Source organism: Nitrospira sp. (assembly GCA_029194675.1).
In the GTDB taxonomy this organism is placed as follows: domain Bacteria; phylum Nitrospirota; class Nitrospiria; order Nitrospirales; family Nitrospiraceae; genus Nitrospira_D.
In genome coordinates this window covers 1-57,671 of the sequence record JARFXP010000006.1, presented here as the reverse complement: position 1 = coordinate 57,671, position 57,671 = coordinate 1, and the positions used below count along the sequence as shown (strand labels likewise).

The following is a 57,671-nucleotide window of genomic DNA, read 5'->3' as shown; positions in this document are numbered from 1 at the left end:
ATTGAACCGGATCGCGTCAGGCTATCGACCGGCAGGGAATTGGCCGCTGATCTGGTGGTGACGGGCATTGGAGTTCGCCCGGAAGTGGCCGTGGCCAAGGAGGCGGGCCTCACAGTAGATCGAGGAGTCGTCGTCGATGGATTTCTGCAAACGAATGTCCCGAACACCTACGCGGCCGGCGATATTGCCCGCTGGCCAGACCAGAGGACGGGAGACCACATTCGTGTGGAACATTGGGTGGTCGCGGAGCGCCAAGGTGTCGTTGCCGCGCGGAATATCCTTGGACAGCGGCAGCGCTTTGCAGCGGTGCCATTCTTCTGGAGCCAGCACTATGATACACGCATCAATTATGTGGGCCATGCAGAGCAATGGAATCGCTTGGAGATTGACGGTGATCCCGCCGCGCGTGACTGCACAGTCACCTATTGGCGAAACAACAAACGGCTTGCTGTCGCGACCGTTGGGCGTGACCTGGAGAGTCTGCGAGCGGAGGTCGCGTTCGAGCAGGAGGTGCTACTGGCGTGAATGAGGAGGATGCAAGATGGCTAAGAAGTTCAGGATCGGTGACCATGTGAGCTGGAACTCCGAGGCGGGCCGGGTCTCGGGAACCATCATTGCCATCCACACCAAGGATTTTAACTACAAGGGCCATGTCCATCACGCTTCGGGAACAGCTCCTCAATACGAAATCAAAAGCGATAAGACCGATCATATCGCGGCCCATAAGGGCAGCGTCCTTGAACTCGCAGATGAGAAGGGCGACATGTGAAGCTTCCATGCTTCATGATCGGCCATTCCACCCGAAGCATCGAGGAGTTCGTGGAGCTGTTGCGGGGAGCCGACATCGCTCTTGTCGGCGATATCAGAACGGCTCCGAGGTCGATGGCCCGTCCGAACCGTCTCACGGCGATCAGGAAAATCTGACCACAATGGCGCATGACCAGGGGAGACAGGATGACACAGGCACAACACCGGGCATCCATCATCGAGCAATTCACCAGGCAAGCCGGTCCCTTCGCGGACCTGCCCGAACATTCGCAGGAGTCTGCCTTCCGGCTCATGCTTGAATCGACCGGCGTCACATCGCGCGATACCGTGCTCGACGTCGCCTGTGGCCCTGGGCTGGTGGCCTGCGCCTTCGCGGCGCGAGCCGCACGGGTCACGGGAATCGACATCACGCCTGCCATGATCGACAAGGCGCGGCAGATCCAAAGGGACAAAGGGCTCACGAACGTGGAATGGAACAACGCCGATGTCGTGCCGCTGCCCTATGCAGACGAATCCTTTTCCATGGTGATCACCAGGTATTCCTTTCATCATTTCCTCGACCCCTTCCAGGTGTTCGCGGAAATGCACCGGGTGTGCAAAAAGGACGGGGTGTTGATGGTCGTCGATGTCGCGATTCAGTGGGAAAAAAGAGCGGCCTACGATCACCTTGAGAAACTGCGGGATCCGTCCCACACCAGCGCCTGCACGCCGGAAGAACTGCTCGGCATGGCTGAACGGTTGAAGCTCGCTCGCGTCACAACCTACTGGCACAGGCTCGCGATGGAACTCGAGCGGCAATTGGCTGCATCGTTTCCTCGTCCCGGCGACGACGAGACGATCCGCGCACTCTTGCGCAACGATATCGGACAGGACCGTCTTGGGATGGGCGCCCATTGGGTCGGTACGGAAATCCATTTCGCTTACCCCACGCTCATCCTCGTCGGGAGGAAGGGAATGTGCTGATTCGGAAGGGGGGGTAATCGAGGAGAACAACAATGTTGACAATCACGAAATGGAGCAGCCTTATCATCGGGCGCTGTGGGCTACCTGTATTGCAACGCCGGTGCAGGCTCAGACCCAGAGCATGAGACGGCCGATCGAGGGGAAAGGAAGGTGAGCAATGGTCATGGCGAAGTCCGACGCGATCGTCTTCTTCGGGGCCAGCGGCGATCTTGCATACAAGAAGATTTTTCCGGCCCTGCAGGCCATGGCGAGGCGCGGTCATCTCGAGATGCCGGTCATCGGGGTCGCCAAGGACGAGTGGAATCTCGAACGGTTGAGGAGCCGGATCCGCGAGAGTCTAATCGAGCACGGTGGGCTGGATGAGCAGGCCTTCGTGAAGTTGTCGGGGCTGCTCCGGTACGTCTGCGGCGATTATCGCGACAAGGCGACCTTCGAACGATTGCGTACAGAACTCGAGGGCGCCGAGCGCCCTCTGTGCTATTTGGCCATTCCTCCGAGTATGTTCTCCATCGCGATCGAAGGGCTGGCGCAGGCCGGGTGTCTGAAGAACGCGCGCGTGGTGGTTGAGAAACCCTTCGGTCGAGACCTGGCTTCCGCGCAGGCGCTCAACCGCACACTTCGCGCCCACTTCCCGGAGCAAGCCGTCTTCCGGATCGACCACTACCTCGGAAAGGAGCCGGTCCAGAACCTCATCTACTTCCGTTTCGCCAATCCATTCCTTGAAGCCGGCTGGAACCGCCACCACGTTGAACGCGTGCAGATCACGATGGCCGAACGCTTCGGCGTCGCGGGCCGCGGCCGCTTCTATGAGGAAACGGGGGCGATTCGGGATGTGGCGCAGAACCACATGTTGATGGTGATCGCGTCATTGGCCATGGAGCAACCGGCCGGGAGCGACCATAAGTCGATTCGGGATGAGCGGGTCAAGGTCCTCAAGGCGATCCGGCCGCTCAATCCGTCGGATGTCGTGCGGGGTCAGTTTCGCGGTTACCGCCGCGAGGAAGGTGTCGCGTCCGATTCGCAGATCGAAACGTTTGCCGCGCTCCGGTTCCATATCGAGAGCGACCGCTGGGCGGGCGTGCCGTTTTATGTGCGGGCCGGCAAGTGTTTGCCCGTGACCGCCACCGAGGTCCTCGTGGAGTTCAAGCGGCCGCCCTGCCCCGTGTTGGACGAAACCGAAGCGCCGCTGCCGAACCACTTTCGTTTTCGGCTCAACCCCGACGTGCTGATCGCCCTCGGTACCAAGGCGAAGGTTCCTGGAGAACTCCTGACGGGAGAACGGATCGAGTTGATCGCGCGTCATTGTTCCGGCGACGAGATGGATTCCTATGAGCGCTTGCTCGGAGATGCCGTCAAAGGTGACCTCACGCTCTTCGGGCGAGAAGACGGCGTAGAAGCCGCGTGGCGTGCCGTAGAGCCGATCCTGGGCATCGCAACTCCGTTATTCGAATATGAGGAACACCTGGGGGCCCAAGGAAGCGGATCGGCTCATCGGAGACGGCGGTTGGCATAACCCGAAGACGGACCCCTGAGCGATCGGAACGATTCCAGAGACCAGGCATGGTAGGATGCTGAGCGTCATTGATGGAGAAGAGCTGCTTATGTCGCCTACAGACATCGTCTTCCTGTTCGACGTGGACAACACGTTGCTGGACAACGATCGGGTGACCGAGGACTTGCAACAATATCTTGAGTGCGAAGTCGGTCATGAGCGTCAGAAACGATATTGGACGATCTTCGAACAGTTGCGGGTCGAGTTGGGCTATGCGGATTATTTAGGGGCCCTTCAACGGTATCGTGCCGAGTATCCGAGGGACCCGCATTTGTTGACGGTCTCTCATTTTCTGATCAATTATCCGTTCGCCGACCGGTTGTACCCGAGCGCGCTCGCGGTCATCGAACATGTCACGCGCTGGGGCACAGTGGTGATCCTCTCGGACGGTGACGTGGTGTTTCAGCCAAGAAAGGTCGAGCGATCCGGCTTGTTCAAAGCCGTACAAGGACGCGTGTTGATCTACATTCACAAGGAACGGGAGCTGGACGATGTGGAGCAGCTCTACCCAGCCGAGCATTACCTGTTGATCGACGACAAGCTCCGCATTCTCTCGGCCGTGAAGACAAGATGGGGCTCACGCGTGACCACGGTATTTCCCCGCCAGGGCCACTATGCACTGGACCAGCAGATACTGGCTCGTTTTCCACCGGCCGACGTGACCATCGACCGTATCGGAGATCTGCTCGACCACGATTTCTCGACCGTGCGACGTTGTAAGAACCGAATGAATTGATCGGCTGCGGGCTTGTCGTGATCGGGTAAGGACCATGGAATTCAGACGGGCAAAGTTGGAGGACATCACAGCCATTCTCGATGTGCAGGCGGCGAACTTCATCGGTAACCTGGAGGATGCGGAACGCTGGGACGGCTTTTTGTCGGTGCAGTTTACACGTGAGCAATTCGAAGAGATGGCAAGCGATGTCGGGATCATCGTAGCCGCCATCGAAGGACATCTGGTCGGTTACCTCTGCGCCTCCTCCTGTGAATTCAATCGACCATTCCCTCTACTCGCCGCCATGATGCGGCAATTCGATGCAATCGACTATCACGCTCGATCGCTCGTGTCCTCTCGTGTGTTCATCTATGGACCGGTTTGCATCGATCGGTCTTACCGTGGCCGAGGACTCCTCCGCGGACTGTACGAAACGTTACAACGGGAAGTCGCCGGACGGTATAACACTGGTGTCGCCTTCGTCGCCGACGATAATCCTCATTCCCTTCATGTCCACGTGAATGGAGTGGGAATGGCTCATGTCGGAGAGTTTGCCTTTTGGGGAAGCAGTATCACATTCTAGCGTGTCGTGTGTCGGGTGAGATAACTTCTTGATGATAACGCAGAATGCATGGTCCGGAACAATCACAAGAACCTTGTCGCTTCGCTCGCTGCAGCCTTGCGGGACAGCCGATCCGATGTTCAAAAACCAAAAAAGAAAGCGTGTGGCTGGAGGATGGGTCGAACGTCCTGAAGATGCGTTGTTCCGCCCCGGTTTATCCGGTTTATGAGGTGAGAGAGTTGCGTTTCCCCTCAAATATCTAGATACTTCCTACTCCAAAAGCGAAAGATCGCGAGGTTTCCTCTGGCAAGAATCTTCCGGAGGCCGGAGTAGTGGTTCTATGTATCAATGGACTGGAATCGAGATCTTTAACCTGCAGCCAAGGAGGGTACTGTGAACGGTCGTACTCAACGGTCACCGGAATGCGTGGGACAGATGAAAAGGAGAAGTCAGATGCGCAAGATGCTGATTGTCGGTTCGATGGTCCTGAGCTTGTCGATGCCGGCGTCCTATGCCTTGGCCGACCAAGGAGGAACGCACGGGCATGGCAAGGGGACCCATATGAAGGTTGCCGGCACAGTATCGGCCATTCAATCGGACCTCATCACCGTGAAGACCGCGTGGGGTCAGATCAGGATTTCCTCCGCCACCGCGCCGAAAAACCTCGAGGTTGGTGAAGAAGTGGAGATGCAGGTCAACGAGAACAATATCGTGGTCGATGTCCATCGTGTAGGAGACCCGTCCCATTCCCATCGCTTCGTCTCCGGCAAGTTGGCCTATGCGTCAAAGGACAAGAAGGAGATCAAACTTTGGACACCCGAGGGTAAGAAGAAGTTTGATGTGCAAACCGGCCGGTCCCAACTCTCAGGCATCAAGGAAGGAACCCCGATCACCATCGAACTGAACGAAGCCGGTAAAGTCATCGATATCCATCGCATGACGGTGGAAATCGAACTGGACGAGCATCCCCACACCCTATCGGGCCACCATCTCACGTTGGACGGAGTCGTGACGAAAATCAATTCCGGCTTGGTGTATGTGAAGACCCCGGTAGGCCAGTACACCATCAATGCCAAGACCGCTCCGTCCGATGCAGCGGTCGGCGACAAGGTGACGTTGTGGCTCAACGAAGAAAACCTGGTGATCGACCACCATGGGAAACATAAGAATAAACCGGGGAAGCACCGTCTGATTACCGGCAAGCTGATTTATGCCGGATTGACCAAGCAGGAAATCAAACTGTGGACACCGGAGGGCGAGAAGGTGTTTCCGCTGGACCGGATGGAAGTGAAGACCAAGCCGATCGAGGAAGGCACGATGATCACCATTGAATTGGACGAGCAGGGAACCGTCATCGATCTTCGAAAGGCGGAGTAACAGGCGACAGGGAACGCGGCGCGCGCATAGTCAAACCTATGCGCGCGCCGAATGATCATCATGCGTTATGTATACAGTCCGGTACGTTTGGCGCAGCGGAATGTGAACTAAAGACCTCACGCTCCTAGAGTCTGATCAGACAGCCTACCGTCACCTGGCACGTTCGTTCGCCCCGGCAGCCGCACCCGGAGCTTCATTCCAGAAAAGCGGACGTCTACAACCAGGATGAGGTGTCACGCGTACCGGTCGGCCATGGTGCCGTCATCAGCGCCTTCAGTTCCGACAAAACCGGCTCGCTCAACATCCTCGATCTCGGCGACTGCTGCACCAGTACCGAGTTAACGGGAGTCAAACCGGCTGAGCATCAAAGGCATGGGCATGACACGGATTATCATAGTGGGCGGGGGATTTGCCGGGGTGAAGTGCGCAAGGGCTTTGCGGAAGAGGTTGTCGGCGAACGCTTGCGAAATCGTTCTGTTCAGCCAAGAAAACAACATGGTGTTCTATCCGTTGTTGGCCGAAGTGGCTGGGGCCGCGATCAACCCTGGTGCGGTCACGGTGCCGTTGCGTCAGATGCTGCCCGGAGTTCGCTGTCGAACCGAAGAGGTTCGCCAAATCGACCTGGTCACATCCGAAGTGGAATACGAAAGCTACGACGGCCGTCCAGGTCGCGTGATGTTTGATCATGCCGTGCTGGCCTGCGGCACATCGGTCAATCTGAGTGCGGTCCCTGGTATGGCCGACCATGCGTTCCCCCTGAAATCCGTGGGCGATGCCATGGTCTTACGGTTTCACGTGATGGAACAACTTGAAAAAGCGGAAGTCTGCGACGACCCGGAGCGGCGACGCTGGTATCTCTCGTTCGTAGTGGTCGGCGGCGGCTTTACCGGAGTGGAGGTGGCCGGCGAGATCAACGATCTGATCAGAGCCAGCGCGCGGTACTATAGCAACTTCAGCAGCCGTGAAGTCACTGTGACGTTGGTGCACCGCCGCGATCAGATTTTGCCGGAAGTGAGCCCGACATTGCGCGAGTTTGCCCGAACGAAGATGGAGGAAGCCGGCATTCACATGGTACTCAACGGACGCGCCATATCGGCGACGGCCGAGGGCGTCGAGCTGCATGACGGTCGAGTGCTCCGCGGCGCCACGGTCGTTTGCACGATCGGCACCACCGCACCGCTTTTGGTTCATCGGCTCGATGTGCCCAAGGAGGGCGGCCGGCTCCTGACCGATCCGGATATGCGTGTGCGCGGCGTATCGAATCTCTGGGCAGTGGGAGACTGCGCCCACATTGTCAATGCCTATGACGGCCAGGCCTCGCCGACGACCGGGCAGTTTGCCGAACGGCAAGGGCGGCAAGCGGCGGAGAACATCATTCGTGCACTACAGGGTGAATCCACCAGGCCGTTCTTCTTCAAGCCGCTGGGGCAACTGTGCGGGATCGGAGAGCGGAAGGCGGTCGCAGAAATTATGGGTGTGCGTCTCTCCGGGTTTCCGGCTTGGTGGCTGTGGCGAACCGTGTATCTACTGAAATCACCGTCTTGGTCCCGCCGGATCAAAGTTGCGTTCGACTGGACTTGGGAGCTGTTCTTTCCGCGCGACCTGGCGCATCCGAGGGTCAACCAAACGGAACGGATCGCCAGGGCTCATTATCGGCCCGGCGACTTGATCTTTGCCGAAGGTGAGCCGGCGATGAGTTTCTATGTGATCGAACAGGGCGAGGTCGAAGTCCTCCGGCTTGACCCTACAGGACAACAGCAGCTTATGGCGGTGCTTGGACCGGGAGAGTTTTTCGGCGAGATCGCGCTCCTCGACGGCAACGTGCGCATCGGGAGCGTCCGTGCCCGCACCACGGTTGAGGTGCTCGTGATGGGCAAGGAGGTCTTCTCGAAAATTTCCGGAGCGCTGACTCCCTTCCGCAATCTCGTCGCTCAGGCGTTGCGGTGGCGGCGACCCAGATTGAACCGATCCTTGAGCCACGCGTGGACGGCTCTCGAACGCCGACCGCTGTCCGAGTTCATGGAAGCGGTTCCGGACCACCGCCTTTCCCCTGAGGATACGTTTGAAAGCACCGTTTGCATGTTTGATGGGCTTGCGGTGGAATATCTAAGCGTCTTGGATGAGAAGGGACATTTGGAAGGCATTGTCACCAGAAACGAATTGTTTGAAGCTTTTGCGCAAGGGAAGCAGCCGTCAACCAAGGTGTGGGATTTCATGCGCGCCGATCCCCTTACGGTGACTCCGGATGATAGGAGCCTGATGGTCGGCGACTTGATGAGTCGGCACGACATCGACTGGCTCCCCGTGGTCGAGAACCAGGACAATCGTCGTCTGATCGGCCTCGTTCGGTCTGAGAAAATGCTGCGCTGGCTGGTGGAACAATCCTCGCTCGATTTTCGAGGTCCTGACCGGTGAGATCGTACTCAATCACGGGCATCACTATGACCTTGAGCTGACGCGCCTCAAGCGGCGAACCACTTCTCTGGGAGGAGTTGAGGAGGCTTCATAATAGGGTCATTGAATTATGACTACAGTCGCAGAGGCGTCTATCAATTCGTTGGATGTGCGAATCTCACCCGATGGCGGGACGCTCACGCTCTTTATGACGGGACGGTGGGATTCGGGCACGACCGGGAAGTGGTGGCAACAAGGCCGACAGCTACTGACACAAGGGAAACCACGTCGTCTCGTGATCGATGCGTCAGGCGTGAGCTATTGTGACGGCGCTGGGGTTGCATTCCTGATCGACCTTCAGCAGTTGCAGATCCGCACCGGCGGTGATGCCGCAATTCAAGGGCTGCGGGAAGAAGTCCGGCGCCTTCTGGACATCTATGGGCGCATCTCAATTGAGCGTCCTCCGGGACGCCGCCGTGAGCCGCTTTCGATCATTGAGCAGGTTGGAAAAGCCACGGCTGAATTGTGGCGGGACCTTCAGTCCCTTCTGACCTTCGTCGGGGAGCTGGCGGTGATGTTACTCCGTGCTGCCTGCCGTCCCCGTCTTGTACGATGGCGAGATGCCTGGCTTGCGGCGGAGCAGTCCGGGGTTGATGCGCTTCCCATCATTGCACTGATCGGCGTGCTGCTCGGACTCATCTTGGCGTTTCAGTCCGCCATTCCGATGCGCCGGTTTGGGGCGGACATTTTCGTCGCCAATCTCCTGGGATTAGCGATGCTCCGCGAGATGGGCCCCTTGATCACCGCAATTATCCTGGCCGGCCGGTCCGGTTCGGCTTTTGCCGCAGAACTGGGAACCATGAAGGTCAGGGAAGAAATCGACGCGCTGCGTACGATGGGGCTTGAACCGGTCCGATTCCTCGTTCTGCCGCGTGTCATAGCGGCGGTGGCGATGATCCCGGTCTTGACGGTGTTCGCCAACCTGTTCGGTTTGATGGGAGGAGCGATAGTGATGCGGTCGCTGGGGTATCCGCTGGTCACCTATGTGAACCAAGTCCTGTCGGACGTGACAGTGGGGGACCTCATGGGTGGGCTGCTGAAATCATTCGTCTACGGCATTGTGGTAGCCGCCATCGGCTGCCTTCGCGGTTTGGAGACCAAAACAGGCGCCAGTGCGGTCGGCCAATCGACTACCAGCGCAGTCGTCAGCGGCATCGTGCTCATCGCCATTGTGGATGGCCTCTTTGCCGTGGTTTTCTATGCCTTAGGCTTGTAACAGTTGCACGTCATGCTCCCGAATGAGGACAGGCCCATCATTCAAGTGCAACACTTCACCGCCGCCTACGATGGCTCAGTGGTGATCGACGACATCTCTTTCGAGATCCATCGTGGCGAGGTCTTCGCCATTCTCGGGGGATCCGGCAGTGGCAAGAGCACATTGCTGAAACACATGATCGGTCTTTACCGGCCCGCCGCCGGGCAGATCTTCATCGGCGGGAAGGACATCGTGACGGCCGAGGGAGAGGAGCGCATCAATATTCTCAAGGGCATCGGGGTCGCGTATCAGATGGGCGCCCTGTTCGGTTCCATGACCCTGTTGGAAAATGTCCGGCTGCCTCTGGAAGAATACACAGCCCTTCCGTCGGATGCCATGGATTTGATCGCTCGCATGAAACTCAAGTTGGTCGGGCTGGAAACGTTCCTGGATTACCTGCCGTCCGAACTCAGCGGCGGCATGCAGAAACGTGCGGCCATCGCGCGCGCCATGGCGCTTGACCCGCACATTCTCTTTCTGGATGAGCCCTCTGCGGGACTCGACCCGATTACCTCGGCAGAACTCGACCGATTGATTCTCGACCTTGCCCGCAATCTTGCGATCACGTTCGTCATCGTCACACATGAGCTGTCGAGCATTTACAGCATCGCCGATCGGGTGATCATGTTGGACAAGGGGGTCAAAAAGATCGTCGCGATAGGACGGCCTCAGGAGTTACGCGAGCAGGCCACCAATCCCTGGGTGCGTCAATTTCTTAATCCTGCTGTGTCGACCGAGACCGCCGGAAAGGACAGGGGTGGAGAGCGATGAGCGCCAAGGCCAACTATCATAAGATCGGCGTCTTTCTCGTGCTCGGATTGGTCACAGCGATCATCGCGATCGTCGCGCTGAGTGGAGGGAAGTGGTTCAAGAAGGTGGTGTATTGGGAAAGCTATTTTGACGAATCCGTCCAAGGCCTCGCGGTCGGATCGCCGATCAAGTATCGCGGCGTGCAGGTCGGAACGGTCGAAGCGATCGATTTCGTGGGCGATGTCTATCGGGCAGAACTCGGCAAAGAAGACTTGCAGCGCTATGGGCGCTATATCCTCGTCCGTGGAGCCGCCGCTGATCTGGCGCCCCATCTCACGGAAGAAGAAAAAAAAGCGGAGCGTGGCGGCAGGATTACAGCGGGGCTTCGGGTCCGGCTGGCCTCGCAAGGCGTGACTGGCGTGGTGTACTTAGAAGCGGATTACCTCGATCCGGAAGAGTATCCGGCACTAGAAGTGCCGTGGAAACCTCAAGCTGTGTATCTGCCTTCTGCTCCGAGCAACCTGAGTATATTGGGTACTGCTCTCCATACCATAGCCAGAGATCTGGAAAAAGCCGACATCCACACAATAGCCAGACATCTCGATAGCCTTGTACTGGAAGTGACGAAAGTGGCCAAAGACACAAATATGCAAGCATTGAGTAGCCAGACAGGCCGAGTGCTGGCCGAGCTTGAGAGGATCGCTCAACAAGGTCGCCTGGTTCTGGAGCGCCCTGAGTTGATAAGCATCGTGTCGGACGCAGCCCGCACGATGGAAGGGGCAAAAAACTTGGTCATGGAGTTGTCACACATCTCCAAACAGATTAGGATCGCGTCCGACAGGTTTCCAGATGCCTCGAACCGGTTGGAGAAGAGCCTCCGGCGAGTAGACACGCTGCTCGCAAATAAGAGTCAAGATATCGAGGACACAGTGGAGAATCTCCGAATCATCTCAGAGAACCTTCGGGGAATAACCGACAATGCGAAACAATATCCCGCTCAAGTGTTCTTGGGCGAACCTCCGCCTCGGGCAGGGGCAACAAAGCGATAACCCATCTGGGATAGCAGTGCCGGATTTCATCGGCGTCTGCCTTGTCGTGCTCGTGCTTGGCGGTTGCGTGAATCTCGACAGGAGCTATCCGGAGAAGCACTCCTATATTCTGGAGGCGGTACACCCAGGTGAGACGCGTGCCTCGATTCCTGAGACCGTCCTGAAGGTTCGAAAATTTCGAGTCTCGCCGGCTTTTGAAGGAAAGGAGTTGGTGTATCGCACGAGCGATGCACGTTACGAAGGAGACTTCTACAACGAGTGGTTTGTCCCACCCAATGCCATGATCACCCAACAGGTCATGAACTGGCTGACAAGGGCCGGCCTGTTTCAGTATGTCATGGGTTCGTCAGGGCCATTGCCCGCCACGCACATGCTCGAGGGGACCCTGACGGCACTATATGGAGATTATCGTGCGACTCCTGCAAAGGCTGTTCTGGTTGTCCAATTCTTCCTCCTTCATGAGGCGTCAGGTCAGGCAGAGGTTCTGTGGCATCAGGAGTATCGGAAAGAAGTGAACGTCATGGAACAGAAGCCCGAGGCGCTCGTGTCCGGCTGGAATGAGGCTCTTCGCCTTATCTTGAGTGCTCTTGATGAAGACCTCACTCGAACAATCCGGCGTCAGTGACCCGGGAATCAGTTCACCGGTATGGCCGACCATGCGTTTCATCTGAAATCCGTGGACGATGCTATGGCCTTGCGATTTCATGTGATGGAACAACTTGAAAAAGCGGAAGTCTGTGATGACTTAGAGCGGCGACGGTGGTGGAGTTTGCCGAGCAGGGCTATCCCCTGGTGGAGCTCGACTGCGGCTAGTACTGGTGGAAGAACGACAGGTTCGATATCGAAAAATGATGGGCGCCTCTTGCGCCTTGATGGTTTTCGGTTGCCTCAGGTGAATGGATAGTCTGCATCAGCTTGAGGTCATTATTCTGCTGCTTGCCGTCGTCCTGGTTCTGACGACGGTAGCACAACGAATTCTGATCCCTTACCCGATTCTGCTGGTGATCGGCGGGCTCCTCTTGGCCATTGTCCCGGGGATGCCCACGGTCACGCTCAACCCCGACCTCATCTTTTTGGTATTCCTGCCGCCCATCCTTTGGGCGGCCGCCTATTTCACATCCTGGCGAGATTTCCGCCGGAACATCCGTCCGATCTCACTCTTGGCGGTGGGGCTTGTACTGGCGACCACGGCGGCTGTCGCCGGAGTCGCCCATGCTGTGTTGGGGTTCGGTTGGGCTGAAGCCGTTGCACTCGGCGCCATCGTTTCTCCACCGGACGCCGTATCGGCCACCGCCATCGGCAAACGGCTCAACATGCCGCGCCGGATCGTCACGATCCTGGAAGGCGAAAGTCTTGTCAACGATGCAACGGCATTGGTCCTCTATCAGGCCGCCGTCGCAGCAGTCGTCAGCGGCGGTTTCGTGGTGGGAGAGGCGCTGCTCCACTTTGTGTATGCTGCGGTTGCGGGCGTCATGGTCGGAGTTCTGGTCGGATGGGTGACGCGAAGGGCGCTCCATGCCATTGGGGACAGCTTTACCGAGATCGCAGCGACGTTATTGGCTCCCTACGTGGCATGGGTGATTGGCGAAGTGATCCATGCCTCCGCCGTACTGTCCTGCGTTGCCGGTGGCTTATACCTACGGCAACACTTCAGCAAGGTAGTCGCGCCGATCACCAGGCTCCATGGACGTGCCGTGTGGGATTTGGTCGTATTCGTGCTGAACGGTGTGATCTTCATCCTGATCGGTTTGCAGCTCGGCACACTCCGAGAGACCGTTCCCTCGGATCGACTGTGGTCTCTCGCTATCGGCGGGACGCTCATTAGTGGGGCAGCCATCGTCGTTCGATTGGCATGGGTTCCCTTGAGCGCGACAATCCCCCGATACCTGAGCCCAACGCTCCGCGCCCGAGATCCGCTGCCGCCATGGCCGCATATTTTTTTGGTGGCCTGGACGGGCATGCGGGGAATTGTGACCTTGGCTGCAGCGATGGCGTTGCCGGTATCAATCGGCACCGGCACACCATTTCCCTTCCGGTCTGAAATCATCCTCCTCAGCTTTACAGTGATTCTTGCCACGTTAGTCGTCCAAGGGCTGACGTTGCCTCCGTTGATCCGGACACTCGGAGTGAGCGGCGGTTCGGAGGGAGAGGAGGAAGAAATGCAGGCTCGCCACCAGGCTGCCGGCGCGGCATTGTCCCGTCTGAGCGAATTGACAAAGGAAGATTGGCCGAAACCGACTCATGTCGAACAATTGGAATTACATTATGGCCGACGCCTGCGGCGTTTCTCGCCGGATGCCGAGATCGATCCTGATTGTAAGAAAGAAACGAGCGAAGCCTTTCTTCGGCTCAGAGAAAAGACCTTGGCAGCCGAACGTTCGGCGTTGATTCGGCTCCGGGATGAGGGCACGATCAGCGACGAAGTGTTGCACCGCTTGGAACAGGAGCTGGATGTCGAAGCGCTCCGTCTCGGCTTAGGCGAGCAACGACACAGGGGCTGAGGTGTGGCTTCAGGAGCCGTTCGATACGTATCCAGGAACGTACTTGCTCCGACGGGTCCACTGGAGCATTCTATGTGTCTTTCGGCCAGGATGAGGAAAGTTTCTACGATTCTTGCACCAAGGCGAGTTCGCGCGAGTCGGTGGGTTGTATCGCACGGGTGATACGGGTGTTCAAACAGACGGACGAGACAAGTGGGAATAATTCTGGTGTCAGGGGGAACCGATGCCTCGCTCATCCGACAAGATTCACATCGTCATTATCAACGGCAGCGTGCGTCCGGGAAACTACACGAACATGGCATCTGCCCTCGTCCTTGACGAACTGAAGAAGCATCCAAAGGTCTCAACTGAGGTCATTGACCCTGTCACGTTGAATCTGCCACCGCCTGGGACCGACCCACAGTCTAAGGATGCGAAACAGCTCCAACAGAAAGTGGGACAAGCCACGGGGATCATTCTGGCCACGCCTGAGTACTATGGCAGTTTCAGCAGTGTGATGAAGCACGTCATCGAAAGTCTCGGCTATCCGTCCGCCTTGACCGGTAAACCGGTTGCGTTACTAGGTATTGCGGGCGGCACGATCGGTGCCGTGAAATCTTTAGAGCATCTGCGGAGCGTAGTCTCCCATGTCGGAGGGGTCGTGTTGCCGATGCCGATCTCAATCGCGAATGTCCGCAGCGTCTTCGACGACGAGGGCAAATGCCTGGACGCTGAGGCGGAGCAGCTGATCCGCAGCGTCGGCACAAACCTTCTCACCTACATCGAGCACAATGTCTGTCCTCGGGTGATGCTCGATCGACTACTGAGCGAGGGAGGAAAACTACCACCGAAGGTCGTTGGAATTTAGGCGGTCCACCATGATCCGTCTAGACACAAGAGAAGGTCCGCTCTGTCCAAAGCGGGGAAGGTCTGTGGGGGCATTTTTACGCGAGTGATAAGACGCATGGTCGTGAGTGACGAGATCGTCAAGATCTACACCAAGTATCAAGGCGGGCTTCAAGCTTCAGGTCTACAATCGTACGGCTGAGAAAGCCGCGGGCTTGGTGGCGCAAGGGGCAAGACTTGTCTGTCAGCCCGGCGACGCGGCCGAGCCCGGCGGAATCGCGATCACCGTGTTGGCGGATGATCGGGCGCTGGTCCGGTGACATACAACCTTGCCGGGTGATGAGCGGATGTCCTATGCAACGACACGACTTCACCTCAGGTCTCTAAGGCTCCACCAGGTCATCCTCAGAGTTAATACGCATCCGCATTATTCCCTCCACGCACGCACCAGACATTATGACTGTCCGTTATTTTGATGTCGTGCACCATGCCCATGACGAAGCCTACGTTCCATGCGTGGGTCGGTTTACCAGCGAACGATGTCGCCGACCAATAGTGAGCAGCTTGGGCATTAGCGAAGGGATGTCCTGCCGGCAGAGTGGGGCCCGGTGATACGGAAGGATCCACCAGGCTTGCCAGTTCGTGCACCGATGGGAGTCTCCAACCCATGCGTCCGCCGATCTTTCGGCTCGTACACTGAAATCGTGCACCCAACCAATTCACGGTTTTCGTCTCCGGCGATTGTTCCCAGACCAGTCCTGTCTCATTGTCCCGCACCGCTGCCCCGCCGAAATCACTCAAGACGGTAAACCGAGAGGTGCCGGGTAACTTCTTGTCCCAGCTTTGGGTCAGGCTCTGAAAATCTGTCGACGGAGTTGGTGTCTCAGCCGACGCATTTCCTAAGCCCCAACCCGCGAGAATCAGGCTCCCGAGCACTAACCCTGCGACTCCGGCTCCACTCGCTCCTAGCCTGCATTATTCACGATGAGCTGGATCACGTCAGGGGAGCAGCACCGTGAAGGTGTCGAGCCTGGAAATGGCAGGGACTGGCCTCTTGAAAAGCGTGTTTCTCACAATCGAGCCGTCAGCCGGCCCTATGGACGCGTAGCGAGGGCTGGTGCAGCGACACGTCTCCCGTCGTGTGTGCGGACTGCGACCGGTTTCTTCCTGCCGCGAGTGCCGTTAGCCGGGTGTAGCGCCGACCGCGATGGCGACGCGGCGCCAGGTGTCGCCCCAGGAGGCGCATTGCGGCAAGTGCAAGACGAGTCGGCGAACGGATCGTTCCACCCACACGGCCAGCTTCAGCAGCCGCTCCCGCAACGTGGCGACCTGCGCCGTGGCGCAGGCGGTCCCCTGAGCGCGCCGCCGCAAGTCTTGGAGCAGCACGTACGCCGCAGTGGTGAGCAGGACCCGAAATTGATTGGCCCAGAACCGCGAGCAACTCGTCCGCCCCAACGCCAGCTTGTTGTGCAACTCCTTGAGGCGGTTCTCCATCTCGCCGCGCTGACAATAGACGGCATAGACCGTCGCCGGGGCCTCACGCAGATTGGTCACGACGAAACGGGGATTGCATTTGGGATCCCGCCCGGGCCGCCGCACGACTTCAGCCTTGATGATCACCCGCCGCCGATGCGCCCAACTCCGGGCCGCATAGCGGGTCTCCCCGTAGACGTGCTCGGTGCGGCCGCTGTACTTGGACAGGCCATAGGCCTCGCCCAAGAGCCGCCCCGCGCGCCGCACCAGCCGCGCGTTGCTCGCCAGCCCCACCACATACTCGACCCGTTGCGTCTCCAAAACGTCGAGCCACTCGTTCCCGGCGAAGCCGCCATCGACACGCACCCGCAGCGCGGCCCCCGGGAACGCCTGCCGCAGGCGGCGCACCAGCGTGCGCAGCAGACCAGCGGCGCCGCACGTCGCCGGACTGTTGCCGGGGCGGAGCACGATCGCGACCAGATACGGCTCGGCTTCGTCGTTGAAGGTCAGCGTCGCCACCAAGGGCAAGTAGCACCACGTGCCATAGTGCCCATTGAAGAAGGTGAATGCCTGCTGCCCATGGGTGGGATCATCCGTCGGGTCCAGATCAATCGTGATGCGCTGCGCGTGCCCCTTCAGCCGCTCTCGATGGTGCGCGATCACCGTCACCGCCAGGGTCCGTCCCATCCGCGCCAAGGTCCACGGTCCCACCGCGTTCTCAAAGCGCGACAGGGTCGGCTGCGAGGCCAAGGCCGCTCCCGTCACCGGATCTCGTCCCACGGCCAGTTTGTGCAGCGGATCCTCTGCCAGCCGGGCGGCGTCGTTCGCATCCTCGTAGCCACAGGCCAGGCCGAAGAGCCGTTGGCGCAGCAGCTCCCGCACCGTGTGTCGAATCTTGTCGGGATCCCGGCGGTCCACCAAACACCCGGCCAACCGATCGGTCAACTGGAGCTGGGCATCCAGGGCCTTCAGCAACACCGCTCCACCATCGGTGCTGGCCTGGGTCTGGTCGAACCGAGCGACGACCGGCCGCAGTTTGTCATAGAATTCGAACGTCACTTGCGGTATACAATCTGTCGCCATCGGGTTTCTCCTTCCCTGGGTATAGAAGCGCCTGAACACCGCTCCTATAGCACAGTTCGGAGCCTCGATGGCTTTTTTGTGTCACGAGTCGTGAATCATCCGGGCTAGGTTCCTGCTTCGCATGATGCCCCCTCCTCCTTGTGATTGTTGCATCGACATATTCGTTTCATGTCCCCATCGGCATCTTCAATGTCCGATACAGAGCTGTTTAATGTAAGCCAGAAAAGTTGCTCCCCGGCCATGCACTATGTTGGGATTAGACTTTGGCAAGTGCGGTCGCCGCCTCGTCGATCAGTCCAGACACCTCGACCGGTTTTGACGCCAACAGTACGGGGCCCTGCTGCTGTACCACTCCTTTTTGTAGGAGTTCCCTAACAACCTGAATCATGCAGCTCAATTTTGAGATCTGTGGCGAACTTCAAGTCCTCTGTCTTTCCTGAAGTCACGTGAGGCGCCGTTCAGATAATTGGATCCCCGAGTCTCCTAAACGACTCTTTCACTCCACCACGGCCCGTAGCATCCAGGCCATCTTTTCATGTCGCTCCATGAGTCCGGTGAGAAAATCGTTCGTACCGGAGTCGTGAAACTTATCGCCACAACTTTCAAGATCCACTCGCAACGACTGAATAATCTCTTCATGACCCATTAATAACTTCTTGACCATCTCAATGGCGCTCAAAGATTTCTCAAGCTGTTCCTTCAGTCTCGTGTGTTTCAGAAACTCAGTGAGGGTGGGAGGCCATTGTACGAGGGTAGCGAACTAAGGCGCAAGTCTAGGCCCACCGTGGAGAACCGTCAGGCCGTAACGAAGTGCCGGAGCTTTATGCTTGAAAGTAACAAGGCGAACCGATGCAGGGTCATGAACTGATAGACGAGAGGGGAGCAACCGGAGAGAACAAATCAGGCCATGCAAAGCTGCATAGCCCACAAGAAAACCAGCTATGAAAAACCGACAAACTTTCCCTTGCCCCAATCGGACAGCCTTTGCTACGGTGTAATTTCTTCACTGAACATGCGACTAGGATTCTACCGAGTGGTGGTCTCAATCGATGTCACACTCGCATGAAGGGAAACCATGCATCTTCAATTCACGAATCAAGCGAGAGGAGGAAAGCCATGACAAATAAGGATGCCGAAGCTGGCAAAGTACCCACTCCGGATCCGGCTGAGGATAACGCCTTCTTTCCTTCGGCCTACTCCCTAGAAAAGTACACCTCGTCCAAATCCGATCTGGAAGGGGCGGACTACCCAAGCCCCTATCGCGAGGGGAAATGGAAGGTACTGATGATTGCCTCTGATGAGAGATACCTTCTCATGCAGAACGGCACGATGTTTTCCACAGGAAACCACCCGGTTGAAATGCTGCTTCCGATGTACCATATGAACAAGGCCGGCTTCGAATTCGACATCGCGACTTTGTCGGGCAACCCCGTCAAGCTGGAACTTTGGGCGTTGCCGAAAGAAGACGAAGCTGTCCAGAGCGTATATCACAAGTACTTGGAAAAACTTAAAAGCCCGCTCAAGCTTTCGGATGTTATCGAGAACAAACTTGGAGAAGACTCAAAGTATATAGCTGTCTTCATCCCGGGGGGGCATGGTGCCCTAATTGGAATCCCTCACAGCGAAGACATCAAGCATGTTCTCGAATGGGCGATGAGGAAGGACAAATATGTTATTTCCCAATGCCATGGGCCGGCGGCGTTGCTATCGGCGGCGCTCGGGGAGTCCAAGGATGACTTCATGTATAAGGGCTACAAGATCTGTGTCTTCCCCGATTCCATCGACAAGAAAAATCCCGATATCGGATACATGCCTGGTCCGATGCCATGGTTTGTCGCCGAGAAGCTGAAGGAACTCGGTGTTGAGATCCTCAATAGCGACATCACCGGAAAAACCCACCAAGATAGGAAGCTCATTACCGGTGATAGTCAGTTTGCGTCTAACAATGTTGAAAAAGCAAGTGCTCAGGCTCTTCTGAAAGAGGTTGGGCTGAGCTAGAGCATGAAATGTCCAGAGAGGAGAACCGCGATGACGACTAAACCCCACATCGTCTTAGTGCATGGAGCTTGGGGCGACGGTTCACGTTAGCGGCACGTCATTCCACCGCTGCACGCGAAGGGCTATCGAATTTGTGCGACGCAGAACCCACTCACATCACTGGCGGATGATATCGATCGCACAAGTAAACTCGCGGCAGCTCAAGGTGGCCCGATCTTGCTGGTCGGCCATTCGTATGGTGGTGCGGTCATCAGGGGCGCGGGTCACATCTGGGTTCACCGATTTACTCTTTCGGAACCGCACGACTGAGTCCTTCTCTGCTATTTTCACGGGGTCATTATCACTTCCTCGGCTTACTGAGCGTCCACGGCCCAACCGCCACCAAATGCCCTGGAAAGCGAGACCAACGAGACACGAACTGCGGTTTCAGCTTTGACACGCTCGTCGTTGATTGAAAGTTTGGTGCGTTGAGCATCCAGCAGGGATAAATAATCACTCGCTCCCCTCTGATATAAGGCTTCGGAGGATCGATACGTTTTCTCTGCTGCTGTTTCGGCCTTCAATAGTTGTTCGCGGCGCTCCTTCGACGAGGTATGGGCGACAAAGGCATTTTCCACGTCTTCCAAGGCGAGGAGGAAGGTTTTTTCGTACTTCGCCGCGACTTGATCCAGCCGCGCGTCCGCGGCAGCGATGTGAGCCCGGATGCGTCCCGCATTGAATATCGGAGCCGTGAGGCCAGCCCCCAGCGCATACACACCCTCCACCAGAGTCGGATATCCCCCGACGGCTAGCGCGCCGATTCCGCCGCTCGCCGACAGCACCAGCTTCGGGAACAAATCGGCCCGCGCTGCACCAAGGCTGGCCGCTGCCGCACTCACTTCGGTTTGCGCAAGGCGCAGATCAGGCCGTTGTAGTAGGAGGCTTGAAGGCAACATGTTTGGGATACTCGGCAGGTCGGAAGGATGAACTGCTGCAGCAACAAGCCGGTGTTCAAGTTTCGCCGGAGATTCGCCCAGCAACAGGCTGAGGCGATGGATCAGAGTGACTTCTGCTGCGTTCAATCCCGGGAGGGCACTCTCGGTGCTATGCAGTAAGGCTTCCTGCCGGGAAACTTCGGTTTCTTTCGTTAAACCCGCACGATAAAAGGCCTGCAAAGTTCTGAGCCTTTCCCGTTGGATGTCGATATTTTCGCGCAGAATCGCAGTCCGTTCCTGTGCGCCGCGTAGTTCCAGATAGTTCGTCGCCACCTGAGCCACCAATCCCACTTGTACTCCATGCCGTTCTTCTTCGGTTCCAGCGGCCTGAGCACCCGTTGCCTCGGCTTCAAGATGCCTGGCACCAAAAACATCTACCTCCCACCGTGCAGCAAGACCACCGGTGCCGACATTGACGGTGGGTATGACCAGCTGTGTTCCTCCCTGGCCATTTGGTACTGCGATGATCCGGTCAATTCGCTTTTCCCGGCCGCCAAAGGAAAAGAAATCAACACTGGGGTAGAGTGCTGATTCCGCGACAGTGACTATCGCGTTGGCCTCTCGAACGCGAGCCGTTGCGATTCTAAGATCGTGGTTAGCGGCTAATGCTTCGATGATCAACTCGTTCAGCAGTGGATCGCGAAATCCTCGCCACCATTCTTTGAGATCGGTCTGATTAGAATTGTCTTGAACACCTGGGGCATGATTCCAATCCGTCGGAATCGATAATGGTACCCGATCACTCACACGCGTCGGTGTACACCCCACTAACATGACGATCGTCAGGACGACAAGTGGTAGTGAATAGCGCGTCGTCACGGCAATCGCTCCATCAACCATTACTGAATCCCTGGGAAACACAAGTTTATTCGACCCTGCCGGCGAGGCATCTGCATGAGCATGGTTCCGTGTGACCCGAAACCAGGCTGCATACAACGCGGGCAGGAAGAACACGGTCAGTATGGTCGCGATCGTGAGTCCGCCCATGATGGCGATAGCCTGCGGTCCGAAGAAATCGTTGCGCGACAACGGAATCATCGCCAGGATAGCTGCCGCTGCAGTCAAGAGAATGGGCCGGAAACGCCGGACGGTCGATTCTACGATGGCGGTCCAGGTATCCCGACCGGCCTTTTCATCCTGCTCGATCTGATCCACGAGGATCACCGAGTTCCGCATGATCATCCCGGCCAGGGCGATAATGCCGAGCAGGGCTACGAAACCGAAGGGAGCGCCGAACAGCAACAGGGCGAATGCCGCTCCGATCACACCCAAAGGAGCCGTGACGAACACCAGGAACGTTCGGGACAGGTTCTGTAGCTGCATCATCAGCAGGATAAGCGTGGCGATCACGACCAGCGGAATCCAGATCAGGATCGACTTCTGAGCGATCCAGGCGTCTTCCTTGGCCGCGCCGGTTTCGATGAAATAGCCGGCGGGGAGATTGTCTTTGATGGGCTCGAGCTTCGGAACGATCTGGGCGGCTACATCGGGCGCCAGCATGCCGTCTACCACATCGGCCCGAACTGAAATTGCCGGGAAGCGGTTACGGCGCCATCGGACGCCATCCTCGAAAACGGTTTCGGATGTGACCAGTTGCGCCAGCGGCATAGATTTTCCATTGGCCGTTCGCACTGCCACATCGGGTAACTCGTGGGCGGCGCCGCGCAAGTTCTTTTGCGCCCTCCAGACGATGTCGATGAGTTTGTCGTCCTCGCGGAACTGTCCGACGGGAATTCCCGTATAGTGAGCTTGCAAGGTTTGCGACAAGTTTAAAGTCGAGACGCCGAGTGCACGCGCCTTGTCCTGATCGAGTACGAGACGAGACGAAGGAATGCGATCGTGCCAGTCGTCGTTCACATCCACCGCGTTGGGGTTGGCGCGCACGACCTCGGCCACCCGGTCGGCGATGGTTCGAACGATCTTGGGATCTTCACCGAACACCCTGAACACGAGCGGATAGTCCATCGGTGGCCCGACATTGAGCCGCATGGCGCGTCCCCGCACTTCCGGGAAATCCGTGGCGAAAGCCAGGCGGATGCGTTGCATGACCCGTTCGCGGGCCACGTTGTCACGCGTCATCACGACGAATTCGGCGAGGTTGGTATTGACCAGTTGTTGCACGATCAGGAGGAAAAACCTCGGGCTGCCGCTGCCGACATAAGCCGCGTAATTCACCACATCCTCATCTGTGGCAAGCAGCGTCTCCATGCGCTTGGCGACCGCTTCAGTTTGCGCGAAGGCACTGCCCTCCGGCAGCCACAGGTCGATGATGACTTCCGGCCGATTGGACAACGGGAAAAACTGTTCGGGGACTTGGGTCAAAGTTGCGACGCCGACGCCGAACAGCGCGGCTGTCCCAATGATCACTGTCTTGCGATGTTCCACGCAACGATCCACCCAGCGGCGCAAGCGATTATAGAACGGCGTGTCAAAAAGGTCGTGGTCGGATGTGTCCCCCTTGCCCTTGATTTTAAGCATCAGGAAGCCCAGATAGGGTGTGAAGACCACCGCACCGATCCACGATAGGGACAGCGAGATGGCCATCACCTGAAAAATCGCCACCGTGTATTCACCGGCTTGCGACTTAGCCAGGCCTACCGGTAGAAAGCCGGCAATGGTGATCAAGGTTCCGGTCAGCATGGGAAACGCCGTAGCGCGGTAGGCAAAAGTCGCGGCGCGCATCCGATCCCACCCTTCTTCGAGTTTGCGCGCCATCATCTCGATCGCAATCATGGCGTCGTCCACCAGAAGGCCCAACCCGAGAATCAAGGCGCCCAGCGAAATGCGATGGATTTCCATGTCCAAGAGCCACATGCACAGCAACGTTCCGGCCAGAACCAGAGGCACTGTCAGCCCGACGACGGAGCCGGTGCGAAACCCGAGACTCAGGAAGCTGACGAGCAGCACCGCCGCCAGCGCCTCGAAGAAGGTGCGCAGGAATTCGCCGATGGCCGTTTTGACCACGCGCGATTGATCGGCGACCCGTTCGACCTCGACCCCCACCGGAAGTTCCCCCTCGATCCAAGTCATGGTGGTTTCAAGCGCTTTGCCCAGTTCCAGCACATCGCCTTTCTTGTGCATGGTCACGCCGAGACCGATGGCTTCCTTGCCGTTGAAGCGCATCTTGAATTCCGGCGGATCGGTGTAGCCCCGCGTCACCTTGGCGAAATCGCTGACCCTGATGGTCCGGCCTTCGAGACGTACCGCCAGGTTCGCCACGCTATCCACCGAGTCGAATGGGCCGGTGAGTCGTATGGGGAGATTGCGCTGTGAAGAAAACACTGTTCCCGCCGGCACCATGCCATTCTGCGCCTGGAGTACTTGAGCGACTGATGCGGCGTCCAGACCCAGTTCGGCCAGCTTCTTGTCGGAAAACTCGACGTAAATCTTTTCGTCCTGGACGCCGATGAGATCGACTTTCTCGACATCCTTGACGCGCAAGATCTGCTGTCGAGCCGAATCTGCCGCAGCTTTCAGCTCGGCGTAGCTGAAGCCTTCCCCGGAAAAGGTATAGAGGAGGCTGTAGGTGTCGCCGAACTCGTCATTGAAGAAGGGGCCGACGATGCCGGGCGGCAAGCTCATGCGGATGTCACCGACCTTCTTGCGCACTTGATACCAGAGATCGGCAATTTCTTTAGCCGGCGTATCTTCACGGGGTGTGACAAAAATGACCGATTCGCCGGATTTCGAGTAGCTGCGGATGAAGTCTAGATTGGGTAGTTCCTGGATTTTCTTTTCCAGGCGGTCGGTCACCTGTTGCTCTGTTTCCAGCGCGGTTGCCCCAGGATAGAAGGTTTTCACGACCATCACCCGGAAGGTGAACGTCGGGTCTTCCCGCTGTCCCAGCTGGGAATAGGCGAGAATTCCACCGAGCAGCACCAGCACCATGAAAAAACCGGTGATGGAGCGATGTTTGAGTGCCCACTCGCTCAGATTGAAATCCTTCATGGCTGATCCTCCTTGCTTTCGGCGACGAAGCCTTGCATGGCCACCGCGACCTGTTCCGGCAGGCGCACCGCCTGTCCTTCAGCTAGGCGCTGGACGCCGGCGCTGACGACCAATTGTCCGGACACGACTCCCGCGACGACAATGCGCTCTCCGTCCAGTGCCTCGCCCAGCTGAACCGGCACGGATCTGACCGTGCCAGCCTGCTCGTCCACCAGCCATACACGCGGCCGTCCAGACTCGTTCTGAGGGGTAAATACGGCGGAGAGTGGAACGGCGATGCGCGGTGGGGTAGTCAACGGAATCCACACCGTCGCCGTCTTACCGAGCCGTGCTTCATCCTGTCCCTCAAGCAGTGTCGCCTTGACTCGATAGGTGCGGCTGGCCGGGTCGGCCGCCGCCGCGATCTCGCGAATACGTGCCGTGATTTGCCTGTCGCCGCCGGCCCACAAGGTCACGCGGACTGTCTGGTAGAGTTCGATTCCAGCCACACGCTGCTCAGGGATATCGATATGGATTTCCTTCTCATCAAGCCGGGCCAGCTTGACGACCGGCTGACCGGCAGCCACCACCTGCCCGATCTCGGCTTCCAGCGCCGTCACCACGCCGTCCCGATCCGCCAGGAGATCGGTGTACTGTAATTGGTTGGTCGCTTGGCCCAGTTGAGCGTTCAGCGCCGCGACCCGTTCCCGCGCGGTGATGTAAGCGGTGTCATGCCGGTCGAACTCGGCTGGACTAATGACCCGCAGGTTCAGGAGTTCACGGTAACGTGTCAGATCATCCCGGGCAAAATCCTGTTCGGCCTGGGCGGATTTGAGCTGAGCGTTAAGTGCGTCCGTTCCAAGTCGATAATCGTTGGAATCCAGCCTCGCTAAGCGCTGACCTTTGTGCACGCGATCTCCCACCTCAACGGGACGGTGAAGCATTTTGCCCGATACCCGGAAGGCTAAGGTCGTCTCGTATCGTGCCCGTACTTCCCCGGCGAAACTCATCACCCCTGCGGCGGCCTCATCGCTGATTCGGACGACCTTCACGGGCCGGGAAATCTGCCGGGATTGCTCGTCTTGATGGTTGCACCCAAGAAACATCGTGAGTGGCAGCAGCAGGCAAGCAAGGAATTTGCCTCGCACGTTCACGATCGATGACAGTGGTCTGTCTCCGATGACTGAAGACCGCCGGAGGTCTGCTCGTCGTTTCGCAAAATTACACACCGGGAACCTCTTCTCGATCCGTAGCAATGCGGCTTGGAACCCAGTTTGCCCGAGCGCTGCCGTGATCAACATTCTTGGTTTTGTCATGTTGTTCCCCCCCCCTTTCGATTTCTTGCGCGGCAAGTTCCCAAATGGCATATATTTGTATATGCAAATACACAATCAAAAAAACTCACCTACCCCGACGGAAGTCCGAACTTGTTTGCTGCGAGCCTTTTCAAAAGTGTCTCGCCCTCATCCCCGATCAGCTTTCGCGCGCGATCCTGCGCCTTTCGCCAAGACGGAACGATGTGATTCAGAAGGTCACGACCTTTCGCGGTGACTTGCAACGGCGAGCCGCGACCGTCTTCTCCATCTATAAGCTCTTCTATCCAACCATTGGTCATCATTATCTTGAGATTCCGGGTCAGCGTTGATGGGTCGAGATGAAGACGCTTCCCAATGTCGATACGTCGAACGGGGCCGACCCTCGCTACAAGGACCAGGAGATTGAGTTGTGTTGCTTTCAAACCGTAGGAGCGGAATTCATCATCGTAGATGCCTGTGAGAACACGATTGAGTATGCGTGCACGACTCAAAAGACAATCACATACTATCTGTTCAATATTATCTTTGTTTTGTTTCATTTCTGGTAATTCCAGCTTCATTGAGCACATTGTTGCATATGCAAATATATCGTGTCAAGACATAAGAGATTGATGGCGGAGCGCATGCATCCAAAGAAGACCGTGACACTGCAGGCGAGCCACGCGTCCATGGCCTCACAGGCCGATGCAATCGTCGCACTGATCGAAGAGGCGGCGGGCTCCTACGCGTGAGGGCCAACAGTCCGCGAACACGTGTTCATCCGGATGACCGGTCATCGCTTAAGGTGGAGGGAGGAGACACTTGTGAAGTCATGAGGGCCTTGTTTGTTACCAGGGCCTGCACGAAAGACTGTGCTGAACTGGGTTTTCCCTTATAGTCACGTTGATGGTTGATCCTCCTTCTATAAGTCTCTGCCTATAGGCTCTGGCAAGCGGACTTCATTCAGGAGATTACATCGTAAGCCCATTGCGGTGAGTGTCTTGGACTGAAAAGATCGGAGAGGTCTATGGCCTTGACATCTTATGCCTACTGCGCAGATCCTCCCTGCGGGGTGTATGTCATGAAAACTGCTCTGCGAACCGAACCGACGCCGATGAGGATCGCCATCGGCGTGCTTTTCGTTGTCGGATCAGTTGGCCAGTTCGGCTGCAAGGGCGAAGCCGGCTCTTCAGCGCCTCGTCCGATCCCCGAAGTGCAGGTCGTTGAAACTTTTTCTCAGACTGTGCCCGATGAACCGGAGTTTATCGGGCAAGCCGAGGCGTCGAGCATCGTTGAGATTCGTCCGCAAGTCACCGGCATCATCAAGCAACGGTTTTTTCCTGAGGGGCGCGATGTCAAGCAAGGTGACCGTCTCTACGAGATCGATCCTGTGCCCTTCCGGGCGGCATTCGTGAGCGCGAAGGGACGAGTCGCGCAAGCCGAGGCGCGGGTTGTTCAGGCTAGGCAAGATCTGGCGCGTGTCAAGCCGTTGCTCGAGGAGCAGGCCGTCAGCCAGAAAGATGTCGACGACGCGATCGCGGAGGACCTTGCCGCGCGGGCCGCTCTGGAGGCGGCGAGAGGAGATCTGGTCAAGGCCAAGTTCGATCTAGACAATACGCTCATCGTGGCGCCGGTCGACGGGTTGATCGAGCGAACGCGGTACTATCAGGGTCGGCTGGTCACGGCGCAGACGGACCTCCTGACCGTTATTCATCAAGTCGATCCCATGTACGTGATCGTGAGCGCGCCCGAGAGTTTTCTCCTCAAACGACGGCGAGACACTCTGTCGAAACGGATTCAGCACCCGGGAATCTACAAGTTGACGGGCACCATCATCTTCGTGGACGGAACGACCTATGCGCATGAGGGCCTGTTGGATTTTGCGGATATCGGGTTACGGGTCGAGACTGGTTCACGGCAAGCGCGGGTGGTGTTCCCGAACCCCGATCGGGTGTTGTTGCCCGGCCAGTTCGTGACCGTGCGTTTTCACGGAGTGTCGAAGCCCAATGCCATCCTTGTTCCTCAACGCGCGGTCCAGCAGGGACCAAAGGGCGCCGTCGTCTATGTCGTGAGTCAGGGTAACCAGGTGGAAGTCCGAGACGTGAAGGCAACGGATTGGCAAGGAGATTGGTGGCTCATTGAGGAAGGGCTCCGTGCCGGAGAACGGGTAATGGTGGAGGGATTCCAACGAGTCGCACCAGGAGCCCAGGTCATGCCCGTTACGGTTGCCTCAACGACACCCGAGATGCCTCCATCGCCGGCCAGCGGCGCGGAACAGGCAAAATGAACCTCGGGTTTTTCATCGATCGGCCGATTTTCGCCTCAGTTCTTTCCATTATCGTCGTGGTGATAGGGCTCGTGGCAATGTTGGCCCTGCCCATCGCTCAATTTCCTGAAATCACTCCCCCCGTGGTGCAGATCGAAGCCGACTATCCCGGCGCGAGCGCGGAAGTCGTGGCGGAATCGGTCGCCCGCCCCATCGAGTTGCAGCTTCCCGGGATCGACCACCTTCTCTATTTCGATTCGACAAGCACGAACGATGGTCACATGACCATCAAGCTGATCTTTGAAATCGGCACGAACGTGGATATTGCGCAAGTCCAGGCACAGAATCGCCAGAAGCTTGCCGAGCCGCAGCTTCCGCCGGAAGTCATTCGTCAAGGAGTGACCGTTAAAAAAATGTCGCCGGATCTGTTGACGGTTATGGTGCTGAATTCAGACGATCCGCAGCAAGATGCGCTCTTTCTCTCGAATTTCGCGATCCTGCGAATCCTCGACAATATCAAGCGCTTGCCCGGCGTCGGCGATGCGCTGGTCTTCGGACAACAAAACTACAGCATGCGTCTCGTCCTTGATCCAGTGCGGATGGCGCAGTTGGGTCTGACACCGACCGACATCGCGAATGTCGTGCGCGAACAGAACCGTGACTTCCCCGCCGGAACCGTCGGGCGGGAGCCCATGCCGATCTCCACGGAGCTCACCCTCCCGCTCTTTGCCGACGGACGCATGTCCGACGTGCACGAATTCGAGGACATGATCGTTCGAGCAATGCCGAACGGGTCGATGGTTCGTCTCAAAGATGTCGCGCGGGTCGAGTTGGGGGCGCAATCCTACGTGCTCGAGGGCCGCTATAACCGCAAGCCCACCGCGCTGCTTCTCACCTTTCTGTTACCCGGCGCCAACGCCCTCGACACGGTCAAGGGAATTCGCGGGGAAATGGACAGGCTGAGCAAGATCTTTCCACCCGGCGTCACGTATGACATTCCGTACGACACGACACGCTTTGTCGATGTCTCCATCAAGGAAGTGGTCAAGACCTTAGGGGAAGCCATGGTCTTGGTGGTCCTGGTGGTGTACCTCTTTCTTCAAAGCTGGCGCGCAACACTGATTCCCGTCCTGGCGGTTCCGGTCTCGCTGATCGGAACCTTTGCCGGGATGGCGGCCCTGGGATTTTCGATCAATACCCTCACCCTCTTCGGCCTGGTGCTCGCCATCGGGATTGTGGTGGATGATGCCATTGTGGTTGTGGAAAACGTGGAGCGCCACATGGAGGGAGGGCTGTCCCCGAAGGACGCGGCCAAGAAGGCCATGGAGGAGGTGGCCGGCCCCGTGATCGCCATTGTGCTGGTGTTGTGTGCCGTCTTTGTGCCGGTGGGATTTCTCGGAGGTATCACCGGCCAATTGTACAAGCAATTTGCGATCACGATCGCGGTCTCCGTCGCGATTTCTGGGTTTGTCGCACTGACGCTGAGTCCGGCGCTCTGTGCCCTCGTGCTGAAGCCGAGCCATGGGCCACGCAAAGGCTTCTTTGGATTGTTCAACCGGCTGTTCGAGTGGGTCCAAATTCGGTACGCGACAGGCGTGGGTTTCACGTTGAGACACATGCTGCTCTCGCTGGCGCTGTGCGGTATTGTGATTGGTGCCACTGTGAAATTTTTTACGGTGATCCCCATGGCCTTCTTGCCGGAAGAGGACCAGGGATATTTTATTACCGTCGTTCAGCTGCCGGATGGGGCGTCGAAAAAGCGGACGGACGCAGTCGTCGATCGAATCGAGCAGTACTACCATACCTTGCCAGCGGTCTACGGAACACAAGCGCTGTCGGGACAGAACTTCGTCTTCAATACCAGAGGAACCAATACGGCGACCCTCTTTGCGCCGCTCAAGCACTGGGATGAACGGAAGAGCAAGCAGGACCATGTCAAGGCGCTTATCGGTGGTGCGTTCGGAGAGTTCGCGAAGATACCAGGCGCACTGATCCTGGCGTTTAATGCTCCCTCGATTCGAGGCCTGGGCGCCACCGGCGGCTTTTCCGTGCAACTGCAAGACCCGAGCGGTGGGGATTTTAAGCAGTTTGGCGCGGTCGCTCAGGAGTTCGTCGAAAAGGCAAGGCAGGACCCGTCGATCGGGGCGGTCAGTACCAGTTTTCGCGTGAGCGCACCCCGCGTGCACGCCAAAATCAATCGAGAGAGGGCCAAGGCGCTCGGTGTGCCCATCTCCGAAGTGTTCGACACGCTTCAGGCCTATTTCGGCAACCTGTACATCAACGATTTCGTAAAATTCGGCCGTGTCTATCGGGTCCAAACCGAAGCGGAGCCTCAGTATCGATCGCGTCCGGCCGATATCAGCAAGATCTACGTTCGGGCATTGAATGGCCGAGAATCAACAATGATCCCCCTCGACACAGTGGTCACGACGACCTATTCCAGCGGGCCTGATCCCGTCACTCACTTCAATGGATTCAATACCGCCCTTGTCCTGGGTTCAGCGGCGCCGGGCTACAGTTCAGGCCAGGCCCTTGATGCGTTAGAGCGGGCGGCACAAGAGGTATTGACCCCTCAAGGGTTCGATATCGATTGGAGCGGCATTTCTTATCAGGAACGCAAGGCCGGCTCTCAGTCGGTTGTCGCTTTTGCGTTCGGCTTGCTTATGGTGTTTTTGGTGCTGGCTGCTCAGTACGAGAGCTGGACGGTTCCGTTTGCCGTGATCCTGGCCGTACCGTTCGGCGTGTTCGGCGCATTGTCGGCGGTATGGCTGTCGGGGATGGCCAACGATATTTATTTCCAGATCGGCCTCGTCACGCTGATCGGGCTCGCGGCCAAGAACGCCATTCTCATCGTGGAGTTTGCGAATCAACGGTACCAGCATGGCCTCCCGTTGAGAGATGCGGCGGTCGAAGCGGCGCGCCTTCGGTTCCGTCCTATCATCATGACCTCATTGGCGTTTATTCTCGGCGTCGTGCCTTTGGTTGTCGCCGGCGGAGCCGGCGCGGCCGGCCGCCATTCGATCGGCACGGGAGTATTCGGAGGCATGATCGCCGCGACGATTCTTTCCGTCTTGTTTGTCCCCTTGTTCTTCATGCTGATCCGAATGTTGGGTAGTCCTGTTACCGGACCTATCGAACGAGACAGAATGGGGGAAGACCGTGCCGGACTCGAGTCGGTGTCCGTGCAAGGAGGACGTTGAAATACGCATCGTGAGAGAGGAGCGATGAGTCTGGACAAGAAAGTCCGGAGGTAAGCAAGTAAGCAAGGAGAGGGGATCTTGTCGAGTCCGGACCGATCACGCACGCATCTGGACAATCTTTTTCGTGCTCTACTTCGTCTGCACAAAGCCTTGCTGGACAACGAGCGGGTGTCCTATGAGCGCGTGCATGGACGTATCACGTCCAATGGAGCATTTTTGCAGCTGGTGTTGAACGATCCCTGGTTCGCCTGGTTGCGGCCGCTGTCCCAACTGATGACCAAGCTCGATGAACTCGGCGAAGAGGACGACCCCTCAACCCCCGAGGAAATCTCAGCTCTGCTTGCTTCTGCGCAGAGGCTCCTCATCCCGACGGAAGAGGGGGAGGGATTCGGTAGACAATATTACGACGCACTGCAACGAAGTCCCGATGTCGGGCTGGAGCATGCAGCGGTCAGAGCATTGCTAAGGCAGTCTGTTCCTAACAAGGGGTGAATCAAATGAAAGCCCATTACCTTGGTCATGTCGTGTTCTATGTGAAGGATCTCGAACGCTCGTTGGCGTTTTATCGTGATCTGCTGGGATTTAAGGAGGTTGGGCGGATCTTCAACGGAGCGGCGGCGGCATTGACCTCAGGCCGTACCCACCACGAACTCTTGCTCATCCAAGTCGGCGATGCGCCCGGGCCTCCATCGGGCAGGCGTCGCGGGCTCTATCACATCGGCATCAAAATCGGAGACAGCCTCGATGAGCTGCGTCAGGCCAAACGAGAGCTGGAACAAGCAGGGATCCCGATCGACGGCATGAGCGATCACACGGTCAGCCAGAGCCTCTATCTAAAAGATCCCGATGGGAACGAGGTGGAACTCTACGTGGATGCGGACGAATCGGTGTGGAAGCACGATCCGGCAGCGGTTATGTCGCCGATCAAGCCGCTGCATCTGTAATCCTGATGTGGAGACAAGAGGGAGCAAGCGAGACGGCTGGAGTCGTTTCGCTCAAACGGGAGAATACAACCTAGCAGGCTGCGGAATAACTCGATTTGTGTGCTTCGACAGGCTCAGCACGAACGGAAAACCTCAGTACATTCAATGAGCACTCCGTTTGTCCTGAGGCTCTCGAAGGATGAACGGAGGGTTTTTCCGCAGCCTGCTAAAGGCCGGTAGCATGCGGCACGGAATGATCTGTCAGGAGAGAATGGCATGTCGATCTCGAAATGGTTTCTCTTTGTGCTGATAGTCGGATGTCTGTTGGTTCAGGGCCAGAGGGTATTTGCCCAACAGTCCCGGCCCGATGATGAAGTCACCAAGCTGACCGAGGACGTCTACCTGTTCCGGCGTCACTTTCATCAATCTATTTTCATCACGACGCCGCAGGGCGTGATCGCGACCGATCCGATCAGTTCCGACGCGGCGATCTGGCTCAAGGCCAAGATCCAGACCCTGACCGATCAACCGGTCCGTTATGTGATCTACAGCCACCACCACGATGATCACATCACCGGCGGCAGCGTCTTCGCCGATCAGGCACGCTTCGTCAGCCATGCGGCGGCGCGGGAGAAAATTCTCCAAGCAGCGGATCCACACACTCCAGTCCCGGACCTCACCTTCACCGACCGAATGGGTATTGACCTTGGCGGCAAGCACATCGACCTCATCTATACCGGCAAGAACCACTCGGACAACAGCCTCGTCGTCCTGCTCCGGCAGAACAAACTACTCTTTGCCGTCGATTTTATTCCAGTCGAGACGGTGGCCTACCGCACGATGCAGAGCGATTATCCGGACGACTGGATCGAATCGCTCAAACAGGTCGAGCAATTAGACTTCGAGACTCTGGTCCCAGGCCATGGCAAGATCGGCAAGAAAGAGCACGTGCGACAATTCCGCAACTACCTCGAAGACCTCAGAGCGGCCGTGGCGGAGCAAGTCCGCAAGGGGGCGAGTGTGGAAGAGGCGAAAAAAGTCGTGCGGCTTCCCAAGTACGAGCAGTGGCAGCGCTACGCTGAATGGTTCCCGGAAAATGTAGAGGGGATGTACCGATATCTCTCGCAGCAGCGGAAGGAAAATCGCTGACTAGATTAACTTGATGGCCGCTTCGTTTCCATGGGTTGTCGATATTGTTCCACGTAGTCCAGAATGCGGTCCTTCGGTACTCCGAACCAGGCCAATGCATGCCGGATGAGTGTTGCCGACGCCTCGACTTCAGGCTGAATCACCTCGGCTGCACCAACCGTACCGAGTCGTTCCGCTTCCGCTGATCCATGTGCTCGAGCTAAGATCGGGACTTTCGGATTGAGGGCGCGGATGCGACGTACCGTGAGAGCGGCAGATTCAATTTCAGGCAGTGCTACGATGATCAGAGACGCGTCCTCCGCTCCGGCCTTCATGAGTAATTCGCGGTGGGAGGCGTCCCCATAGAGGCAGGCAATGTGCCTGGCCTGCAACTGGCGAATGGTGTCCGGATTTCGGTCGATGACCACATAGGGAAGACTGAAGGCCTCCAACGCTCTCCCGAGCGAGCTGCCGACTCGGCCAAATCCACACAGGACGACATGCTGTCGGAGCGGGTCGCCTTCCGGCGGCCAGGGCGCGATGTCGTGCTGATCATGGGCGAACCGTCTCCGACCTATCCAACCAGGTACATACCGGACGAGAGCCGCATTCATGAGAATAGTGATGACGGAGGCAGCAAGCGTCGCATTGTAGACTTCGCTGCCGACATGGCCTGCCCCTTTTGCAACCTGCACCAGGACAAACGAGAATTCCCCGATTTGAGTGAGACCGATCCCCACCAGGCATGCCGTGGTCCAAGAGTAACCGAACAGCCGCACGATGGTTGTCCAAATCGTGAACATCCCGACGACGATCAAGCCGATCATTGTGGCAAGGAGAGAAAGGTTATCGATGATCACGCGTGGGTCGATCAGAATGCCGATGGTTACAAAGAAAAGCGCGACGAAGGCATCGCGTAGCGAGAGCAGCCGGGCCAAGGTTTCGTGCCCATACTCTGATGCGCTGATAATGAGACCGGCCAGGAAGGCCCCCAGCGCGAGGGACAGTCCGACCATCTGCGTGACGGCGGCGGTCCCAAGGCTGATGGCCAGCGTCACGAGTAAGAACAGTTCATGGTTTTGCGTCCTGGCGACGTGCGTCAGGATCGGCGGGATGACTTTGGCGCCCAAGTATCCGACCGGCGCTAGGATCAGCATCGCCTTCGCAAAGGCCTTGCCGATCAGGAGCAATCGTCCCGAGTCGAATTCTCCGAGGGCCGACATGAGCACCGTCATGACGACGACCGCTACGTCTTCCACCAGGGCGATACCGATCATCACCCGTCCGTGTTTTGAACGAAGTTCACCCCGATCGACGAGGAAACGGGCGAGAACCATGGTGCTCGCCATAGACGTCACTGCTCCGATCACGATGCTTTGGGTCGTCGACCACCCGATCAAGCTCCCTACCAGTAGGGCCAACCCGATGGACAAGAGAATGCCGAGCGGACCTCCCGCGAGGGCGACCCATTTGACGCGCATCAGGTCCTTCACGGAAAACTCAAGTCCGATCGAAAACATCAAGAGAATGATGCCGATCTCCGCAAAGAGATCGAATGTGTGAGATTCCGAGATGGTAGGTCCCGGTGTAAACGGGCCGATGGCGATACCGCCCAGGACGTAGCCAAGAATCAACGGCTGCCGGGCAAGTCGAGCGAGTACGCCGCCTGCGACGGCGGCAAGGAATACCGTGGCGAGATCTCTAAAAAATACGGGGTCGGGCTGCACGCAACACCTAATTTTAAGTGAACGCTATATTAGCTGTACCATGACCGATTGGTAGCAAGGCCACAAGACCGGGGAACGAAAATACCATAGACGAGGTGAATAATACCGCCGCCTCAGGACGTGCGAAATTCTATAGGGAGAGCATATACTCAGCCGCGTGATCTCATTTCAACCATCCAGAGGGGGGACATTCATGGGACAGCCACGCATTGCAGCCAAAGAGCCGGCCGTGATTACGTTGGAACCAGGAACCTACTACTGGTGCTCCTGCGGGCGCTCGCGAGACCAACCGTTCTGTGACGGGTCTCATGAAGGCACTGGGTTTGAGCCGCTTGAGTTTACCCTGGATGAAAAAAAGGAGGTCGCGTTGTGCCGGTGCAAGCACACCAAGACTCCGCCGTTCTGCGACGGGACGCACCAAACACTCTGACGGGCCCGGCGAGGTTTCCAGCAGGCTGCTTACCTGTGAGACCCCTTGAGCTGTCGTTGATCGGTAGTCCATACTTGGTCGTATGGATCAGGCGGCCATACTTCCCTGTGAGACCCTCGCGGAGCGCTATCAGGCGCTTTTAGAAGTCGCCCAAGCGATCTCTGCAGAACGAGACCTGGATCGGCTCTTCTACGATTTAGCCCATCGCCTACCTCGGGTCGTGCAGGTCAATTATGTCGATCTCTCCCTCCATGATCCTGTCAAGAAAGTCATGCGTCTGCATACCATTCAGGCGAACGTGCCGGCTGACCTCGTAGGGGGGCATGAAGTCCCGATCGACGACTGTCCCTCCGGATTAGTTTGGCAGCAACAACAGCCAATCCTTGTGTCCAAATTGACGGAGGAGCGACGATGGCCGACGGTCATGGGCCATATGAAGGAAGATGGGACAGAGTCGTTTTGCTTTGTTCCGCTCACCACGGCGAGAGGGCGGTTGGGCGCCATGGGGTTCTTGAGTTTGAAGGCAGAGGCTTATAGCGATAGGGATATAGAGTTTCTTCAACAAGTGGCTCAACAAGTGGCGGTTGCGGTCGAAAACGCCTTGGCGTTCAAACAGATTGCCGAGCTCAAAGACAGACTGGCGAAGGAGAAGCTTTACCTCGAAGAGGAGCTTCGTCTCGAACATGGGTTTGACGATATCATCGGCGACAGTGATGCGTTAAAGCAGGTGCTGAAGCAAGTCGAGGTCGTGGCTCCGACCGATTCGACCGTGCTGATCCAGGGGGAAACCGGAACGGGCAAGGAACTCATCGCTCGAGCCGTCCATCGGTTGAGCGGACGCAGCGAGCGCACCTTCGTCAAGCTGAACTGTGCCGCCATTCCAACTGGGCTGTTGGAAAGCGAGCTCTTCGGGCATGAACGAGGGGCTTTCACGGGCGCGATTTCTCAAAAAGCCGGTCGATTCGAGTTGGCCGATAAAGGCACGATCTTTCTCGATGAGGTGGGAGAAATTCCGTTGGAGTTACAATCGAAGCTGCTTCGTGTGTTGCAGGAGCAGGAATTTGAGCGGCTGGGTAGCACGAAAACCATTCGCGTGGACGTACGCTTAGTCGCTGCTACGAATCGGGACCTCAAACGTTTGGTGGAGGAGCGGCAGTTTCGGAGTGACTTGTACTATCGGTTGAATGTCTTCCCTGTCATCTTGCCGCCGCTCCGCGAACGCCCCGAAGACATCCCTATCCTGGTCCGCTATTTTACGCAGCACTATGCGGTTCGCATGAAAAAGAACATCCAAACGGTACCAACCGAGACGATTGATCTGCTCTCCCGGTACGCTTGGCCGGGCAATATCCGTGAGCTGGAGAATCTGGTCGAGCGGTCCGTCATTCTCACGCAAGGGACCGATCTGCAGATGCCGATCAGTGAGCTTCAGATGGAGAGGCGTCCGGCCACCGTCCAGACAGCAACGCTTGAAGAGATTGAGCGTGAGCAAATCCTGCGTGTGCTGGATGAAACAAGGTGGGTCATCGGCGGTCCCGCCGGTGCCGCTGCTCGGTTAGGCCTCAAGCGAACGACCCTCCAGTCCAAAATGCAGAGACTCGGTATTTCTCGCCCCGATAGTCCCGGTCCCGACCCTTCGTAGCCTCTCTCGGGCAAGTGTTTCGTGATGCCATCATTTAGGATTCGGGCTTGTGCCGATCCCTCGGCACTGTGCCGTAAGCTCGGCAGATCGCCTCGATTGCTTCGGGCGAGGGCTCCCCTCGCCGATGTGTATTCTCCATTAATTGCAATGGCTTCGGTGGTGCCTGCGTGAGGAAGTGCGTAGGAACATAAGTTGCCACAGCATTGAGTGAGCTCTTACACAAGGGAGGTCGATCATGGCGACAGCGGTTGAATTGACGAAGAACGAGCGGACTGGGCGCAATCGACTGGAACGGGACTCTATCTTCAATTCCATAAGTTGTCCCAGATGCACAGGACTCATGGTTGTGGAACAGGGTTTCGAGTCCATGCTCGGTAGCAGTGAAGCCGATGTGTTGCTCCGACGGTGTGTGCAGTGCGGCGACATTGTTGATCCTGTGATTCTGCAGAATCGGCGATCGCAGCGCGGCAGTGAACTGGCGACGAGTCAGAAGTGAGTGAGCTGATGGGAAGAGTATCATGACGGCATTCTTCAAAACAGATGATTCATGGGCCGGTCTCATTCTTCGAGTTGGACTTGGGAGCGTGATGTTCGCGCATGGCGCGCAAAAGTTATTGGGCTGGTTTGGCGGAAACGGTTTCGCAGGGACGATGGGGTTTTTTACCCAAAACGCGGGGCTCCCCTGGCTGGTTGCTTTCCTCGTCATCATCGGGGAGGCCTTCGGCAGCCTGGGGTTGGTTGTTGGATTTCTGACGAGATTCACGGCGGCAAGCTTCATCGTCATCATGCTGGGGGCGATCGCAACCGTGCACTGGCCGCATGGGTTTTTCATGAACTGGTTCGGCCAACAGCAGGGAGAGGGCTTTGAATATCATCTACTCGTGATCACGATGAGCGCCACCCTGGTGATCATCGGTGGAGGGAAGTGGGCTATGGATGGCGTGATCGCTCGTTGGCTTCAGGCGCGTGAAAGCGCTCCTCCACATTCGATGAGGAAGGTTGCTCACGGATTGCGGATGTTCTGAGCGAAGGTCGGGAACGCCGAATGAAGAGGGCCGGACAGAGGCCAGGTTTGTATTGAAGCAACTGAAAGGAGAGCGTCATGTGGCTGATCATTCTCCTTCTGTTGAACGTGATAGCGGTGATCGCGATGTCGGTACTGGCTTGAAGCAGGTGACGGGACGAAGAGGCGCTCGACGAACATGTTGAAGATTACCGAACAACGAGGCCCACAACCGGACGCTCTGTCACTGAGGCTCGAAGGGCGACTCGCCGGCCCATGGGTCGAAGAGCTGAGGGCCAGTTGTCGTCAGATGTCCGTCAGGCAGCAGCGTTGCGTGATGATCGATTTGACCGGTGTGACGTTCATCGATGCCGACGGCAAGGCACTGTTGGCTCGTCTGTGGCGGCAAGGGGCGGAGCTGCGGGCGTCCGGCTGTTTGACGAGGTGTGTCGTCGAAGAAATCAGAAGAAACCAGCCGGGCGGACCTTCAGAAAGAATCGCGACGAGCTGATTTAAGAATTGATGAAAGCGGATGTCGGCGGTTGATCATTGTCATGGTGCCGGTAATCCGTGTTCGTCCGGACTTGCCGCCGTCTCATCTGGCTGAGTACAATGACACGTTTGTCCTGTAGCGGAAACCTTGTGAGAATTGCAAAGTAGGGTGGGTCGTATGGAGAAGGATCATCAATCTATGGGGTATGTCGCAGCGGGGCTTGTCTTTGTGGCAATGGCAGTCTCAGCCGCTTGTAGACAAGAAGCCGAGTCGATGCCGGCACCGGAGGTATCGCAGGTCGAGATCGTCACCGTGCAAACGCAGAGCATCCCCGATGAACCGGAGTTTATCGGTCAGGCCGAAGCGTCTCGTCCGGTGGAAATCCGTCCGCAAGTGACGGGGATTTTGAAGGCGGTCTTATATCCGGAAGGACGCGACGTGAAGCAAGGAGACCGTCTGTATCAGATTGAGCCCGTTCCCTTCAAGGCGGCGGTTGCGAGTGCCAAGGCCAAGATTGCGCAGGCGGAGGCTCGCATGGTCCAAGCCAAGCAGGACCTGGCTCGAGTGAAACCGTTGCTTGCCGAACAGGCAGTCAGCCAGAAGGACGTCGACGATGCCGTTGCCGGGCAACTATCGGCCAATGCCGCGCTGGAAGGCGCGCATGCCGATCTCATCAAGGCCCAATTCGATCTGGATAACACTCTCATCACGGCTCCCATCAGCGGGATTATCGAGCGCAGCCGTTACTATGAAGGACGGTTGGTGTCGGCTCAGACCGATCTGCTGACCATGATCCATCGAGTCGATCCGATGTACGTGGTTGTGAACGTTCCCGAGCTGTTCATCCTACAACGGCGGCGGGACATCGAGGCGAAGAGAATTACCCATCCAGGAGACTACAAGTTGCGAGGTCGACTTACGTTCATGGATGGCACGGCCTATCCACAAGAAGGGGTCCTTGATTTGTTGGAGCCCGGTTTGCGATCGGAAACCAGTTCGCGTCAAATCAGAATTACCTTCCCAAATCCGAAGCGAGCCCTTCTGCCGGGGCAATTTGTGAAGGTCCGATTTACCGGTGATACAAAAACAGACGCGGTCCTCATTCCCCAACGAGCCGTGATGCAAAGTCCACAAGGCCCCTTTGTCTATGTGGTCAACCCGGACGAGAAGATTGAGATTCGAGACGTGACGGCTTCCGATTGGAAAGGAAGCCAGTGGATCATCGACAGAGGTCTGCATGCGGGCGATCGGGTGGTCGTGAACGGCTTAATGAAGATCGGTCCGGGCGCTCCCGTAAAGGCTGTTCCCTGGGTCGCGGCGAATGCCTCCGCTACGGAGTCTGCCCCCAACCTTCCTCAGGATCATTTGTGATCTCGAATGTTTTTATCGATCGGCCGATTCTTGCGTCGGTCATCTCGGTCGTTGTGGTCGTCATGGGGCTGCTCTCCGCGCAGTTCCTTCCGGTCGCGCAATTTCCTGAAATCACCCCGCCGGTGGTGCAGATCGACGCGGACTATCTCGGTGCCAGCGCGGAGGTCGCTGCTGAAGGGGTCGCCCGTCCGATCGAGGTCCAGCTCCCGGGCGTTGATAATCTGCTGTATTACGAATCGTCCAGCAGTAACGACGGCCACGTCACGATCAAGCTGACGTTTGAGATCGGCACAAACCCGGACATCGCTCAGGTTCAAACGCAGAACCGTGAAAAACTCGCTGAGCCGCAGCTTCCTCCGGAAGTGGTTCGTCAGGGCATCTCCGTCAAGAAGATGTCTCCCGATCTCGTGTTCGTCATTGCACTCAATTCGACCGATCCCCGGCACGATGCCGTCTTCCTCTCGAACTATGCCACGCTTCGGCTCGTCGATGAATTGAAACGCGTCAAAGGCGTGGGGGATGTGGTGGTGTTCGGGCAGCATAACTATAGTATGCGGATCATCCTCAACCCGCTGCTGATGGCAAAGTTGGACCTTGTCCCGAGTGATGTCATCGCGATCATTCGTGAACAGAATCGCGATAATCCCTCCGGAACGATCGGGAGGGAACCGGCACCGAAGGGGACCGAACTGACGATCCCGATCATTGCAAAAGGCCGTCTCACGGAGGTGAAGGACTTCGAAGATTTAATCGTGCGGGCACTGCCGGACGGCTCGCTTGTGAGGCTCAGGGACGTGGCGCGCATCGAACTGGGGGCTCAAGCCTATGGCTTGGAAGGCCGACAGAACGGCAAGCCGACGACCTTCATGCTGACGTTCTTGTCTCCCGGAGCGAATGCACTCGATACCGTGCGTCGCACGAGAGCGAAGATGGACGAGCTGGCCCAGAATTTTCCCCCCGGCGTGTCGTATGACTCCCCGTACGACACCACACGTTTCATCGAAGTCTCGATCAAGGAAGTGGTCAAGACATTGATGGAAGCGATGGTGCTGGTGGTGTTCGTCGTGTACCTGTTCCTGCAGACTTGGCGGGCAACCATCATTCCAACCGTCGCCGTGCCCGTCTCCTTGATCGGCACCTTCATCGGGCTCTATGCCCTCGGCTTCTCCATCAATACGATCACCCTGTTCGGGATGGTTCTGGCGATAGGGATTGTGGTGGACGACGCCATCGTAGTGGTTGAGAACGTTGAGCGACATATGCGTGAGGATCGGCTTCCTCCAAAAGAGGCGGCCAAGAGGGCCATGAGCGAGGTGACTGAGCCCATCATCGCGATCGTGTTGGTCTTGGTATCCGTCTTCGCCCCCGTCGGGTTTATCGGCGGGATCACAGGGGCCCTCTATAAGCAATTTGCCGCCACGATCGCGATCTCGGTGACGGTTTCGGGGTTCGTGGCGCTGACGCTCAGCCCTGCGCTCTGCGGTGTCGTGCTCACACAGCAGCATCGGAAACGGAGCAGGTTCTGGGAACTTTTTGATCGCTTCTTCAGCCGGACGCAATCTGGATATACGAGCTCGATCGCCGCTCTCGTCGTGAGGCCGCTTCGTGTCATGGCGGTCTTCGCGTTACTCGTCGTCGTGTCCATCGGACTCTACCAGAAGTTGCCGGGTAGTTTCCTACCGGAGGAAGATCAAGGCTACTTCATCGTCATCGCACAACTGCCGGACGGTGCATCGACGCAGCGGACGGAGGCGGTTCTCGAACGGGTCGAGCGGTTTTTTCAGCCGATCCCGGCGGTTCATTCAACCGATGCCTTGGTCGGACAGAATTTCGTGTTCAGCACTAGAGGGCCGAACACTGCGACGATGTTTGTGCCGTTGAGGTTATGGGATGAACGGCCGGAGCCTCAGTACCATGTGAAAGCGCTTATCGGCGCTGCCTATGGGGAGTTTGCAAAAATTCCGGAAGCTCTGCTCCTTGCATTCAATGCGCCCTCGATTCGCGGAGTGGGTGCCGTCGGCGGCTTCTCGGCGCAGATCCAAGATCCGAGCGGCGGCGATTTCAATAAATTCGCCATGGTCGCGCAGCAATTCGTCGAGCGGGCGAAAAAAGAACCGGCGATCGGACGCGTCGGGACGAATTTTCGTGTCTCCTCGCCCAGGCTCTATGCCGACGTGAATCGAGAACGGGTGAAGTCGTTGGGAATTCCGATTTCGGATGTCTTTGATACACTGCAAGCGTACTTCGGCAATTACTACATTAACGACTTCGTCAAATTCGGCCGTGTGTATCACGTTCAGACGGAAGCAGACGCCGAGTATCGGTCGACACCTCAGGACCTCTCGAAAATCTATGTGCGTGCCCGAAGCGCGAGGGGTATCAATATGATCCCGCTCGATACAGTCGTGACGCCGAAGTATCAGAGCGGGCCGGATCCTGTGAATCACTTCAACGGCTACAATACGGCACTGTTGCTGGGTGCTGCTGCGCCTGGCTTCAGTTCAGGTCAAGCACTCGAGGCGTTGGAACGGGTCGCGGAAGAAGTGCTGGATCCGCAAGGCTATGCCATCGATTGGAGCAATATCTCTTTTCAGGAACGTCGGGTCGGTGGTCAATCAGGCCAAGTCTTTGCCATCGGGCTATTGATGGTCTTTCTCGTCTTGGCTGCACAGTTCGAGAGTTGGGTGGTGCCGTTTGCCGTCATTCTCGCCGTCCCGTTCGCCGTGTTCGGTGCGCTGACGGCTGTCTGGCTTCGAGGGTTCGAAAACGACATCTATTTCCAGATCGGTCTCGTGACGTTGATCGGACTTGCCGCCAAAAATGCCATCCTGATCGTCGAATTTGCCAACACCCGTTATGAAGCGGGGCGACCTCTCATTGAAGCGGCGGTGGAGGCGGCCCGTTTGCGGTTTCGTCCGATCATTATGACGTCAATGGCCTTCATCTTCGGTATGTTCCCATTGGTCATTGCTTCAGGCGCCGGGGCTGCCAGCCGCCAGTCGATCGGCACCGGGGTTCTCGGCGGGATGTTCGCGGCCACGTTTTTGGCGATCTTCTTCGTGCCGTTGTTTTTTGTGTTGCTGAGAAAGATGACTCGGCGTAAAGAGCAACCGGGAGTAAGAGTGGATCAAAGGGTGATGTTGAACCTCACGTCGGAGGAAAAGTCCTAACATGCGTACGATCTTGGCCATCGGACTTGCGTGTCTTCTTCTATCCTGTGCTATGGGTCCTGATTACACCAGGCCCAAGGCCGACACAGAGAATGCTTTCCGCATGGCGGAAGGTCCGTCGGACCTGCCCTCAATGGCGAATCTGCCATGGTGGGATCTTCTGCGTGATGAACAGCTGCAGCGGCTCATTCGGGCGGCTCTTGAGAACAATTGGGATCTCCGGCGGGCCGTTGCGACCATCGATGAGTTTCGGGCAAGGGCCCTCATCGCCCGAACGGACTTTTTACCGCAAATCACGGCCGCAGTGAACGCGCCGGCCGCCCGTCGCACAGTGTTCTTGGTTCCCGGCTTTCCCAATCCGTTCAACTATTACTTCGAAGGCAACATGTCGTGGGAGCTGGATCTGTGGGGCCGCATCAGACGAGCCAACGAGGCGGCTCGCGCCGACTTGTTGTCCAAGGAAGAGAACCGCCGTGCGGTGGCGATTCAACTGGTCAGCACAGTGGCCGAAACCTACTTCAATCTTCTCCAGTTCGACCTCCAGCTCGATATCGCAAAGCGAACGCTGCAATCCTGGGAAGAGTCCGTGCGGATTGCCCAAGCACGGTTGCGCCAGGGGATGACTTCCAAACTGGACGCCGATCAGTTTGAAGCGGAACGAGCCAATGCGGCGGCCCGTACGGCGGAACTCCAACGACGGATGGTTCAAACCGAGAACGAGTTGAGCGTGCTCCTGGGCCGCAAACCCTTCAGCATGGCCCGCGGCCGTTCATTGGACGAGCAAGCACTGCCCCCGAACGTTCCCGCAGGCTTGCCGTCCGAGCTGTTGCAGCGCCGTCCCGATGTGGCGGTTGCCGAACGGCAGTTGGCGGCCGCCAACGCCCGTATCGGAGCCGCCAAGGCCGCGCGATTCCCCAAAATCACGTTGACCGCGATGGCCGGTGCGGCTAATCCCGCATTGCAATCGATCTTCGCAAGTACGGGCCACTTCGGTGTGCTCGGCGCCGCGTTGGCGGCTCCTATCTTCAATGCTCAAATACTGGGTTTCGAGCAGGAAACGGTGGAAGCTCAAACCAAGGAGGCATTGGCACAGTATCAACAGACGGTGTTGACGGCCTTTCGTGAAGTCGAGGACTCGCTCATCGCCGTTCGGACGGCACGCAGTCAGGGCGAGTCCCAGCAACAACAGGTCACGGCGCTGCAGTCGGCGTTGAAACTCGCCGAACTTCGCTATAGAGGAGGCCTGGCAAACTATCTTGACGTCCTCGTCGCGCGGAGAAATCTGTTCGAGGCGGAGCTGGCCTTGACCAGTACGCGACGGTTGCTGCTCTCCTCAATTGTGCAGCTGTACAGGGCACTCGGAGGTGGGTGGTCTCCCGAGAGCCAACCGGGCGAGAATCCGAAGAAGGATAGTGGCCATGGAGAAGCCCGCGCATACGCAGTATCCAATCCATGACTTGCTCGCTTGGCGTTGGAGTTCGCGCGCCTTCGATGAGCGACCTATAGGGTCCGATCTATTACGAACTCTTTTCGAAGCGGCTCGATGGGCGCCTTCGTCGAATAACGAGCAGCCGTGGCGATTTATCGTGGCGAGTAAGCACGACCACGAAACGGAATGGAAGCGGCTGTTTGATTGTCTGGCGGAGGGGAACCGGAGGTGGGCTTTCCGCGCGCCGGTGCTGATGCTCTCGGTCGCCGGCATGAATTTCGAGGATGACGGCAAGCCGAACCGGCATGCCTTTCACGATACGGGATTGGCGGCGGAGAATCTCGTCTTGCAAGCAACTGCCGGCGGCTTGGCCGCTCATCAGATGGCAGGTTTCGACGTGGAGAAGGCGCGGGTCGATCTCAAGATTCCTTCGGGCTACGAACCGGTTGCGATGATCGCCATCGGCTATCCAGGTGATCCAGCTGCGCTTCCAGAGCGGCTGCGAGAGCGTGAATTCCGGCCCCGGAGTCGCCGGCCGATTGGAGAATGGACATTCTTCGGACAGTGGGGGAATCCCATCGCATAACAGGATTACCCACATTATTCATGACAGTTTGTCGCGAAATTGCGGAGTCGCCAGGCGAGACGGGCGCGCGGAGCCGCGAGGAAGGGAGGCAGACTTGAAACAGTCTGTTGACCGACCGAGCGGCGAGTCCGCCCGCCAACATGCAGCTGAGCCGCATGTCGGCTAGTCGCAGCGGCGAGTCCACAATTGCAGCAGAAGTGCTCATGAACAATGTGGGTTAAAGAGGAGCCGAGCGGATGAAATCATTGAGCGGGAAAGTGGCGATTGTGACGGGGGCCTCCACCGGAATCGGTCGCTCGATTGCGGAGCGATTGGCCGAAGAAGGCGCGATCGTCGTGGTGAACTATTCGAAGAGTGCGGAGAAAGCTCAACTGGTCGTTGCGGGAATCCAAGGCAAAGGCGGTAAGGCACTCGCGGTCCAAGCCGACATGAGTCATGTGGCGGACGCGCGCCGGCTCGTCGTCGATACGGTGAAACAGTTCAACCGGTTGGATATTCTCGTGAACAACGCGGGCAAGTTCATGCCGAAGCCGCTTGAGGAAACGACCGAGGAAGACTTTGATGGCGTGATCGCCCTGAATGCCAAGGGACCGTACTTTGCCATGCAGGAAGCGGCCAGAGCGCTGAAGGACGGCGGGCGTATCGTGAATATCTCAACCGGTGGGACACATCAGCGCTTTCCTGGAGCCACGGCCTATCTCGGAAGCAAGGCGGCGCTGGAGCAATACACCAAGGGATTGGCGCAAGAGTTGGCTCCAAGGGGGATCACGGTGAATACGGTCTCGCCGGGTTTCACCGAGACCGGGATGATGACGGAAGAGTATCGGCAGATGGGCATCGAGCTCTCGCCTATGAAGCGGCTCGGTGTGCCAAAAGATATTGCCGACGTGGTGGCGTTCATCGTGAGCGAGGAGGCTCGATGGCTCACAGGGCAGACGATCCAGGCCGGTGGTGGGATTGTCATGTGACGTACAACGAGACCGACTGTAATCCTGGTTTAGAAAGGGGTGACCATCATGGCTGAGAGAAAAATCATCGCCGTCGTGGGTGCAACCGGTATGCAGGGTGGAGGGCTGGTGCGGGCAATCGTGAACGATCCAGACAAGACCTTTGTCGCTCGTGCATTGACGAGGGATGTGAATTCGGACAAAGCCAAGGCTCTCGTCAAGCTTGGCGCTGAAGTAGTACCTGCCGATCTGGACGATGCGGCCGGTCTGAAGCGCGCCTTCGCGGGCGCCTACGGAGTTTTCTGTCTGACCAATTTCTGGGAACATCTTTCTCCGGAAAAAGAATATGCGCAGGCGAAGAGTCAAGCGGAAGCGGCGAAGGAAGCAGGTGTGCGACATGTGATCTGGTCGACGTTGGAAGATACACGCAAGTGGGTGCCTCTGTCGGATAACCGTATGCCGACGTTGATGGGTAAGTACAAAGTTCCACACTTTGATGTGAAGGGAGAAGTAGAGCGAGAGTTCACCAAGTTGGGGCTTCCCGTGACCTTTCTGTTGACGTCCTTTTATTGGGACAATTTGATCTCCTTCGGAATGGGACCGAAGAGAGCTTCGGACGGCACCTTGCTGTTTACCCTGCCCATGGGAGACAGAAAGCTGCCGGGGATCGCGGTCGAGGACATCGGCAAGTGTGCCTTTGGAATTTTCAGGAGAGGTCAAGAATACATCGGAAAGACGGTCGGGATTGCCGGTGAACATTTGACCGGCCAAGAAATGGCGGCGGCGATGGCCAAGGCCATGGGGCAACCTGTGGGGTACAATGCGGTGACTCCGGAACAGTATCGAGCGTTCGGTTTCAAGGGCGCGGATGACCTCGGCAACATGTTTCAGTTCAAGCGCGATTTCAATGAGGCATTCTGTGGGGCGCGCAATCCAGCCGTTGCGAGGAGCTTGAATTCCGAACTCCAGACGTTCGATGCCTGGCTGGCGCAGAACAAGAGCCGCATTCCACTGACGTAATGGGTCACCTCGATTCTGAACCGACCGACTATCTTTCCCAGGTTGACCCAGTCATGTGTCGGTTGATCGAGGCGATTGGTCCGTTCACGCTGAAGCCGAAAGCGCGCCGTTCGCCGTTCGAATCGCTTGCCCGCGCGATCGCCTATCAACAGCTCCATGACAAAGCTGCGGAGAGCATCCTCAAGCGATTCATTGCGCTCTTTCCAGGGCGGAGATTTCCTCGCCCGGATGAGCTGCTCGGCATGCATATGAGATCAGTCAGGCAAGCCGGCTTCTCGCGACCGAAGATTTTGGCGCTTCGCGATCTGGCTGCAAAGACCCTCGATGGCACTGTGCCGACAAGCCGTATGATCAGGCAATTGGCTGATGAGGCGATTATCCGGCGGCTGGTGGAAGTCCGAGGCATCGGGCGATGGACGGTCGAGATGCTGCTGATTTTTCAGTTGGGGCGTCCTGATGTGTTGCCGGTCGATGATTTCGGCCTGCGCAATGGTTTCCGCATAGCCTACCGACGGCCCACCATGCCCACGCCAAAACAGCTGTTACAATATGGCGAGCGATGGAAGCCCTATCGGACGACAGCCTCCTGGTACCTCTGGCGTGCAGCGGACCGAGCGAAGGCGGGATCGTGATGTATTGGAGCAGGAGTTCAATGCACGTCTCTCATCGAAGAGTTCACCCTAAAGCTCAGCCGCCGCTGCAAGAGAGCTGCTGAAGCGCTGAGTTAGCCCTGCTGCTTGATGCGTCGCTCATACTCATCATGAGGTCCGACCCAAACCCACACGAAATCTGGCCCATCCTCAACGGCCAGTGCTCGGTGGTGAGGCCCAACCCTCACTGACCACAGCTTGCCGACTTTTTTGAAGTGCAGCGACGGGTGCGCGGGATTTTCTTTCAGGAGGTCGAAGTTGTGTCGGGCCACTCTCTGGACAGCTTCTGGGAGGTTCGCATAGCAAGCCCAAAACCGAGCCGTTGTGCGATGTTTCACAGGTCCTTGAGCGTCCCTTGGGCTTTCTCTTCGAGCGCCTCACGCACCAGGAAATCCAGCGTTCCCGCCGCAGAGTCAGCTTCGATCTCCTTGTCCCACCGTTCCCAATCTTTTTCTGACAACCACCGGGCGAGTTCGGCAAACTCCTCGTGGGGCAGTCTCTCGATTTCTGTTTTGAGTTCGTCTACCCTCGACATGGGTTACCCTCCCCACCAATGTTCCAGACACCAATCCACGGGCCTGACGCCAGGAACGGAGTCCTTCTCGTTCAGGACATCAGTATGCCATGCTCACATGCGAAGCGCCACATCCTACTGCGCGGCGGTGAGCCAGCCCACGTAAGCCTACTGTGAGTCTGGACTATCGGGTACTCCCGCCGGCGTTGCTGCTTCTCTCAACACCTCTTGAGCGAGGGGCACCGGTCTCTTGTGCTGGAGGGGGAAAGGACTGGCGTGGATCTGGAACTCCCACCCATCCGTCTGAAACAGCAAGCCACCCCTTGTCTGGTCAACGAGTTCAGCGACGGAGGCCGAAACTCCGAGACCGTGTGGAACCCTCAACCCTGGAAGCGTGAGCAGCGCGCGATACGGTGTTTTCCCGAAGACAACGATTCGCGGCGGCTGCAGTAGAACGTTCGCGCTGAGCCGCCGAAGCAAGCGGCGAAGCCCGCTTGCGAAGGTCCGTCTTCAGCGCGGGGTTAGCACCTTCAATAGAACTTGGACTGTTCCTCGATGGCAGCACTTTTGTTGCCCTTGTGTTTGCAAACGAGCAACCAGTAGCCCTCTCGTGAGCGGTTGATGGACCGCTGATCCATGTTCCCCTTCATCAGTCGGATCTCCTCATGAAGGTCTTTCTCTGCATCAGAAAACTGTTGCAACCCGATTCGTGCCATCGCCCGCAAAGTCCGGGGAGATAGGTCGCCATGAGCGACAGGATCGTATTGATGACCCTCAGAGAAAAAAGCATTGATATCGCCAATGGCTTCTTTGTAACACCCTGCGTAATAAGAGGCTCGGGCACGCATATGCAGAGCTCCGTCGTTATATGCCCTCGTTCCAATAATGGTTGTCAATTCACCAATTACGCTTTCCCATATGCGGGGACATGGGTCGTCGCTGGGCAAATCGCGCATTTGCTGCATTGCCGAGTTGAAAGATTTGATAGCTGCTACCATCATTTCCTTGGGATCTTTTTGCAGCTTGCCTCTGGGCGACCAGCTCATGAAGCCCATATTCGAGACCTCCTTGCATTTTGATACCTGTTGCTAACGCTCAGCATCAGCGGCGGCGCGCAGCGCCGTCCGCTGCATGCTGCTGTTGGGCAGTACGTCACTGCGGCCACCATCAGACTCACGCCAGATGCACCTGCGTCTTGCCCAGTTCAGCGCCATTCTTAAGTCAACTCCTTTGCGCTCTTGCCGCCTGCCTGCCGCAGCATGGTGATGACTCTAGCCCTCTTATCCTCAGGCATGTTGGTCCGATTCTCCGTGACATTATCGAGCGCTGTCTGTCTGAAGTCATTGACTAGATTCACCAGTGCACCGTGCTTCAATAGTTCCTCAACGATCTCCACGTACCCCCATGCCGCAGCCTCCATGAGCGCCGTGTGGTTGTAGGGCGCCTTCCAGTTGACGTTCGCGCCATTAGAAAGAGACATTTGGACTGTCATCAGGTCACCGCTAGCGGCTGCCGCGTGCATGCCGATGCTGAATCGGTTTCGATGTACAAACTCGCGGTTCTCCATCAGGGGGTCGGTCTCTGGACGACGACGAAGCATCTCATCGAATCCCCCGTTTTCCAATTGATGAGGAAAGCCGCGAGCCCGATCCCCGCACCAACTATGAAGCCCGGCTGACCATACATGACTACGCCCAACAGAGGTGTAGCAATCGTTATGAGGCTGAGTATCGCGTTCATTCGAATTCCTCGGAATGAGCTGTCGAGATGTCAGGTGCCGAAATAGCTTCCAACGGCGTAGATCAACGCAGCCACGACGCAATACACGGCAAAACGCATCATGGTGACGAACTGCTCTGCTCCCCCGGCGTGCCCTCCCATCCCACGCATGCCCGTAACGTCCGGCAACGCCCAAGCGAAGCCGCCCAAGCCGGCTACACAGACGGCAGCCAGGCCTATCCCGAAGAAACCGAAAACTCCGGCCAAGAGCAGCATGGCTATGGCCACGATAGGCGCGAGAAACTCGGGTATTTCAGACTTCATTCATCTGCCCAACCAGTTATTAGACAGTTATGCACGCTAGCAAAAAGATTTCGATACCGTCAATCACGAAGACGGATAGTTTGACATATCTCTTTAATATCATTCATGATTCGAAACGACTAACATGCGATTTTAATCGACCATGGCGGACTCGACAAAACGTCTCGATTCTAACGTTCCTGGTAATTTTTACGTGGATGCGACCTGCATCAATTGCGACACCTGTCGCCAGTTGGCGCCGCTGAGCTTCGAAGAAGTCGGCGACTATTCAACGGTCAGTCGTCAGCCGGGTACTGAACCACAGATTCATCAAGCGTACCAGGCATTGCTTGCTTGTCCCGTGGGTTCGATCGGCACTGAACACAGCGACAAGGCACGATTGCAAACCGCTATGGCGAGCTTTCCCCTCCAGATCGAGAACGGGGTGAGTTATTGCGGCTTCAATTCGGAGAAATCCTTCGGAGCGAATAGTTTTTTCATTGAACATCAGGACGGCAACTGGCTGATCGATTCTCCTCGGTACCTCAAGCATCTCGTTGAAGCCTTTGAGCGGCGAGGAGGTATCGCCCATATCTTTCTGACCCACAGGGATGACGTGGCGGATGCGGATAAGTATGCGGCGCATTTCGGCGCGAAGCGCATCATCCATCAGGCGGACAGCGATGTTGCTCCGACTGCAGAACGGATGATTGGAGGGGAAGAGCCGGTTCGAGTTGGAGCAGAGTTTCAAATCATTCCCGTGCCGGGCCATACGGCCGGGAGTATGGCGCTGCTCTATCGGGAGCGTTTTCTCTTCACCGGCGATCATCTCTGGTGGAACCACCACACAAGATCACTGGAGGCTCCTACTCGGTTGATCTGGAGAAAATGGGCTTTGGTTGAGTCCATCGAAAAACTGCTTGACTACCCGTTTGAATGGGTACTGGCCGGACACGGCGATCGTGTGCGCCTCTCTTCGGCCGACATGCGCGCGTGTTTACAGGCCTTGGTGGAGCGCCGCAAGAAGGGCACTGTCTCACCGTAGTGATGCGCACGTCCGTTTTTCATTGGATTGATCGCAATATTCTCTCTCTCGGCCGCGAGATGCGGTTGTCCTATCTCCCGCCGCTCATGGTCTACGTGGCCTACGGTATTTCTGGTCTCACCGGGATCGTCGGGACTTTTTTCGTCAAAGATTACCTCGGACTCTCCGCTGCATTTCTCGCCGCGCTCGGTTTTTGGGCCGGGATTCCCTGGGCCCTCAAGATGCCGATCGGCCACACGGTCGATCTCCTGTGGCGGTGGAAGAGCTGGCTCGTTGGGCTGGGTGCAGGGCTGTTGACGATCAGCCTCGGTATCATGGCCCTGTTGATCGGTAACCGCGAAGCGATGACGACTATATTGTCGGCGGAAATTTGGTATGTCCTTAGTGTGTTGCTGGCTCCCATCGGGTACGTCATTCAAGACGTCGTTGCAGACGCCATGACCGTCGAAGCGGTTCCTCGTGTCGACGATCAGGGACGCCCATTCGATGATCAAACGCGCAAGCTGATGCATACTACAATGCAGACACTCGGACGTGTTGCCATTGTCGGCGGCGGTATCCTCGTGGCGCTCATTAACGTGTACGTCTTCAGTGGGACGGAGGGGCTGCCGCAGGCGGAACTCGTTCGGTTGTACAAGAACATCTATTTGATGGCCATGGTGATCCCGGTCGTCTCTGTGGTGGGGGTCGGATTAGCGTGGTGGCTCAAGCGGCGGCAGATGCAGCGATTTGTTCAGGAAGGATTCTCACGGGAGCAGGCCCGGCAGATGGTGGATGTACGTGATGTGGAGAACGAACCGACGAAACCGAATTGGTGGATCCTCGGTGGAAGTTTGGCCTTTGTCCTTTTCACGTTGACAGTGGGATTGGGCGGATTTCCTTATCGAGAGGAGATCGTGTTCGCCGGTTCGATGAGCATCGTGCTGTTCTTGATGTCGAAACTCGTTCGGGAACTGGAACCGGATAAGCGGCTCACCTTGGTCGGCACCGCCGCGGTCATCTTCGCCTTGCGTGCGATTCCAGGACCTGGCCCAGGATCGACCTGGTGGATGATCGATGACCTGAAGTTCGATCAACAATTCCTGTCCGTCCTCTCCTTGATCGGCGGCATTTTGGCCTTGGTGGGCATGTTCGCCTTTCGGCGCTTCATGGCCGAACGTTCGATCATGTATGTGGTCGGATTTTTAACCGTCGTCGGGACTATCCTCTCTCTACCGATCGTGAGTATGTACTACGGATTACACGAATGGACGTCGAAGGCGACCGGTGGAATCGTCGATGCCAGGTTCATCGCTTTGGTCGACACGGCACTGGAATCGCCGCTCGTGCAGATCTCCATGATTCCGATGTTGACCTGGATCGCGAACTCCGCTCCGGCCAATCTGAAAGCCACCTTCTTTGCCGTGATGGCTTCCTTCACCAACCTCGCGCTTTCCTTCAGCCAGCTCGGCACCAAGTATCTCAACGAGATCTTCGTCGTCACCAGGGAGGTACGTGATCAAACGACCAGTGCTCTCCAGACTCCAGCCGATTACAGCCAGCTTGGCGATCTCTTGATCACGCAATTGCTGATCGGACTGGCTCTTCCCTTCTCCGCCATCCTGTTTGCGAAACTCACCAAGTTTAAGAGCGCGTAAGCCTCTGCTGCAACGGTTGCTGGGAAGGAATTGGCACGAAATGTGTGCGCCCCTGGCCCACTTTCCAATGATGGCGAGCTTCAGCTGCAGCGGCCTTCCCAACAGTTTCTTGCTCTTGCACTCTTCGCATTCCTCGTTGAAGCTTGCCGATCGGGTGCAGGTGCACTTGCACTGAGAGGAACAGGCCTGACATGGCCGATACATTGGAAGACCGCGCCGCAATTTATAGTTGCCCTTGATGTGACCAGTTGTGTATTCATCGTCTCATTGCCTCATCTCTGACCAGTTTGTTATGCTTTGCACAGGCATTGAATGAGGCGTCCATGAAACTCAAAGTGGTGTTGGAACCAAGCGACGACGGCGGGTTTACAGTTTTTGTTCCCGCCCTTCCTGGGTGTATCAGCGAAGGAGAGAACAAAGAAGAGGCGATCAAGAACATTCGAGAGGCCATCGAGCTGTACTTGGAACCTGTTGAAGATGATCTGACCCTGAGCTCCGAGGCTGAGGAGATCGAGCTGGCCGTATGAGTAAAGTCCCGAGCCTCTCGTACCTCGAGGTGCTTCGGGCTCTGCAGCGAGATGGCTGGGTGATCGTCCGTCAGAAGGGCAGCCACATCCGCCTGCAGAAGCGCCTTCCCACGGAAGTGTTGAAAATCACCGTTCCGGCTCATCGTCCTCTCAAACGGTCCACACTTGCTCACCTTCTCAAACAAGCACGATTGTCGGTCGAGCAATTGAACGGGTTGCTGTAGTCCTAAGCCATGTCGACGTGATGTCAAGCGGCTATCGCTAGGCTTCGTTCTCCGTATCACCACGAAGCGGTTCTTCGTGGAGCCCTTTGGCATAGGAACACAATATTTCGAAAAGCTCCATGCTCCTGAGCTGAACAAAATTGATTTCGACCGGTACAAAATGTTGCCCCTGCATGGAAAACATCAGGACCGTATCGATCTGATGAAGTAACAAAACCCAGAGAACACCTATCTCGGCTGGTATGCGCGACAGTTCAAATAGTAGCCAGCTCTCTTCCTGACTGTGGAAGCTGTGTGGCAGCGATTATGAAGCTACGTTTCCTGCCATGACTTGGGCAAGTGCGAAGACTCAGCACCGGCTGTTCAGACAGCGGCCGATTACAGCCAACTTGGCGATCTCTTGATCACGCAACTGGTGATCGGACTGGCTCTTCCCTTCTCCGCCATCCTGTTTGCGAAACTCACCAAGTTCAAGAGTGCGTGAGAGTGTGACATGTTGTCTCAGTAGATCGGGCAAGCCCTCGGGTGTTGCAAAGTGAGACAGCTCCTCAGAGCAGTATCTTTTTAGATTCATCGTGGATGAATCGGATTGGATACACCTGAAACCGCTGCTAAGTGTTTCTCCCAGCCATCATATTGAATTCAGGCTGAAATGTTCTCAAGAGTCGATGCCGATGGCCGAGCATCAAATTTGCTGATTGTGTGCGAATGGTCACACTTTGTGTGAGCGATCTATTAGCAGGCTGCGGAAAAACTCGATTTGTCTGCTTCGACAGGCTCAGCACGAACGGAAAACCTCAGCAAATTCAATGACCGCTCCGTTCGTCCTGAGGCTCTCGAAGGAGGAAGGGAGGGTTTTTCCGAAGCCTGTTAGGTTTACTTTTCGACTGTATTTGTCTATAAGGATTTCTCAGCAGAACAAATACTTCCAAGTTAGGGCTCGGGTCGATTTCTGCGATCGAGGGGATGTCGTCATCCATAGGCTCTTGTGAGGTCATCGATGATGATCCACTCCCAAGGTATCAACATTGTCATTGTTCATCGAGATGGCTTGTATCGAGACTGTCTGCAGCATTGTTTAGCGCATGCCGAACCGATTTCGATCGTGCATAGTGCATCTGTGCTCGATCAAGGAGCCTGGGATACGGTTGTTGCGCACAGACCAGATCTCCTCATCCTCGAATTCGGCTTATGTCGATGTCAAGGACCTGTTCAGTCAGGAAAAGGAATGTACGCATCTTCACTGAGGGTGAAGACGATCGTGATTGGGGTGCCGGATAAGGAGGAAGATATTCTTGCCTGCATCGAAGGAGTGGGGGCAGCTGGATATCTATCGATGGATGCCTCGCTTGAAGATCTGATCCAGAACATAAGAGCCGTCATGAAGGGGGAAACACTGTGCTCTCCACGGGTTGCGAGTCTGACGTTTGACCGTGTCTCAGTCTTGGCCCGCCAAGTGGGTGTGGCTCAGGCTTCGACGACGGTTGGAATGGGCCTCACTCGACGTGAAGCGGAGATTGTACGTTTGATAGAAGAAGGTTTGAGCAATAAAGAAATTGCTGCTCGACTCCATATCGAAGTTTCGACAGTCAAGAACCATGTCCATAACATCCTCGATAAGCTGCAGTTGCACAATCGACATTCCGCGGTGAACTATATCAAAGAACGAGGTGCCACCGGACCTCGATTCTGAGCCTCTCCTCTGTTGCGCGGCTGCATGAGGTTTTGCGATTCAGATCATGCCGCAAAATCTTGCTTAGACCGAAAGAGATCTAGATTCGCGTAGATCCATTTTGTTGTCGTCTCTAGATCCAAGTAGATCCGGCGATCTATTGGTCCTCCAGAATCTCTTCTCTACCATGTGTCATGTCACACCATTGCGGGGAACTCTTGTGGATAGAATCCGCGTGCTGATTGGGAATCATCCCATGATGATTCCCGATGCCGTCCGCCAGATGATTGCGAATCAAGACGATATGGAACTGGTGGGGGATTGCCGCGGTCCGATGAACATTCTTCAAGAAACAGGCAAGGTCAAGGCCGATGTCGTCATCTTGGCTCAAGAAGGTCAAGAAGAGCTGGGTCTTTGTAGCCAACTCCTGGCGATCTATCCGGACCTCACCATTGTGAGCGTAGCCCCTGACCTAAACATAGCGTTTACCCAGCAGCTCTGTTCGTGCCGAAGGAGGGTGATCAATGGCGATCGGCTGGACATTATACAGACAATGAGAATGGCGGTGAGACAGCCGTGCGCAGAGAGGTAGATATGATGGAGCCGTTGCCTCTCCCTATTGCGGGCGAACATGGACATGGAGGGTGTCTCTGACGAGGTCGCGTTGTCTGTCGACGTGACCTAGACCGACCTGTTTAACCTGACGGTGAGCGATGAGTCCGTATGAAGACGCAGATGCCACGTTCATAGTCGGAAAGAAAAGGGGCCCATGCCATTTCATCTCATCAAAGGAACCTTCCACGTCGTGGGCTACTCGCCGGATGGAGACTCAATCCGCTTCAAAGCCGACGATCGCAATAATTGGAACTTGCTCAACGGCCCCCGGTTGGGCTGAATGCCAGAGAGCACGCCCAACTCAGGATCGAAGCGATCGATATCCTGGAGACGCACTATCAAGGACGCCATCAATCGCTGAAATTGGTCCACAAGGCCTTGCGGTTTCTACTCGATGAACTCGAGATCAAGAAGGTCAAGTTCGACAAGGGAGCTAAAGTCGTCTCCGCGCAGGACGGTACGCGCGGGCACATCCTGTCGCGCGCGATTGAAAAGTATCGCCGGCCGGTCTCCTTCGTGTTTGCGGGGGACGCCGAAGAGGAGGATGGGACGGAGGTGTTTCTTCGGCCGGACCGTCTGGAAGAAAGCGTGACCTATAAGTCGGCGCTGGAAGGGCTGGCCTATCCGACTTATTACACAGGACTCTTTTCTGATCTGAGGGAAAAAATCACGTCGGCGGTGGCGCAGGCTCGAAAGGGGGGTGGCAAAGGTATCTGGTCAAAGGATAAGACGACGAAAGGGTTTACGGTTTCAAGTCTCTCGTCTGTCACTGAGAAACACGTCATCCTGCCCAAACTCTTTCGCCGCATCGTGAACTTCATCGGAAACGGCGGGAACATCGATGGCTTCAAGGACTTCCTTGCCGCCAATCCGGACCCGGTCGTGGAGTTGAAGAATGGCCATTTCACCAATCTCGACACCTTCATCGAAGTGACAGGAGAGGATGTCAGACTCACGGTCAACCCTGAGGATCTGGTGTTTGTCGAAAAGTAAGCAACAGGACTGGGGCGACAGATTGCACAGTCGGTCTATGGAAGCATCGGCCATGAATAGTTCCTCTGTTAGGCAGGCGACTCAAGCAACGAAAAGCAGGACCACAGGCTTTAACGAACAGTCTAAACAGAGGGAGATACGATGCCGACATCCAAACTGAATACCTGCTGAGCCTCTCTTCAGTCGCGCGGCTGCACGAGGTCTTGTGTATCAGGTCAAGCCGCCAGATCTTGCCTAGCCCACATTATTCGTGAGCACTTCTGCTGCAATTGCGGGTTCGCCGCTGCGACAAGCCAACATGCGGCTTCAGTGGCATGTTGGCGGGCGGACTCGCCGCTCGGTCGGTCAACAGACTGTTTCAAGTCTGCCTCCCTTCCTCGCGGCTCCGTGCGCCAGTCTCGCCTGGCGACTCCGCAATTTCGCGACGAACCGTCATGAATAATGTGGGCTAGGTCAGAAGAGATCTAGATGCGCATAGATCCATTTTGTTGCTGTCTCTAGATCCAAATGGATCCAGCGATCTATTGGCCCGCCACAATCTCTTCTTTACTGTGCCATATCAGAGCAATGTAAGGAACCCTTGTGGACGAGCCGAGTATTTGCAGTCAACTATTGGGTGAGTATCCAGGCTTGATCATAGGGAAGCAACAGCTGACTTAACACGAACTAACAGTCTAGCGGAGGAGACCAATGCCGACATCACCGACCTATCCAGGTGTGTACATCGAGGAGATTCCAAGTGGCGTACGCACGATAACGGGCGTTGCCACATCGATTGCTGCGTTTGTGGGATGGGCACCGAAAGGCCCAACCGACCACGCTGAGCTCGTCCTCAGCTGGCCTGATTTCGATCGCAAGTTCGGTGGGTTGAACCAGAACAGCCTGATGAGCTACGCCGTCTATCACTTCTTTTCCA

General features: G+C 56.9%; 54 protein-coding genes (1 of these 54 running past the window's edge). 42 read left to right on the top strand and 12 right to left on the bottom strand.

Features of this window, described 5'->3' with window-relative positions; all coding sequences use genetic code 11:
- The 16 genes from P0120_22115 to P0120_22040 form a co-directional block, all read left to right on the top strand.
- Positions 1-525 carry the final stretch of an FAD-dependent oxidoreductase gene (locus P0120_22115; GenBank protein ID MDF0677004.1) on the top strand. Its footprint begins 1,008 nt before the window's first position, so the window shows 525 of its 1,533 coding nt (coding positions 1,009-1,533); its start codon lies off the left edge, out of view; it ends in the stop codon at positions 523-525.
- A gap of 16 nt (positions 526-541) precedes the next feature.
- Entirely contained in the window at positions 542-769 is a 228-nt protein-coding gene (locus P0120_22110; protein MDF0677003.1) for a DUF2945 domain-containing protein, read from the top strand.
- Positions 766-924, top strand: a complete 159-nt coding sequence (locus P0120_22105; protein ID MDF0677002.1) for a hypothetical protein — start codon at positions 766-768, stop codon at positions 922-924. The genes P0120_22110 and P0120_22105 overlap by 4 nt, the downstream gene beginning before the upstream one ends.
- Positions 925-954: 30 nt before the next feature.
- Positions 955-1,731: a class I SAM-dependent methyltransferase gene (locus tag P0120_22100; GenBank protein ID MDF0677001.1), complete on the top strand. Its 777-nt coding sequence runs from the start codon at positions 955-957 to the stop codon at positions 1,729-1,731.
- 163 nt (positions 1,732-1,894) lie between these two features.
- On the top strand, positions 1,895-3,244 hold the full coding sequence (gene zwf / locus P0120_22095) for a glucose-6-phosphate dehydrogenase (protein ID MDF0677000.1): 1,350 nt from the start codon (positions 1,895-1,897) through the stop codon (positions 3,242-3,244).
- A 55-nt stretch (positions 3,245-3,299) separates the two neighbouring features.
- Positions 3,300-4,019 (top strand): HAD family hydrolase, encoded by a 720-nt coding sequence (locus tag P0120_22090; protein ID MDF0676999.1) that lies wholly within the window; start codon positions 3,300-3,302, stop codon positions 4,017-4,019.
- A gap of 34 nt (positions 4,020-4,053) precedes the next feature.
- Positions 4,054-4,581: a GNAT family N-acetyltransferase gene (locus tag P0120_22085; protein MDF0676998.1), complete on the top strand. Its 528-nt coding sequence runs from the start codon at positions 4,054-4,056 to the stop codon at positions 4,579-4,581.
- A 432-nt stretch (positions 4,582-5,013) separates the two neighbouring features.
- The gene (locus tag P0120_22080; protein ID MDF0676997.1) at positions 5,014-5,937 is read left to right on the top strand and encodes a hypothetical protein; all 924 of its coding nucleotides are present in this window, start codon (positions 5,014-5,016) and stop codon (positions 5,935-5,937) included.
- Positions 5,938-6,315: 378 nt separating this feature from the next.
- Positions 6,316-8,352: an FAD-dependent oxidoreductase gene (locus tag P0120_22075; protein MDF0676996.1), complete on the top strand. Its 2,037-nt coding sequence runs from the start codon at positions 6,316-6,318 to the stop codon at positions 8,350-8,352.
- 109 nt (positions 8,353-8,461) lie between these two features.
- On the top strand, positions 8,462-9,607 hold the full coding sequence (locus P0120_22070) for an MlaE family lipid ABC transporter permease subunit (protein MDF0676995.1): 1,146 nt from the start codon (positions 8,462-8,464) through the stop codon (positions 9,605-9,607).
- 12 nt (positions 9,608-9,619) lie between these two features.
- On the top strand, positions 9,620-10,417 hold the full coding sequence (locus tag P0120_22065; GenBank protein MDF0676994.1) for an ATP-binding cassette domain-containing protein: 798 nt from the start codon (positions 9,620-9,622) through the stop codon (positions 10,415-10,417).
- Complete coding sequence (locus P0120_22060; GenBank protein ID MDF0676993.1) at positions 10,414-11,445, top strand: MlaD family protein; 1,032 nt, start codon at positions 10,414-10,416, stop codon at positions 11,443-11,445. The genes P0120_22065 and P0120_22060 overlap by 4 nt, the downstream gene beginning before the upstream one ends.
- Positions 11,446-11,461: 16 nt before the next feature.
- Positions 11,462-12,070 (top strand): ABC-type transport auxiliary lipoprotein family protein, encoded by a 609-nt coding sequence (locus P0120_22055; protein MDF0676992.1) that lies wholly within the window; start codon positions 11,462-11,464, stop codon positions 12,068-12,070.
- Between the two features lie 271 nt (positions 12,071-12,341).
- Entirely contained in the window at positions 12,342-13,946 is a 1,605-nt protein-coding gene (locus P0120_22050; GenBank protein MDF0676991.1) for a Na+/H+ antiporter, read from the top strand.
- 223 nt (positions 13,947-14,169) lie between these two features.
- On the top strand, positions 14,170-14,793 hold the full coding sequence (locus tag P0120_22045; protein ID MDF0676990.1) for an NAD(P)H-dependent oxidoreductase: 624 nt from the start codon (positions 14,170-14,172) through the stop codon (positions 14,791-14,793).
- A 106-nt stretch (positions 14,794-14,899) separates the two neighbouring features.
- A complete protein-coding gene (locus P0120_22040) occupies positions 14,900-15,091 on the top strand; it encodes an NAD(P)-binding domain-containing protein (protein ID MDF0676989.1) in 192 nt (63 codons plus the stop codon).
- A 91-nt stretch (positions 15,092-15,182) separates the two neighbouring features.
- Here the strand turns inward: P0120_22040 and P0120_22035 are convergent, their stop codons facing one another.
- From P0120_22035 to P0120_22020, 4 genes are all read right to left on the bottom strand, one after another.
- Positions 15,183-15,707 (bottom strand): DUF1566 domain-containing protein, encoded by a 525-nt coding sequence (locus P0120_22035; GenBank protein MDF0676988.1) that lies wholly within the window; start codon positions 15,705-15,707, stop codon positions 15,183-15,185.
- 246 nt (positions 15,708-15,953) lie between these two features.
- Positions 15,954-17,327: an IS1380 family transposase gene (locus P0120_22030; protein ID MDF0676987.1), complete on the bottom strand. Its 1,374-nt coding sequence runs from the start codon at positions 17,325-17,327 to the stop codon at positions 15,954-15,956.
- Between the two features lie 256 nt (positions 17,328-17,583).
- A complete protein-coding gene (locus P0120_22025) occupies positions 17,584-17,715 on the bottom strand; it encodes a hypothetical protein (GenBank protein MDF0676986.1) in 132 nt (43 codons plus the stop codon).
- 108 nt (positions 17,716-17,823) lie between these two features.
- Positions 17,824-18,006 carry a ferritin-like domain-containing protein gene (locus P0120_22020; protein MDF0676985.1) on the bottom strand — a complete coding sequence of 61 codons (183 nt, stop codon included), beginning with the start codon at positions 18,004-18,006 and terminating at the stop codon, positions 17,824-17,826.
- A 437-nt stretch (positions 18,007-18,443) separates the two neighbouring features.
- Here P0120_22020 and hchA point away from each other — a divergent pair, with 437 nt between their 5' ends.
- A complete protein-coding gene (gene hchA, locus P0120_22015) occupies positions 18,444-19,325 on the top strand; it encodes a protein deglycase HchA (GenBank protein MDF0676984.1) in 882 nt (293 codons plus the stop codon).
- A gap of 353 nt (positions 19,326-19,678) precedes the next feature.
- On the opposite strand, the gene P0120_22010 is transcribed toward hchA, so the two are convergent.
- The 3 genes from P0120_22010 to P0120_22000 all read right to left on the bottom strand — a co-directional run bounded on the left by P0120_22010 (position 19,679) and on the right by P0120_22000 (position 26,102).
- The gene (locus P0120_22010) at positions 19,679-24,247 is read right to left on the bottom strand and encodes an efflux RND transporter permease subunit (GenBank protein MDF0676983.1); all 4,569 of its coding nucleotides are present in this window, start codon (positions 24,245-24,247) and stop codon (positions 19,679-19,681) included.
- The gene (locus P0120_22005) at positions 24,244-25,542 is read right to left on the bottom strand and encodes an efflux RND transporter periplasmic adaptor subunit (GenBank protein MDF0676982.1); all 1,299 of its coding nucleotides are present in this window, start codon (positions 25,540-25,542) and stop codon (positions 24,244-24,246) included. The genes P0120_22010 and P0120_22005 overlap by 4 nt, the downstream gene beginning before the upstream one ends.
- Positions 25,543-25,631: 89 nt before the next feature.
- On the bottom strand, positions 25,632-26,102 hold the full coding sequence (locus P0120_22000) for a MarR family winged helix-turn-helix transcriptional regulator (protein ID MDF0676981.1): 471 nt from the start codon (positions 26,100-26,102) through the stop codon (positions 25,632-25,634).
- A 446-nt stretch (positions 26,103-26,548) separates the two neighbouring features.
- Here P0120_22000 and P0120_21995 point away from each other — a divergent pair, with 446 nt between their 5' ends.
- The 5 genes from P0120_21995 to P0120_21975 all read left to right on the top strand — a co-directional run bounded on the left by P0120_21995 (position 26,549) and on the right by P0120_21975 (position 33,059).
- Positions 26,549-27,808, top strand: a complete 1,260-nt coding sequence (locus P0120_21995; GenBank protein ID MDF0676980.1) for an efflux RND transporter periplasmic adaptor subunit — start codon at positions 26,549-26,551, stop codon at positions 27,806-27,808.
- The gene (locus tag P0120_21990; protein MDF0676979.1) at positions 27,805-30,987 is read left to right on the top strand and encodes a multidrug efflux RND transporter permease subunit; all 3,183 of its coding nucleotides are present in this window, start codon (positions 27,805-27,807) and stop codon (positions 30,985-30,987) included. Before P0120_21995 ends, P0120_21990 begins: the two co-directional genes overlap by 4 nt.
- Positions 30,988-31,065: 78 nt before the next feature.
- The gene (locus P0120_21985) at positions 31,066-31,479 is read left to right on the top strand and encodes a hypothetical protein (GenBank protein ID MDF0676978.1); all 414 of its coding nucleotides are present in this window, start codon (positions 31,066-31,068) and stop codon (positions 31,477-31,479) included.
- A gap of 5 nt (positions 31,480-31,484) precedes the next feature.
- Complete coding sequence (locus tag P0120_21980) at positions 31,485-31,931, top strand: VOC family protein (protein MDF0676977.1); 447 nt, start codon at positions 31,485-31,487, stop codon at positions 31,929-31,931.
- A gap of 255 nt (positions 31,932-32,186) precedes the next feature.
- A complete protein-coding gene (locus tag P0120_21975; protein MDF0676976.1) occupies positions 32,187-33,059 on the top strand; it encodes an MBL fold metallo-hydrolase in 873 nt (290 codons plus the stop codon).
- Between the two features lie 5 nt (positions 33,060-33,064).
- Here the strand turns inward: P0120_21975 and P0120_21970 are convergent, their stop codons facing one another.
- A complete protein-coding gene (locus tag P0120_21970; GenBank protein MDF0676975.1) occupies positions 33,065-34,765 on the bottom strand; it encodes a cation:proton antiporter in 1,701 nt (566 codons plus the stop codon).
- Positions 34,766-34,958: 193 nt separating this feature from the next.
- Here P0120_21970 and P0120_21965 point away from each other — a divergent pair, with 193 nt between their 5' ends.
- From P0120_21965 to P0120_21910, 12 genes are all read left to right on the top strand, one after another.
- On the top strand, positions 34,959-35,195 hold the full coding sequence (locus P0120_21965; protein MDF0676974.1) for a CDGSH iron-sulfur domain-containing protein: 237 nt from the start codon (positions 34,959-34,961) through the stop codon (positions 35,193-35,195).
- Between the two features lie 82 nt (positions 35,196-35,277).
- A complete protein-coding gene (locus P0120_21960; protein MDF0676973.1) occupies positions 35,278-36,837 on the top strand; it encodes a sigma 54-interacting transcriptional regulator in 1,560 nt (519 codons plus the stop codon).
- Between the two features lie 235 nt (positions 36,838-37,072).
- Entirely contained in the window at positions 37,073-37,333 is a 261-nt protein-coding gene (locus tag P0120_21955) for a hypothetical protein (GenBank protein MDF0676972.1), read from the top strand.
- A gap of 22 nt (positions 37,334-37,355) precedes the next feature.
- Positions 37,356-37,862: a DoxX family protein gene (locus tag P0120_21950; protein ID MDF0676971.1), complete on the top strand. Its 507-nt coding sequence runs from the start codon at positions 37,356-37,358 to the stop codon at positions 37,860-37,862.
- A 177-nt stretch (positions 37,863-38,039) separates the two neighbouring features.
- Positions 38,040-38,351 carry a hypothetical protein gene (locus tag P0120_21945; protein MDF0676970.1) on the top strand — a complete coding sequence of 104 codons (312 nt, stop codon included), beginning with the start codon at positions 38,040-38,042 and terminating at the stop codon, positions 38,349-38,351.
- Between the two features lie 159 nt (positions 38,352-38,510).
- A complete protein-coding gene (locus P0120_21940) occupies positions 38,511-39,704 on the top strand; it encodes an efflux RND transporter periplasmic adaptor subunit (protein ID MDF0676969.1) in 1,194 nt (397 codons plus the stop codon).
- Entirely contained in the window at positions 39,701-42,874 is a 3,174-nt protein-coding gene (locus P0120_21935; protein ID MDF0676968.1) for a multidrug efflux RND transporter permease subunit, read from the top strand. Before P0120_21940 ends, P0120_21935 begins: the two co-directional genes overlap by 4 nt.
- 1 nt (position 42,875) lies before the next feature.
- Positions 42,876-44,330: an efflux transporter outer membrane subunit gene (locus P0120_21930; protein MDF0676967.1), complete on the top strand. Its 1,455-nt coding sequence runs from the start codon at positions 42,876-42,878 to the stop codon at positions 44,328-44,330.
- Complete coding sequence (locus tag P0120_21925; protein MDF0676966.1) at positions 44,293-44,889, top strand: nitroreductase family protein; 597 nt, start codon at positions 44,293-44,295, stop codon at positions 44,887-44,889. The genes P0120_21930 and P0120_21925 overlap by 38 nt, the downstream gene beginning before the upstream one ends.
- Before the next feature lie 236 nt (positions 44,890-45,125).
- Positions 45,126-45,857, top strand: a complete 732-nt coding sequence (locus P0120_21920; protein MDF0676965.1) for a glucose 1-dehydrogenase — start codon at positions 45,126-45,128, stop codon at positions 45,855-45,857.
- Between the two features lie 48 nt (positions 45,858-45,905).
- Complete coding sequence (locus P0120_21915; GenBank protein ID MDF0676964.1) at positions 45,906-46,856, top strand: NmrA/HSCARG family protein; 951 nt, start codon at positions 45,906-45,908, stop codon at positions 46,854-46,856.
- On the top strand, positions 46,856-47,488 hold the full coding sequence (locus tag P0120_21910) for a DNA-3-methyladenine glycosylase 2 family protein (protein MDF0676963.1): 633 nt from the start codon (positions 46,856-46,858) through the stop codon (positions 47,486-47,488). The genes P0120_21915 and P0120_21910 overlap by 1 nt, the downstream gene beginning before the upstream one ends.
- A gap of 352 nt (positions 47,489-47,840) precedes the next feature.
- Here P0120_21910 and P0120_21905 read toward each other — a convergent pair whose 3' ends face one another.
- From P0120_21905 to P0120_21890, 4 genes are all read right to left on the bottom strand, one after another.
- Positions 47,841-48,041 carry a hypothetical protein gene (locus P0120_21905; protein ID MDF0676962.1) on the bottom strand — a complete coding sequence of 67 codons (201 nt, stop codon included), beginning with the start codon at positions 48,039-48,041 and terminating at the stop codon, positions 47,841-47,843.
- A gap of 509 nt (positions 48,042-48,550) precedes the next feature.
- Entirely contained in the window at positions 48,551-49,075 is a 525-nt protein-coding gene (locus P0120_21900) for a hypothetical protein (protein ID MDF0676961.1), read from the bottom strand.
- 161 nt (positions 49,076-49,236) lie between these two features.
- Complete coding sequence (locus P0120_21895) at positions 49,237-49,542, bottom strand: ankyrin repeat domain-containing protein (protein ID MDF0676960.1); 306 nt, start codon at positions 49,540-49,542, stop codon at positions 49,237-49,239.
- Positions 49,543-49,790: 248 nt separating this feature from the next.
- On the bottom strand, positions 49,791-50,063 hold the full coding sequence (locus P0120_21890) for a hypothetical protein (GenBank protein MDF0676959.1): 273 nt from the start codon (positions 50,061-50,063) through the stop codon (positions 49,791-49,793).
- Between the two features lie 142 nt (positions 50,064-50,205).
- Between P0120_21890 and P0120_21885 the strand changes: the two genes are divergently transcribed.
- The 8 genes from P0120_21885 to P0120_21850 form a co-directional block, all read left to right on the top strand.
- The gene (locus P0120_21885; GenBank protein MDF0676958.1) at positions 50,206-51,087 is read left to right on the top strand and encodes an MBL fold metallo-hydrolase; all 882 of its coding nucleotides are present in this window, start codon (positions 50,206-50,208) and stop codon (positions 51,085-51,087) included.
- 2 nt (positions 51,088-51,089) lie between these two features.
- The gene (locus P0120_21880) at positions 51,090-52,724 is read left to right on the top strand and encodes a hypothetical protein (protein MDF0676957.1); all 1,635 of its coding nucleotides are present in this window, start codon (positions 51,090-51,092) and stop codon (positions 52,722-52,724) included.
- A gap of 323 nt (positions 52,725-53,047) precedes the next feature.
- On the top strand, positions 53,048-53,251 hold the full coding sequence (locus tag P0120_21875; protein MDF0676956.1) for a type II toxin-antitoxin system HicB family antitoxin: 204 nt from the start codon (positions 53,048-53,050) through the stop codon (positions 53,249-53,251).
- Positions 53,248-53,475, top strand: a complete 228-nt coding sequence (locus P0120_21870) for a type II toxin-antitoxin system HicA family toxin (protein ID MDF0676955.1) — start codon at positions 53,248-53,250, stop codon at positions 53,473-53,475. The genes P0120_21875 and P0120_21870 overlap by 4 nt, the downstream gene beginning before the upstream one ends.
- A gap of 1,000 nt (positions 53,476-54,475) precedes the next feature.
- On the top strand, positions 54,476-55,168 hold the full coding sequence (locus P0120_21865) for a response regulator transcription factor (protein ID MDF0676954.1): 693 nt from the start codon (positions 54,476-54,478) through the stop codon (positions 55,166-55,168).
- A 235-nt stretch (positions 55,169-55,403) separates the two neighbouring features.
- On the top strand, positions 55,404-55,739 hold the full coding sequence (locus tag P0120_21860) for a hypothetical protein (GenBank protein MDF0676953.1): 336 nt from the start codon (positions 55,404-55,406) through the stop codon (positions 55,737-55,739).
- A 269-nt stretch (positions 55,740-56,008) separates the two neighbouring features.
- A complete protein-coding gene (locus P0120_21855; GenBank protein ID MDF0676952.1) occupies positions 56,009-56,755 on the top strand; it encodes a hypothetical protein in 747 nt (248 codons plus the stop codon).
- Positions 56,756-57,445: 690 nt separating this feature from the next.
- Positions 57,446-57,671: phage tail sheath family protein (locus P0120_21850; GenBank protein ID MDF0676951.1), on the top strand; the 226-nt coding region annotated here is incomplete at its 3' end.

What these genes read in the sequence shown, in the direction of transcription:
- P0120_22085 (MDF0676998.1), top strand. Translation starts at nt 4,054, where the DNA reads ATGGAATTCAGACGGGCAAAGTTGGAGGACATCACAGCCATTCTCGAT.
- P0120_21905 (MDF0676962.1), bottom strand. Translation starts at nt 48,041, where the DNA reads ATGTCGAGGGTAGACGAACTCAAAACAGAAATCGAGAGACTGCCCCAC.
- hchA (MDF0676984.1), top strand. Translation starts at nt 18,444, where the DNA reads ATGACAAATAAGGATGCCGAAGCTGGCAAAGTACCCACTCCGGATCCG.
- P0120_21940 (MDF0676969.1), top strand. Translation starts at nt 38,511, where the DNA reads ATGGAGAAGGATCATCAATCTATGGGGTATGTCGCAGCGGGGCTTGTC.
- P0120_21890 (MDF0676959.1), bottom strand. Translation starts at nt 50,063, where the DNA reads ATGAAGTCTGAAATACCCGAGTTTCTCGCGCCTATCGTGGCCATAGCC.
- P0120_22070 (MDF0676995.1), top strand. Translation starts at nt 8,462, where the DNA reads ATGACTACAGTCGCAGAGGCGTCTATCAATTCGTTGGATGTGCGAATC.
- P0120_21875 (MDF0676956.1), top strand. Translation starts at nt 53,048, where the DNA reads ATGAAACTCAAAGTGGTGTTGGAACCAAGCGACGACGGCGGGTTTACA.
- P0120_22050 (MDF0676991.1), top strand. Translation starts at nt 12,342, where the DNA reads ATGGATAGTCTGCATCAGCTTGAGGTCATTATTCTGCTGCTTGCCGTC.
- P0120_21930 (MDF0676967.1), top strand. Translation starts at nt 42,876, where the DNA reads ATGCGTACGATCTTGGCCATCGGACTTGCGTGTCTTCTTCTATCCTGT.
- P0120_21950 (MDF0676971.1), top strand. Translation starts at nt 37,356, where the DNA reads ATGACGGCATTCTTCAAAACAGATGATTCATGGGCCGGTCTCATTCTT.
- P0120_22060 (MDF0676993.1), top strand. Translation starts at nt 10,414, where the DNA reads ATGAGCGCCAAGGCCAACTATCATAAGATCGGCGTCTTTCTCGTGCTC.
- P0120_21910 (MDF0676963.1), top strand. Translation starts at nt 46,856, where the DNA reads ATGGGTCACCTCGATTCTGAACCGACCGACTATCTTTCCCAGGTTGAC.
- P0120_21860 (MDF0676953.1), top strand. Translation starts at nt 55,404, where the DNA reads ATGATGATTCCCGATGCCGTCCGCCAGATGATTGCGAATCAAGACGAT.
- P0120_21965 (MDF0676974.1), top strand. Translation starts at nt 34,959, where the DNA reads ATGGGACAGCCACGCATTGCAGCCAAAGAGCCGGCCGTGATTACGTTG.
- P0120_22065 (MDF0676994.1), top strand. Translation starts at nt 9,620, where the DNA reads ATGCTCCCGAATGAGGACAGGCCCATCATTCAAGTGCAACACTTCACC.
- P0120_22025 (MDF0676986.1), bottom strand. Translation starts at nt 17,715, where the DNA reads ATGATTCAGGTTGTTAGGGAACTCCTACAAAAAGGAGTGGTACAGCAG.
- P0120_21995 (MDF0676980.1), top strand. Translation starts at nt 26,549, where the DNA reads ATGGCCTTGACATCTTATGCCTACTGCGCAGATCCTCCCTGCGGGGTG.
- P0120_21915 (MDF0676964.1), top strand. Translation starts at nt 45,906, where the DNA reads ATGGCTGAGAGAAAAATCATCGCCGTCGTGGGTGCAACCGGTATGCAG.
- P0120_22030 (MDF0676987.1), bottom strand. Translation starts at nt 17,327, where the DNA reads ATGGCGACAGATTGTATACCGCAAGTGACGTTCGAATTCTATGACAAA.
- P0120_22075 (MDF0676996.1), top strand. Translation starts at nt 6,316, where the DNA reads ATGACACGGATTATCATAGTGGGCGGGGGATTTGCCGGGGTGAAGTGC.
- P0120_21865 (MDF0676954.1), top strand. Translation starts at nt 54,476, where the DNA reads ATGATGATCCACTCCCAAGGTATCAACATTGTCATTGTTCATCGAGAT.
- P0120_22005 (MDF0676982.1), bottom strand. Translation starts at nt 25,542, where the DNA reads ATGACAAAACCAAGAATGTTGATCACGGCAGCGCTCGGGCAAACTGGG.
- P0120_21955 (MDF0676972.1), top strand. Translation starts at nt 37,073, where the DNA reads ATGGCGACAGCGGTTGAATTGACGAAGAACGAGCGGACTGGGCGCAAT.
- P0120_21945 (MDF0676970.1), top strand. Translation starts at nt 38,040, where the DNA reads ATGTTGAAGATTACCGAACAACGAGGCCCACAACCGGACGCTCTGTCA.
- P0120_22010 (MDF0676983.1), bottom strand. Translation starts at nt 24,247, where the DNA reads ATGAAGGATTTCAATCTGAGCGAGTGGGCACTCAAACATCGCTCCATC.
- P0120_21900 (MDF0676961.1), bottom strand. Translation starts at nt 49,075, where the DNA reads ATGGGCTTCATGAGCTGGTCGCCCAGAGGCAAGCTGCAAAAAGATCCC.
- P0120_21870 (MDF0676955.1), top strand. Translation starts at nt 53,248, where the DNA reads ATGAGTAAAGTCCCGAGCCTCTCGTACCTCGAGGTGCTTCGGGCTCTG.
- P0120_21885 (MDF0676958.1), top strand. Translation starts at nt 50,206, where the DNA reads ATGGCGGACTCGACAAAACGTCTCGATTCTAACGTTCCTGGTAATTTT.
- P0120_21895 (MDF0676960.1), bottom strand. Translation starts at nt 49,542, where the DNA reads ATGCACGCGGCAGCCGCTAGCGGTGACCTGATGACAGTCCAAATGTCT.
- P0120_21990 (MDF0676979.1), top strand. Translation starts at nt 27,805, where the DNA reads ATGAACCTCGGGTTTTTCATCGATCGGCCGATTTTCGCCTCAGTTCTT.
- P0120_22000 (MDF0676981.1), bottom strand. Translation starts at nt 26,102, where the DNA reads ATGAAGCTGGAATTACCAGAAATGAAACAAAACAAAGATAATATTGAA.
- P0120_22045 (MDF0676990.1), top strand. Translation starts at nt 14,170, where the DNA reads ATGCCTCGCTCATCCGACAAGATTCACATCGTCATTATCAACGGCAGC.
- P0120_22090 (MDF0676999.1), top strand. Translation starts at nt 3,300, where the DNA reads ATGCTGAGCGTCATTGATGGAGAAGAGCTGCTTATGTCGCCTACAGAC.
- P0120_22080 (MDF0676997.1), top strand. Translation starts at nt 5,014, where the DNA reads ATGCGCAAGATGCTGATTGTCGGTTCGATGGTCCTGAGCTTGTCGATG.
- P0120_21960 (MDF0676973.1), top strand. Translation starts at nt 35,278, where the DNA reads ATGGATCAGGCGGCCATACTTCCCTGTGAGACCCTCGCGGAGCGCTAT.
- zwf (MDF0677000.1), top strand. Translation starts at nt 1,895, where the DNA reads ATGGCGAAGTCCGACGCGATCGTCTTCTTCGGGGCCAGCGGCGATCTT.
- P0120_21880 (MDF0676957.1), top strand. Translation starts at nt 51,090, where the DNA reads ATGCGCACGTCCGTTTTTCATTGGATTGATCGCAATATTCTCTCTCTC.
- P0120_22100 (MDF0677001.1), top strand. Translation starts at nt 955, where the DNA reads ATGACACAGGCACAACACCGGGCATCCATCATCGAGCAATTCACCAGG.
- P0120_21980 (MDF0676977.1), top strand. Translation starts at nt 31,485, where the DNA reads ATGAAAGCCCATTACCTTGGTCATGTCGTGTTCTATGTGAAGGATCTC.
- P0120_21925 (MDF0676966.1), top strand. Translation starts at nt 44,293, where the DNA reads ATGGAGAAGCCCGCGCATACGCAGTATCCAATCCATGACTTGCTCGCT.
- P0120_21920 (MDF0676965.1), top strand. Translation starts at nt 45,126, where the DNA reads ATGAAATCATTGAGCGGGAAAGTGGCGATTGTGACGGGGGCCTCCACC.
- P0120_21975 (MDF0676976.1), top strand. Translation starts at nt 32,187, where the DNA reads ATGTCGATCTCGAAATGGTTTCTCTTTGTGCTGATAGTCGGATGTCTG.
- P0120_22110 (MDF0677003.1), top strand. Translation starts at nt 542, where the DNA reads ATGGCTAAGAAGTTCAGGATCGGTGACCATGTGAGCTGGAACTCCGAG.